Origin of the sequence: Marinobacter maroccanus, from assembly GCF_002933275.1 — a bacterium.
GTDB classification, from domain to species: Bacteria; Pseudomonadota; Gammaproteobacteria; order Pseudomonadales; family Oleiphilaceae; genus Marinobacter; species Marinobacter maroccanus.
In genome coordinates, this window is record NZ_PSSX01000008.1 from 57,672 (window position 1) to 112,659 (window position 54,988).

Consider the following 54,988-nt stretch of genomic DNA (forward strand, 5'->3'; position numbering starts at 1 on the left):
GAACCCGGTGGGGCCCTGGAGGAAAGCCAGGAAACTCACAAGACCGGCCCCCATGAAGCCAAAACGCTGTAACCAGCAAAGCGGGCAGGGCTCCAGCCCCATCACATGCTCCATATAAAACGCCACACCCAGAAGCGCAGCACATACAAGGAAAATAAGCCCGAAAACCCATCTGCTGGTCAAAAGAACACCTCGAATCGTGAATTGAAACTGCAAGCGGCCACGGGGCCTGCTATTCTCGTCACTTAACCCTAAACCACGATCAACTTCAAGCCTATGACACGCCAGCCAAAATCCGTTCTGACGCTTCTGTTTCTGTTGTTTGCAATGACGCCCTTACCCGCCATTTCCCAGGATGAGGAAAATACCGAAGAGGAAGTGGCTGAGGAAGAAAGCGGCGTTACCGACTACATCAGTATGGATCCGGCTTTCGTGACCCACGTGGGCACGCCTGGCAACAAGCCAACCTATCTGAAAGCCGCGGTGAGCCTGCGGGCCAATAGCGCCAGCGTCCGTCCCGCAGTGGATGCTCACATGCCACGCCTCCGGCACGAGCTGGTGATGCTGTTTGGCGAGCAAACCGACACCGAACGCCTCACCTCAATGGAAGGGCAGGAGGCGTTGCGTGAGGAAGCCAAACAGAGAATAAATGCGGTACTGGAGGAACAACAGACCGGCGAGAGCATTGCCGGCGTGCTGTTTACAGAATTCGTGGTGCAGAAATAAGGCTGGACCCGGCCAAGGAATCAGGCGATCCGTGAGAACAGATCGTCTGCCTGGTCCCGGTCATCCCGGGCTACCTGATCGGCATCGTCCCAACCGGCTTCCCAGGCAGCAATGACAACCTCACCCCGATAGGGGCAGCGGGCTTTATCCATACCCATGTCGGCAGCCATGTAGCCCTGACGGTAAGCCTTGTTGAGCGCTTCCACATCCCAGCCGAGTTTGATATCCCTTGCCATAGCCGTCTCTCCCGATCCTGATGTTACAAAAATTAACAGCCGGACCGGAGGGAGACAAATCTTTGTTCGGTTTCTGTGCGTCAGGTCCGCAGACTTTTGCGACAGCGGCCCAACTTCCCCTTCAGGACCGCAGGTACTGTTCCAGAAACTCGCTGAACGGCAGGGTATCGGCACGTTCCATCTGCGCCTGCTCGGCCAGGGAATCTGCCGTCATGGCATCAAACGCCTGGCGCACACTGGCATCGAGGCCTTCCTGCCTGAGGGTTTGCTGGTGCTGCTGCGCCATTTCCATGCCCCACTCCCGATGCCCCATGCCTGAGGAGCGCATGGCGTCCAGAACCCGGGCAGACGGCACCGTCCATTCACCGCTCAAAGTCTCGCGCTGGGCAGCCAGGGCGCGACGGTAGGTATCATCCCCCTGCCAGCTGTCCAGCAACTCGGCGAGCGGTTCCAGTTGCGCCAGGATATCGGTCGCGGCCTCTGAAACCGGGGTGCGCTCCCCGGCACGGCATAGCTTCAATTCACGGTAACGCCCGTTGGACACCACATCCTTGTAGTTGTCATCGAGACGCTCGCATTCTTCATCGCCAATACGGGGCGAGTCAGACAGCAGGCAATCCAGGAGGAACAGGTCCAGGAAATCGATCTGGGCCTCGTTCACACCGACCGGTGAGAAGGGATCAAGATCCAGACACCGCACCTCGATGTATTCCACACCCCGGGCCTCGAGCGCCTGGATGGGTTTTTCTTCCCGCTGCGTGGTGCGTTTGGGGCGCACGGCGCTGTAATACTCATTTTCAATCTGCAGGACGCTGGTATTGATCTGGATGAACTGGTCGCCCCGGCGGGTGCCGATTTCCTCATAGGCCGGCCAGGTGGTGTGGATAGCCCGATCCAGAGTCTGGGTGTAGGTGCTGAGTTCATTGAAACAGATATTCAGGGAGGCCTGGGCATTGTTGTGGTAACCCAGATCCCCCATCCGCAGGGAGGTGGCGTGCTCACCGTACCAGGTGCGTTCGTCAAACTGGTTGAGGTCGTGGCTGACACCGGCGACAAAGCTGGCATCCAGTGCCGGTGAGGCGCCGAACAGCAACATCAGCAGCCAGCTACGGCGACGGAAATTCCGAATCAGCCAGAAATACTGGTCCGATTTGAAGTCTTTCAGGCTTTGCTCATTTCCGAGCAATTCCTGCCACTTCTGCCAGAAGCTATCCGGTAGCGACAGGTTGTAGTGGGCCCCGGCGATGCTCTGCATCATACGCCCGTAACGCACCGCCAGACCCTGCCGGTAAACGTGCTTGAGCTGGCCGATGTTGGAACTGCCGTACTCCGCGATGGGAATACTCGGATCGCCATCCAGTTCACAGGGCATGCTTGCCGCCCAGAAGACTTCGTCGCCAAGGTTCTGCTGCACGTAGGTGTGAATATCCCGCAGGGATTTCAGCATGCCCCCGGTGCTGTTGAACACCGGCGTGATCAGCTCCAGCAGGGCCTCTGAATAGTCGGTGGTGATCCTGGGGTGGGTCAGTGCCGAACCCAGGGCTTCGGGATGTGGGGTCTGGGCGATGAAGCCGTTGCGATCCACCCTGAGTCCTTCTTTTTCGACACCCTTGAGAAAACCATCCCAGTCGCTGGCAGCGAACTGACGAAATACGGAATGGCGGGATTCAGCCATGGTCGACTCCTGCTGCGGCCGGTTTGCTCTTTCGCACAACCGGCCGATGAAAAGATTGTATACCCGTCAGCTGTCCTTGCGCGCCGAGGCAAGTGCCTGGGCCAGCGCGCCAGCCATGGCGCCCTGCGGGGATTTCTGGCCGGAACCGCCACTGCCGGCATTCCGGTTACCGCCCTTGCGGCTGGCCCCGGTGCGACTGGCGGCCATCGGCTTGCCCTCGTTTTTCTCGCCGGGCTGGTCATCCATACGCATGGTCAAAGCAATTCGCTTGCGCGGGATATCCACATCCATCACCTTGACCTTGACGATATCCCCGGCCTTGACCACCTCACGGGGATCCTTGACGAAGGTGTGGGACAGCGCGGAAATGTGCACCAGGCCATCCTGATGCACACCAATATCCACAAACGCGCCAAAGTTGGTCACGTTGGTCACCGAGCCTTCCAGCACCATGCCGGGTTTGAGATCGCTCAGGGTTTCGACCCCTTCCTCAAAACTTGCGAACCTGAATTCCGGTCGCGGATCCCGCCCCGGTTTCTCCAGTTCCGAGATGATGTCCTTGATAGTCGGCAAACCGAACTGTTCTGTTACGTAATCCTGGGGATTCAGACCACGCAGGAACGAGGAATCGCCGATGATATCGCCCACTTCGCGATTATTTTTCCGGGCGATGGCCTCGACCACGCCATAGGCTTCAGGGTGCACGGAGGACCGGTCCAGGGGATTCTCTCCGCCGGCAATACGCAGAAAGCCCGCCGCCTGCTCAAACGTGCGGTCGCCCAGCCGGGTGACCTTGAGCAGCTGTTTCCGGTTACGGAACATGCCATTCTGGTTGCGGAACTCGATGATGTTCTGGGCGATGGTCTGGTTCAGACCGGAGACCCTGGCCAGCAATGGCGCCGAAGCCGTGTTCAGATCCACACCCACGCCGTTTACACAGTCCTCCACCACGGCATCGAGGCTGCGGGACAGCTGCACCTGGGAGACGTCGTGCTGGTACTGCCCTACCCCGATGGATTTCGGCTCAATCTTTACCAGCTCCGCCAGAGGATCCTGCAGCCGGCGAGCAATGGATACCGCACCACGGATGGTGACATCCAGATCTGGCAATTCTTTGGAGGCAAACTCGGACGCGGAATAGACCGACGCGCCTGACTCGCTGACCACGATCCGGGCCAGTTTCAGTTCGGGGTAACGCTTGCTGAGGTCGGCGACCAGCTTCTCGGTCTCCCGGGAGGCGGTGCCGTTGCCGATGGCGACGAGCTCGATTTTGTATTCCCGGCACCAGGCTGCCAGCTGCTCGATGGAGCGATCCCACTGGTTCTGGGGCGCATGGGGGAATATGGCACCATGGCCGGCCACCTGACCAGTACCATCGATGACCGCCACTTTCACCCCGGTGCGTAGTCCCGGGTCCAGGCCCAGGGTCGGGCGTGGACCGGCCGGCGCCAATAGCAGCAGATCCTTGAGGTTGGCGGCAAACACGTTGATGGCCTCGGTTTCCGCCGCTTCTCGGACCTGCGCCATCAGGTCGGTTTCGATCTGGGTGGACAGCTTCACCCGCCAGGTCCAGCGCACCACTTCCGAGAGCCATTTGTCGGCGGCGCGGCCGTTGTCCCGGATATTCCAGCGAGCGGCAATGCGCTGCTCGGCCGGGTGCGGCGCGCGACGGTCGTCATCGGCATCGCCGACCACGATGGTGTAACCAAGAATGCCCTCGTTCCGGCCCCGGAGGATGGCCAGGGCGCGGTGGGAAGGGACCTTTTTCAGGGGCTCGACGTGGTCGAAATAATCCCGGAATTTGGCGCCTTCGTTTTCCTTGCCTTCCACCACGGTGACTTTCAGCTGGCCTTCCTGCCAGATGAAGTCCCGCAGACTGCCCAGCAGCTCGGCATCCTCGGCAAAGCGCTCCATCAGTATGTACCGGGCGCCATCCAGCGCAGCCTTGGTATCCTCCACCCCGGCTTCTTTGTTCAGGTAGCCCTGGGCAGTGGTTTCAGGATCCAGGGTCGGATCATCGTAGAGAGCGTCAGCCAGCGGCTCCAGACCCGCTTCTCGGGCAATCTGGGCTTTGGTCCGGCGCTTGGGCTTGTAGGGCAGGTAAAGATCTTCCAGACGGTTCTTGGCATCCGCTTCGTTAATGCTGGCCCTGAGCTCGTCGGTCAGCTTGCCCTGCTCCTCGATGCTCTTGAGGATGGTGGCACGACGGTCTTCCAGTTCCCGCAAATAGCGCAGACGTTCTTCCAGGTTCCTCAGCTGGTTGTCATCCAGTGAGCCCGTGATCTCTTTCCGGTAGCGGGCGATAAACGGAACGGTCGCGCCCTCGTCGAGCAGTTCGACGGTGGCATTAACCTGTTGCTCGCGGACACCGAGTTCCTCGGCGATACGCCTGGAGATACTGTTCATGCAACCTCTGTCTGATGCTTTGCCAATAAAGCAGCAAAGGTACAGCGGCTTACTGCTGCAGGCAAGCGGCCTGACCTCGCTTGTTCAGGAATTGCACAAGATCCGCCCAGGGCATGGGCCGGGCGTAGTAGTAGCCCTGAATTTCATCGCAATGCTGCTGGCGCAGAAACTCCAGTTGTCCCTCAGTTTCCACGCCTTCGGCAACCACGCTGATCTGCAGGCTGTGGGCCAGGCTGATGATGGCGCGGATGATGTGTTCAGCGTCTGCCGAATTGCCCAGCTCCTGCACGAACGACTTGTCGATTTTCACCAGCGAGATGGGCAGATGCTGAAGATTGCTCAGGGAGGAAAAGCCGGTTCCGAAGTCATCAAGGGCGAAGCTGATACCCAACTGGTTCAGTTCACGCAGGCAGCGCTGGGCATACTCCGGGTCGTGCATCATGGCGCTCTCGGTCAGTTCCAGCTCCAGCAGGCTGGTGTCCACATTGGCGTTGAAGATGATGCGGAAAATGGTTTCGGTCATCTTGCGGTCGTGAAACTGCCGGAACGACAGATTGACAGCGAACACCAGGCCAGGGAAGCCAAGTTCGGCGGACTCCTGCAGGCGTTTGCAGGCCTGCTCGATGACCCAATAACCAATGGGCACGATCAGCCCGCTGCGCTCGGCCACCGGAATGAATTCGTCCGGCCCCACCAGCCCACGCTCCGGATGATTCCAGCGCAGCAGGCATTCCACGCCCCGAACTTCCTCGGTGGCCAGATCAATCCTGGGCTGGTAGTAAAGCTCCAGCTCCTTGCCCCGCAGGGCGTTGCGAAGATCCGCCTCCAGCCGAAGCTGGTAACCGGCGGAAATGTGCAACTGGCGGTCGTAGAAGCGGTAGCTGGTGCCCGGGTCACGCTTGGCTTCGAACATGGCACGGTTGGCCCGGCGCAACAGATTTTCGGCGCTGTCGCCGGCTTCCGGGTAGGTTGCAACGCCAAGGCTGGCACTGACCACTACGGTCTGGCCATCTATGGTAACCGGCTCATCAAGGGCGTTGACCACTTTGCGGATAATCTGGGTGATATCCAGGGAGTCTTCGACCTTCTCGACAATTATGGCCAGCTCGTCACCGCCGATTCGCATCAGCGAATCCACCCGCCGGAGGGAATGCCGAAGCCGCTCCGCCAGTTTCATCATCAACTGGTCGCTTTTCTGATAGCCGAAAGACTCGTTAATGCTGCGGAAGTCATCAATATTGAGGTGCAATAATGCCAGCCGGTGGCCTGCGCGCTCGGCCCGCAAGATCGCTTGCTGAAGACGATCGAAAAACAGGTCCCGGTTAATAAAGCCGGTAGCGACTTCACGACCCAGTTGACCATGGGCAGATTCGGACAACTGATCCCGGTACCAGAGGCATTTCACGGCCCGCCGGAAATTCCAGTGATCCAGATTCTGGCGACAAAGGTAATCAGCGGCGCCGGCAGCCAGCAATTCCGGTGCCCGCACCCCGGGAGGCTCGGCACTCAGGGCCAGCACCGGCTTTTCATTGCTGGCGACAGCGAGATACTGCAGGAAGGCGGCTTCAGATCCGCCGTGGAACACGCAATCCCATACGATAAGGTCAAAACTGGCGTTGCGGATCAGATCATCACAGTCCACCAGATCCGGGCACCAGGTAGCGTCCGCACTTATTTCGACGTCGCCCGCCAGAAGAGCATTCAGCCAGAGAAAATCAGCGTAATCTGGTGTCAGAACCAACAGGCGCAACTGTCCGGGCCTCATGGTTTCCAGTGGCAGTGTCATCAAGCAGGATCCATTTATGCGTGAACAACCGAGTCCATTCTATTAATCATAGTCGATAGATCCTCAAGGTACAGCAAGTCGGTCTGGTGTAGAATAAGCCCACGCCCGTTATCCCCATTTCGTTCCATTCTGGCCATTTATTTGTGAACAAGCTCAACCCCAGACAAAGCGAAGCAGTCCGCTATGCCGATGGCCCGATGCTGGTGCTCGCCGGTGCCGGCAGCGGCAAGACCAGCGTGATCACCCGAAAGATTGCCTACCTGATCGAGCAGTTGGGAATCCCGGGGCGTCATATTGCCGCAGTCACCTTTACCAACAAGGCTGCCCGGGAAATGAAGGAGCGGGTTGGCCGGATCGTTGACCGTAAGCTCACCCGGGGCCTGATTGTATCCACTTTCCACAACCTTGGCCTCAATATGATCCGGGAAGAGCACACGCATCTCGGCTACCATCCCGGCTTTTCCATCTTCGATGCCGAGGATGCCAAGGCCCTCCTACAGGATCTGATGCTCCAGGAAGCCAGCGCCGAGGCCGGGGACGAACTCAACGATATCCAGATGACGATTTCATCCTGGAAAAACGCCATGCGGGGGCCGGCCGAGGCCCTGAGCAAGGCGGTGGATGAGCGCGAACAGCGCATTGCCATCATCTACAAGAAATACAACGAATACCTGAAAGCCTACAACGCAGTGGATTTCGACGATCTGATCCTGCTGCCGGTGATGCTGTTCCGCTCGCACCCCGACGTGCTCGCCAAATGGCGTCGGAAGATCCGCTACATGCTGGTGGATGAATACCAGGACACCAACGTGTGCCAGTACGAAATGGTCAAACTTCTGGTGGCCGAGCGGGCCGCGTTTACGGTGGTTGGCGACGACGACCAGTCGATCTACGCCTGGCGCGGTGCCCGGCCAGAAAACCTGGCCCAGCTCAAGGAAGACTTCCCGAGCCTGAAGATCGTCAAGCTTGAGCAGAATTACCGGTCCACCGCACGGATCCTGCGCAGCGCCAACACCGTGATCGCCAACAACCCTCACGTCTTCGAGAAGGCGCTGTGGAGTGATCACACCATTGGCGAGGAGATCCGGATAGTCCGGTGCCGCAACGAGGACGCGGAAACCGACCGGGTGGCCACCGAGATTCTCGATCAAAAACTGAAAAAAGGTCTCGATTTCCGGGACTTTGCGGTGCTTTACCGGGGCAACCACCAGGCACGCCTGCTGGAAATGAAGCTGCAGGCCTACCAGATCCCTTACCGCATCTCTGGCGGCCAGTCCTTTTTCTCGAAGAACGAGATCAAGGACGCCATGTCCTACCTGCGGTTGTTGATCAACCCCGACGACGACGCCGCGTTCCTGCGGGTGGTCAACGTGCCCCGCCGGGAAATTGGTCCGCGCACCCTGGAGCAGCTCAGCCACTATGCGCGCTCACGCAATGTCAGCCTGTTCAAGGCCCTGGGTGACATGGGCGCAGAGACCCACGTGACCGAGAAGGGGCTGGATCGTCTACGACGCTTTGCCCATTGGGTAGATGCCACTTGCGAGCGGCTGCACAGCGAGAATCCGATACCCGTCATCAAGCAGCTGTTCACGGACATCGAGTACGAGGAGTGGCTGCACCAGCACTCTGGCACGCCCAAGCAGGCCGAGCGACGGATGGAAAACATCTGGTACCTGGTGGAATCCATCCAGCGCATGCTCGATGACGGCAAGGGCACGGCCGATGAGCTCGGCATCGAAGATGCCATCACCAAACTGATCCTTCGGGACATGATGGAGCAGCGGGAAGAGGACGACGACAGCGACAAGGTTCAGCTGCTCACCCTGCACGCCTCCAAGGGTCTGGAGTTTCCCCATGTGTTCATCATGGGGCTTGAAGAGGAAATCCTGCCCCACCGAAGCAGCATCGAGGAAGGCAACATCGAGGAGGAACGGCGACTGATGTACGTGGGCATTACCCGCGCCCGGGAAACACTGACGCTGACCTATGCGGCTACCCGGAAACAGTACGGGGAAAAACTGGAAACCATTCCGAGCCGTTTCCTTGATGAACTGCCCGAAGAAGATCTGAAGTGGGAAGGCACCGGCGATCTGGATGTGGAAGCCAACCAGAAAAAAGGCAAGGCGACCTTGAGCGCCCTGCTGGGGGACTTGGGCCTTTAGTGAATATCCAGATACGAAAAAGCCCCCGAATGTTGGGGGCTTTTCGTTTACTCAAATTGCCTTACTGGCTTTCTGCCACCAGGTGCTCGACAGCCGCCTGGATTTCTTCATCCGGACAGCTTGCACAACCGCCCTTGGCCGGCATGGCATTAAAGCCATTGATGGCGTGACTGACCAGGGTGTCCAACCCCTTGTCGATGCGAGGAGCCCAGGCATCGGCATCACCAATCACAGGTGCGCCAGCAGCGCCGGTGGTGTGACAGGCCATGCAAACCGCGTCATACACTTCGCTACCTGAGCGAGGGCCGGAACTGGCTGTCTCGGTCGGAGCAGCTGCGCTGCCGCACTCTTCACCCTGCATGCATACTTCGCCTACCGGCTGGATACGTGCACGGATTTCATCTTCGACACTTGCCAATACGGCGCCCGCGGTCAGGCCGAAACCGACCAGTACAGCAGCCAGGACTCTCTTCATCTTCACAATGCACCTCGCATTTGAGCGTTATAATCTTCGGTCGCCGCATTATAGCGACTGAAACCTGGCAAAAAAACCAAACAGCAAAATCATAAATTGATTTCAACCATTTTAATTGCGATTTCGTAAGTCTGAGGGTGTTTCGCGAACAATCCGGTTACCATGGTGTTCGCCGACGTTTTACCATTCAGGACCTGTTTCCATGACCAATACGGAACCGACTTCGCCTCATCCGTTGCGCAAACCACTGCTGATTGCCGAATTCACGGCGCTTGCCGTTTTGCTTGCTTCCATGGGATGGTTTTCCAGTCAGACCAGTGACGGCCAGACGATCAGTGCCGCCTGGTTGCTGATCCCTGCCTTCGCCAGCCTGGGGGTTTTCCTCAGCTTCATTGGGCTGATGTACCTGCGTTGGGTTGCCTCCGCAGAAAGCGGCAACCGGTTTCGACATAAAGTGATTTTCTCGCTTCTGGCCGTCACTCTCATCGGCGTCTGGATCTATGGCATTGCCAACACCTGGTTCAGCCTGACTGCCAGCTAGGAGACCTGAACTCATGAACCCTCCACATCTGTTGGCGCGATCGGCGGCTTTCATCGCTGTCTCTTTGCTGTCGGTGTCCTCTACGGTGATGGCGCAGACCAATGAGGCTCCGTCGATCGACTCGCCCGAGCAATGCGCGCTGATTGACGACGGGATCAAGCGGCTGGCCTGCTTTGATAACCTCTACAAACCGAAAGAACGCCAGGCCCAGGCCTCTGAAAGCGCCAAAGAACAAGCCGAGAAGAGCGTTGAACCGCTGGCACCCAATGGCGAGGACCTTGATGCCGTTGCTGGCAGTGCCCTGGAAGGCGATTCCGATGCAGGCGTGATGTCGGCGCTGGTAGACCGGTATGTGGCGGCTGAGAAAGCCTTATTCTCCTTCTCCGGCAGTTTCGTGGGACATCGGCCCACCTATATCCTGCCCGTTACCTGGGTGAAAGATCCGAATTATGTGCCATCCAGTCCCAGGCTGGGCTCCGTCGGTTATGACTACGAACTGGAGCGGGAAGAGGTCAAGTACCAGATCAGCTTCAAGGTGCCGCTGCTGACCGGCATTCTGGACGACCGCACCACGCTCTGGTTCGGCTACACCCAGACGTCGTTCTGGCAGGTTTATAACCAGGATGATTCCGCGCCTTTCCGGGAAACCAATTACGAACCTGAGATATTTGCCCGATACCAAACTGATTGGGATATCGGGCCGGGTCGGCTCAATGGCGTAACCCTGGGCTTCAACCATCAGTCCAACGGCCAGTCGGAGCCTCGCTCCCGAAGCTGGAACCGGATTATGGGTTCAGCCGCCTACAGCTATGACCGGTGGCTTTTTATGGTTCAGCCCTGGTACCGGATTCCGGAGAACAACGACGATGACAATGCAGATATCGAGCGCTATCTGGGGCATGCAAACTATCACGCGGTGTACAAGCTGTCCGAAGACCGGACGTTTTCATTACGGCTGATGAACAATCTGCGGTCGGATGACAACAAGACGTCGGTGGAGTTCGGATACAGTTTTCCGGTGGGTGATACGGTTAAGGGTTTTTTTCAGTACTACAACGGGTATGGAGAGAGCCTGATCGACTATAACCACCGGATTCAGCGGTTTGGTATCGGGGTTATGCTGAACGACTGGCTCTGACCGTTTGTTTTGGTAATGGTCAGAGCCAGCGCCTTCGGGTTAGCCTTCTTCGGTCAATCTCTGCATTTCAGCCAGCAATTCTTCCGTCTTTTCTTCCATCAACGGAATATCTGCCCTTGATTCCACGTTCAAACGCACAACCGGTTCGGTGTTGGACATCCGGAGGTTGAAGCGCCAGTCGTCGAATTCGATGCTTACGCCGTCCACGTGGCTGACGTTTTTGGCGCCAACACTGTATTTGGCTTCAATCGCGGCGATGACCTTGGGGGGATCATCGATGGTGCGGTTGATTTCGCCGCTGGCCGGATAGGCTTCGATTCGGGCGTCGATCAACGACGACAGGGTCTGGCCGGACTGGCAGAGGCGTTCGGCGACCAGCAGCCAGGGGATCATTCCGCTGTCGCAGTAGGCGAAGTCACGGAAGTAGTGGTGGGCGCTCATTTCGCCACCGTAGACCGCGTCTTCGTCACGCATTCTCTGTTTGATGAATGCGTGCCCGGTTTTGCTCTCGATGGCTTCGCCGCCAGCAGCTTCGACCAGGTCGAGGGTGTTCCAGGTCAGGCGTGGGTCGTGAATGACTTTGCCGCCGCCGGTTTTGCGCAGGAACTGGTCGGCGAGCAAGCCGACGATGTAGTAGCCCTCAATGAAGCGACCGTTTTCGTCGAAGAAGAAGCAGCGATCGTAGTCGCCGTCCCAGGCGATGCCCATGGCCGCACCTTCTGCGATAACGGCGTCAGCGGTGGCTGCGCGGTTTTCCGGCAGGATCGGGTTGGGGACACCGTTGGGGAAATGGCCGTCGGGTTCGTGGTGTACTTTCACGAATTCGAAGGGCAGGTGCTGTTCGAGTTCATCGATCACCAGGCCGGCGCCGCCGTTTCCGGCATTGACGGCTATGGTCATTGGCGTGAGCGAGGCCGCGTCAATGTAGCCCAGCAGATGGTCGATGTAGGCACTCATGACCTCCAGGGGCTCGTAACACCCTTGCTCAGGGGCATCGCCAAAAGGCTCCAGAACCCTGTCGCGAATGTCGTTCAGGCCGTTGTCAGAGCTGATCGGCCGGGATTCGGGGCCGACCATTTTCATGCCGTTATGGTCTTTCGGGTTGTGGCTGGCAGTTACCATGATGCCACCGTCCATCTTGTAGTGACTGGTGGCAAAGTACACCTGTTCGGTGCCGCACAGGCCGATATCGAACACATCCGCGCCGGCTGCCATGAGGCCGGAGCTCAGGGCTTCGGCGATGTCCAGGCTTGAGAGGCGGATGTCGTAGCCAACGATCACTTTTCTGGCGCCGGTGATTTCCACATAGGCGCGCCCGATTTTCTCGGCCAAGGCCGGATTCAACTGGTCCGGCACTCGGCCACGCAGGTCGTAGGCTTTAAAACAGGACAGGTCCATTGTCTCGTATTACTCCGCAGAGGATGACTGAAGCTGGATGTAATTCTGGATTCCCATCTGGGAAATCATTTCCAGTTGGGTTTCCAGCCAGTCGATATGTTCTTCCTCACTGTCCAGAATGCTTCGGAACAGCTGCCGACTGGTGTAATCCTGGATCTCTTCGCAATAGGCGATGGCTTCTTTCAGATCGGCGTGGGCAATTTCTTCCAGCTTCAGATCGCAGGAGATCATCTCTTCGACGTTCTCACCGATCAGCAGTTTATTGAGATCTTGCAGATTGGGAAGACCTTCGAGGAACAGGATCCTCTCGATAAGCTGGTCCGCGTGCTTCATCTCGTCGATGGATTCTTCGTATTCCTTGGCCGCCAGCTTGGTGATACCCCAATCCTTGTACATGCGGGAATGGAGGAAGTACTGGTTGATCGCGGTCAGCTCGTTGCCGAGGACCTTGTTCAAATGCTGGATGACCTTTTTATCGCCTTTCATAGTCGGGCTCCCTGATGGCCTGATGAATCAGCCCCTAAGGATAGCCCCTTATCGGACAGGAGAAAAATAGAGCCAGACAATCGCGCCTGTCAGGCAGGCTGCGCGAGCATATTGGCCATGGCCAGGTAATCCGGTGAGCGGCTCTCACGGAGTATTTCACGGGCGGTACAGGCGCAGCGCCCGCATTGGGTGCCAACACCCAGTTCTTTGCCAAGCTGGCGCATGGAAGAAATGCCGTTGTCGGCAGCTTCGCGAATTTCCCGGTCGGTTACGCCGTGGCAAAGGCAAACGTACATAGCAGTGACTCACCCATGACAATAAAAGTTAGTGATAATTATTGTCATTGGCATCTCGAAATGCAAGCCTTCTGGCTTAAATTTGTGCAACATTTTGTGTTTCGAGACTCACGAATCCCGGGTCAGATTCCGGGAGCCGGCCTCAGTAACCACAACGTTGTCCTCAATCCGAATGCCACCACAGCCTCTCAGCCTGTCGATCAGCTGCCGGTTCAGGTATTGCCCCAACTCCCCTTCCAGCAAGGGGTCCAGCAACGAGGGAATAAAATAGAGCCCGGGCTCAATGGTTACTACCATGCCGGGCTCCAGCCTGCGGGTCAGGCGCAGGAACGGGGCATCTTCTGGCGGGGGCGTCGGTTTGCCAGCCACATCATGGACTTGCACACCCAGGAAATGACCAATGCCATGGGGAAAGAAAACCCGGGTAATGCCTTTGGCGACGATGGCCTCGTCACCCAGGCCCGAGACCAGGCCGGTCGCTGACAGCAGAACAGCAACCCCCTGATGGGCCTTGCGATGAATCTCGATGTAATCCACGCCCGGTGCCACCATGCGGCACAGTTTCAGCTGGAGTCGATCAAGCCCGTGAATCAGGGCGGCAAAGTGTGACTCGTCCGGCCCCGCCGTGGTGCGGGTGATATCCGAACAGTAGCCACGAAACCGGACGCCGGCATCGATCAGCAGGCTGCGCGGCTGCCCCGGAGGCTGGGTATCGTAATACTGATAGTGCAGAGTACCTGCATGCTCGTTCACGCCGATGATGCTGTGATAAGGCGCCTCGGCTTCCCGCTGGCGGGTCGCCTGCTGGTAGGCCAGGTTGATGCCAAACTCGCTTTCACCGGCCAGGAATGCTTCCCGGGCAGCGGCATGGCCCACCAGAGCCAGCCTGTTGGCCTGGGCAAGACACTCGATTTCATAGGCGGTTTTGCGCACTCGGGTTTCGTCCAGGTCCCGAAGCAGATCGTCCGGGTTTGCGTCCCCGGGGACATTGCGGATCAATGCCGGATCGCCAATCACAGCCAGGCTGCCGGGATCATCCAGCAACGGCGCTCTGGGTGAGGCACTGCTGCGAACCTCGATAAACGCCTGCCAGGGTTCTTCCGGCAACGCCGGGTTGGCGTGCCAGAAATCCACCGGCTCGAACAACCAGAGCACGGGCCTGTGCCCCGCCCGGATCCAGAGCCAGCAGTGTTCGCGACCGGCCAGACCGGTCCAGTGTAGAAACGGCCCATAGCCCTGGAAGTGCCAGGCCTGATCATCTCCGTACCGGTAAGGGGCGGCGCCTGAAGCGATCAGCAGGCTGTCGTAGCCATGCTCCGACATCGCAGATTCATATTGGGCCTGCAGCTCGTTCAGGTGATCCTCCTGGAGGGACAACAGGGCATCATGAGGCATAGGCTTCTTCCAGTTTATTCCAGAGCGTTAAGAGATCGTCCGAGCGGGTATCGCGCAGCCGGATCAAGCGGATTTCCAGGGGCACGTCCCAGCTTTCATCGCCCGCACGCACGAGGCTGCCAAACTGTTCGCTTTTTTCGGTCATGCGACGCGGCAGCCAGCCCATGCCAAAACCCTGCTTGACCAGCGCCTTGATACTGGCTGACTGGGTATTCTCGTTCAGGGGTAACAGATTGGCCGTCAACCTGCTGCGGGCAAGATGGCCTTCAATCGCCGATTGCAGGAAGCCACGACTGTGATAGGCAATAAGCGGTACCGGTTGTTCAGGGCTGCCCGGCAGGGCAAACCGGGGGTGCCTGTGATCGTCAGCAACGCTGACCGGCACAAGTGACTCCCGGGCCAGCACCAGCCAGTCGTAACTGTCTGCAGTCAGCCGGCCACCCCAGGGCAGATCCGGATGCCAGTAACAGAGCACCAGATCACATTCCCCACTGTCCAGCGCCTCCAGGAACTGCTCCCCCACCCAACTGGTAGCGTTCAAGTTCAGCTGCAGTCGTTCAGCAATACCCGCGTCCTGGGCCCAGCCCTGGTAAAAGTGCGAAAACAGCCCCTGGGTGGAGCCTACGCTGATTCTTGCAGACACTTCGGCTTCAAGGGCGGCAATGCGATCACGGGTATCACGCACATCCCGGGTAATCCGTTCGCACAGCTCCCGGAATATCTCCCCTGCCGGCGTCAGCGAAAGTGGCAACGTCTGACGATTGATCAGCGTGCTACCCATGGCCTCCTCCAGCAGCTTGATCCGCCGGCTGAACGTAGGCTGGCTCACGTGCTGCAATTCGGCAGCACGTGAAAAATGGCGCGTGCGGGCCAGCGCCAGAAAGTCTTCCAGCCAGCGTACTTCCATGGAGTCCCCTGAGGGTATGAGATTGTATCGAAAAGGGTTTAACTGCAGGCATCATAGCCTATCGCAGCGCTCCCGTTACAACCGCCCCTCGTCCACCGCGTGGCAGGCAACCTGGGTACCACCATCGGTCGTGATCAGCTGCGGCACCTCCTGCCGGCAGCGCTCGTTGGCATAGGGGCACCGGCCATGGAATACGCAACCGGAGGGCAGGTTCACCGGCGTGGGCACCTCACCCTTCAGGCGGATGTGGTTGGGCCGGTCATCCTCGAGCTTCGGAATCGCCGACAACAGCGCCTGGGTGTAGGGATGCCGCGGCGCAGAAAACAGCGTTTTGGTATCCGCCAGCTCGCAGACTCGCCCCAGGTACATCACCGCCACTCGGGTGCCGAAATGCTCCACCACCGCCAGGTCGTGGGTGATGAACAGATAGGTCAGTCCCCGGCTCTCCTGGGCGTCCATCAGCAGGTTAAGCACCTGGGCCTGGATGGACACATCCAGAGCCGAGATCGGCTCGTCCGCGACTATAAACTCCGGATCCACCGCCAGCGCACGGGCAATCGCGATCCGCTGGCGCTGGCCACCGGAAAACTCATGGCCGAAGCGGCTGCCCCAATCCGGATCAATGCCTACCGAATGCATCACTTCGTGGATCTTGTCCCGTACCTGGACCGGGGACCAGTCCGGATGGTGGAACCGGATCGGCTCCTCCAGGGTCTGCTGAATGGTCATGCGCGGGTTCAGGGAGGCATAGGGGTTCTGGAAGATCATCTGCATCTTGCGCCGGTAGGGCAGAGAATCCTTGCGCTCGAGATTATCGATGCGCTGACCGTCATAGTGAATCTCGCCGGCGCTGGGCGAGAGCAAGCCCATCACGGTCCGGGCCACGGTGGACTTGCCACAGCCGGATTCGCCCACCACGCAAAGGGCTTCGCCTTTATGCACTTCCAGATCCACGCCGTTGATGGCATGAACCGCCTCCTGTTTGCGACGAAAACGACCACCCTCGAAGGTGATCTGCTCCAGCAGGCTGCCGGACAGGTCAAAGCGTTTCTCAAGACCGCGAATACTTACCAGCGGGGAGGTCATGATTCGGCCTCCTGCATGCGTTTCTCCTGCTCAATCAGGTTGGCGACTTCGTAACAGGCCACGTTCACATTGCCCGAGCGCACATACTCAGGCATCGCCTGCTTGCACTGCTCGGTGGCGAACTTGCAGCGGGGGTGGAACGGACAGCCCGTGGGCACGTTCTTCAGCGACGGCATGGAGCCGGGAATCTGGAACAGGCGCTCGCCGGGCTCACCCATCTGGGGCAGCGCGTTGATCAGCCCCTGGGTGTAGGGATGCTGGGCATCGTTGATGATTTCCCGGGTCGGCCCCTGCTCGATGATGCGGCCCGAGTACATCACCAGCATGCGCTGGGTCACCTGAGAGACCACGCCGAGGTCATGGGTGATCAGCATCAGCGCCACATTCTCCTGCTCGCACAGGTTCAGCAGCAGATCCATGATCTCCGCCTGGATGGTCACATCCAGGGCGGTGGTGGGTTCATCGGCAATGATGATCTCCGGGTCCAGCAGCAGGGCGATGGCAATGATCACCCGCTGGCGCATACCCCCGGACAGCTCATGGGGGTACTGGTCGAGACGCTTCTCCGGCGACGGGATCTGAACTTTCTGCAGCCGGTCCAGAGCAATGGCACGGGCTTCTTTTTTACTGATCTTCCGATGGGCCAGGATGGCCTCCACCATCTGGGTTCCGATGGTCAGTACCGGATTGAGGGTCATCATCGGATCCTGGAAGATCATGGCGATGCGGTTGCCACGGATCTTGCGCAACTCCCGCTCGCTCATGGCCGCCAGATCCTTGCCTTCGAAAAGGATCTGCCCACCGGCGATATAGCCAGGCTTGGCAATCAAGTTCAGTATCGAGAAGGCCGCCACCGATTTACCGGCGCCGGACTCCCCCACCAGGCCCAGCCGCTCGCCCTTGTCCAGGCTGAAGCTGATGCCCCGCAGGGCGGTCAGGTCGCCGCCGCGCACCGCGAAGCGCACATCCAGATCTTTTACTTCCAACAGTGCCATGGTGTTACCCCTTGTACAGCCGTGGGTTCATTACATCCCGCAACCAGTCACCCAACAGATTGATGACCAGTACGAGCACCACCAGCACAAGGCCCGGGATCAGGGTGATCCACCAGGAGCCGCTCTGGATGTAATCGAAGCCGGATTTGATCAGCGACCCGAGGGACGGCTGGGTTTCCGGCATGCCCAGGCCCAGGAATGACAGCGCCGCCTCGGAAATAATGGCGTTGGCAATCTGCACCGTCGCAATAACGAAGATCGGCGACAGGGTGTTGGGCAGAATGTGCCGGAACATGATCCGGCGGGTTCCGAAGCCCATCACCTTGGCGGCGTCGACATATTCCTTCTTTTTTTCAGCCAGCACCGAGGCACGAACGGTCCGGGCAATCTGGGGCCACTCGGCAACACCGATGATAAAGATCAGCATGTAGATGGCGATCTCACCGAACATCAGATTGCCGAAGCTGGCCTTGAACACCGCACCCACGATGATGGCAACCATCAGGGTGGAGAACGACAGCTGCACATCGGCAATGCGCATCAGCACCGCATCCACCTTGCCGCCCAGGTAGCCGGCCAGCAGGCCAAAGAGAATGCCCAGAAACGCCTGCAGGACCACCGCCCCGAAGCCGATCATCAACGACACCCGGGTGCCGTACAGAATGGTGGACAGCAGATCCCGGCCCTGGGCGTCAGTGCCCAGGGGAAATGCCGGATCGGCACCGCTCAAACCCACCGGGGGCAGTTCGGAATTCATGATGTTGATCAGCGCCAGATCGTAGGGATCGGCGGGCGCCAGCAGCGGCGCAAACACCGCCGCCAGCACCATCAGCAGCAGCACGGAAAAGCTGACAATGGCCACCTTGTCGCGCTTGAAGCTGTACCAGAAGAAGGACTCGCGGAAGCGGTCCCAGCGGGAAACCGTTGCCGTTGTCATGCTTTCTTTCCTGTCAGTTTGACGGTGGGATTCACCAGTCCGTAGATCAGATCCACCAGAGTGTTGGTAACCACGAAGATCAGGCCCACCACCATCAGGTAAGCCACGATCAGCGGAATGTCGCTGCGGGTGATGGCCTCCAGGAACATCAGGCCCACGCCCGGCCACTGGAACACGGTTTCCGTGAGAATGGTGTAAGCCACCATGATGCCGATCTGCACGCCACCCACGGTAATCACCGGCAGCATGGTGTTCTTGAGTGCGTGCAGAAAGTTGATGCGGCCGGCACTGAGGCCCTTGGCCCGGGCGTAACGAACGTAATCACTCTGCAGCACTTCCATCATCTCGGCCCGGATCAGCCGGATAAACAGCGGCAGCATGATCGAGGCCAGGGACACCGACGGCAGGACCAGATGCATCAACCCGGTACCGGTGAAGAAACCGGACTCCCAGGTGCCGAACAGGTGCGTGAGCTCATCGCCTCGACCGTAGGAAGGCAGCCCGCCCTCAGTGCTGAAGAAATCGTTCAGCCACTGGCCCCAGCCGGTGTCCGACGGAAACCAGTTCACGGTGACACCAATGGAGAACAGCTGAATCAACACGATGGCCGTCAGAAACACCGGAATGGAAATACCCACGGTACTGACGCCCATAAAGAATTTGGATAACCATGCCTGGGGCCGGATAGCGGCATAGACACCGATCGGCACGGAGAGAAACACAATAATCAGACTGGCACCGATCACCAGTTCCAGGGTCGCCGGCAGATGTTCGGCGATCACCTCCAGGGTCGGCTTGCTGTAGAAATAGGAGTTGCCCAGGTCACCCTGAAGCGCATTGCCCGCGAAACGCAGGTACTGCACCACCATCGGGTCGTTCAGACCGAGCTCCTCGCGAATGGCTTCCCGCTCCTCTTCAGAGACAGACATGCCCACCATTTCCTGAAGCGGGTCCCCGAGGCCATCCTGAATGGCAAAGGCGATCACACTGATCACGAACATGACCAGAAACGCCTGGGAAATCCGCTGAACCAAAAACGCTAACATGGAAAGCTTCCGGATAAGGCTTGCAAACAAAAGGCCGGCGCCGGATCACTCCAGCGCCGGCCGGCCATCAAAGGCGATTACTCAATAACCAGATCACCCAGGTACGGGAAGTTCATGACATTGAGCACCGGCTCAATCTTCACGTTCTTCTTGGCGGCCCAGGCCAGGTCCTGCCAGTGCAGAGGAACAAAGGCCGCGTCGTCATACAGACGCTGCTCCACTTCCTGCAGCATGGCCGCACGCTTGTCCAGGTCGGTCTCGACGTTGGCTTTTTGAACCAGGGCGTCGATTTCCGGGTTGCAGTAGTTACCGGCGTTGTACTGGCCAGCACCACTGTCGGCGTCCGGGCAGAAGGTCAGGAACTCGTAGAAGTTGGCGGAGTCCTCGGTATCCGCGTGCCAGCCGATCATCATCATGTCAGCGGCGCGGTTATCATACTCCGGCCAGTACTGGGCCTTCGGCAGGGTTTTCAGATCTACCTTGATGTTGATACGGGCCAGCATGGCAGCCACCGCCTGAGCGATCTTGTCGTCGTTCACGTAGCGGTTGTTCGGCGCCATCATGGTGATGGTGAAACCATCCTCATAACCGGCTTCCTTCATCAGCTCCTGGGCCTTGGCCACGTCGAAGCGCGGTGTCAGGGACTCGTTGTAGCCCTGATAGCCTTCAGGCGACATCTGTGCGGCCGGGGTAGCGAAACCCTTCATGATCTTGGCTGCAATGCCTTCCTGGTTGATGGCATAGGCAATCGCCTGACGCACCTTCGGATTCTTGAAGGCTTCCACTCGCTCCTGGTTCATGTGGAACAGGATGATACGAGTACCGCTCATGGTGACCAGGTTGCCATTTTTGTCGTTGCGAATCCGCTCCAGATCATTGGGCGGCACCGGGGCGATAAAATCGACACCACCGGACAGCAGGGCAGAAACCCGGGTGTTGTTTTCCTTGATCGGAGTCAGCACGATCTTCCCGACGTTGCCCGGAGACTCGGTATCCCAGTAATCATCAAAGCGTTCAAACTCGACCCGGACACCCTGCTTGCGCTCGGTCACAGTGTAAGGGCCTGTGCCCGACAGATTCTCGGACGCGAAGGAGTTGCCATGCTTGAGGATGGCGCTCTTGTCCTTGCCGTCTTGGGTCTGGCCGCTGTAGAACTTGCTGTCGAACGGGAAGATATAAGTGGCGGTATTCAACAGCAGCGGATAAGGCTCGCTGGTAACCAGCTCGAAGGTGTAGTCATCAATGATGTTGATGCCACTGAAGGGCTTGAAGATAGCCTTGAAATCCTGACTCTGCTTCAGGCGATCAAAGGTGAACTTCACATCGGCGGCGGTCAGCTCGTTGCCGGAGTGGAACTTCACACCTTCACGGAGTTTGAAGCGCATGGTGTTTTCGTCGACCCGCTCCCAGCTCTCTGCCAGACGCGGCTCGAAGCCAAGGTCACTGGTCCAGCGCAGCAGCGGATCAAAGGTCATATGGGACAGCTGCAGGATACCACCAGACAGCTGCTCATGAATGTCGAGGGTTACCGGATCGGCGTCGTACGCCATCTTCAATTCTTTGGTCGCCTCGGCGCCAAGAGCAACTGGCGCCGAGGCCAGGGCCATGGAACCGACAAATGCTGCAATCAGTTTTTTCATCGCGTTTTCCGTCGCTATTTTAGGAATTTTCACGGAACATCGGCGCAGAACGGCGCCGAATGCCTGGCCAACAAGCTAGTCTCGGAAAACACCTAGGGCAATCGAAATTGCGACATGGGGCTATACGCCAGGTGAATGACCTGATTTGGCGCAGTCTTACAGCCGGAAAACCAGAGGCAGGATCAAGGCAGTAAACACCCCGGTAAGCCCCATACCCAGAGAGGCAAAGGCACCGGCAGTGTGACTGATTTCGAACGCCCTCGCCGTGCCAATCGCATGACCATTCAGGCCCAGGGCAAAGCCGAGAATCCGTTCGTCTTTCACAGGCAAAAGCCGCGCGAGCAGGTCAACGAAGAGGGTTGCCACCACGCCGGTGATCAAAAGCCCGCCCATCATCAGGGGCACCGCACCACCCAGTTGCTCGGTAATACCAATGGCAATCGGCGCAGTGACCGACTTGGGCGCCAGCGAGGCCAACACCTCCGGCGTCGCGCCCAACGCCCAACCAATCACCACGGCGTAAACCGCCGCCATGGTGGCGGCAACCGGCAGGGTGACCACAATCGGGCGCCACATGGCACGGATATGGTGCATCTGCTGGTACAGCGGAATCCCCAGGGCAACGGTGGCGGGGCCTAGCAAAACTGTCAGCCAGCGGGCACCCTGCTGGTAATCCTGGTAGTCCACCGCCAGAACGGCGATGACGCCGGACAGCAGGCACGCCGACAAAACAACCGGCGGCAGCCACACAGGCCGGCCAATCCGGGAGAACAGCCAGTTGCCGGCAAAGAAGGCGCCCAGAGTCAGACCGATCGCCAGAATCGGTGTGGTGGCAAGCGTATCCGGCAGGGCCTGGAAGCGGGCGATGAGTTCACTCTCCATCGCTTGCTCCTCTCGCCGTCACCGCCTTCATCAACAACAACGTGGTCAGCACACTGAGAAAAGTGCCCAGCAGCAACGCCGCTGCAACCGCCAGCCATTGCCCCGAGAACTGGTCCGCCGTGAAAAACACGCCCACAACCCCCGGCATGATCAGAAGCACAAGCACAGAGATCAGACCCTGGCTGGCCCGGGCCAGGTCATCACTGACACTGCCCTTGAGCATCAGCGTGAAGGTAATGACCACCATTCCAAGCACGCCGCCACTCACGGGCAGCGCCAGAAGCAATCGAACAGACTCGCCAAGAACAAAAAACAGCACCAGAACCAGAAAACCACGCAACATCGGCATGCGCTTACACTCACCCGGGAAAGAATTGCATTACACTAGCCCAAACCACCACTTCGATACCAATGCAGGAAGCCCATGGCGCTCAAAGCAACCATCCTCAAGGCAACGCTCAACATCGCCGATATGGACCGCCACTACTATGCGGACCATCACATGACCATCGCCCAGCATCCGTCGGAAACCGACCTGCGCGTGATGATCCGGCTGCTCGCCTTTGCCCTGAACGCCAGCGACACCCTGGAATTCACCAAGGGCCTGAGCACCGATGACGAGCCAGAGCTGTGGCAGAAAGACCTGACCGGCGAGATTGAAGTGTGGATTGAACTGGGCCTGCCGGAAGAGGATCGACTGAGAAAAGCATGCAACCGCGCTGGAAAAGTGATCCTGTACACATACGGCGACCGCGCCTTCCCCGTCTGGTGGGACAAACACCATGGCAAACTGGAACGTTTTGACAACCTCACCGTCATCCATCTGCCCGGCGATGAAACGGAGGCGCTGGCAGCCCTCGCGGACCGGTCCATGAGCTTCCAGGTGACCATCCAGGATGGCGAGGTCACCTTCAGCAACGACAACAACCTGGTAACCATTACCCCCGAGCAGCAACTGCCCCAAAACTGATGGCAGGACTTGCCCTCAGGGGCTGGACAGCGACCTGCTTCGCACGTAAGATTGCGCACTCGAAATTGACGAGCAATCGCCGTTTCGAATGCGCCCGTAGCTCAGCTGGATAGAGCGTTGCCCTCCGGAGGCAAGGGTCAGAGAAAAAATCCGGAACCGAAGGCAACGGTCAAACATGCCAAACTTGTTGAAATCCGCCCGTAGCTCAGCTGGATAGAGCGTCGCCCTCCGGAGGCGAAGGTCTCAGGTTCGAATCCTGACGGGCGGGCCATTAACTTGGCAAATCAATGAGTTATCACCAAGACAACACCCTCACCTTTATCGCTCTTGCCTGAGCAGTCCAAACACCTTCGATTCGATCAGTGACCTTTGCACGGCAAGATTAAAAGCGGGAATTTTTCTCGATTATTGCACCTGTGCCCAAATGGTGCCCTGGCAGTGCCCAGTTAATTTAGGTGAATGCATCGCAACCTACCGACGTGACCTTTGCACTGCTTTCACCTGACTCTCTTCGTGGCACAGCCGCGCTGCGCCATCCAAGCAGGCATTTTCAGCTTTGGTCGCAAAGCGAACATTCGGTGCCGCTCCGACGACATGTAATGAGCGAGCGCTATTAAGGCCACTGCCATCCCGACCTAGCCCAAATTGCCGACAGAGGCAGCGTAATTAAGGCGAGGGGTTGTTTTGGGCAGGGACGAGAACTTCTGTCTTTAGCGGTTCTACTGTGGAGTCAATGTCAGCGGTGCCAGTGGTAGATAAACTTGCTCGCGCCTTCTCAAGGAATTTTTCCACGGGCAAACTTCCAGGGCCACTGAGCCTTTAATCCCTTCCTTCGTATATCATGTCGGCTGATACGAATGTGAGCTGAACGCATTCGTATGCTAAGCTATAACGCGTCTCTGGAAGTTGGGCTCGAGACTAATAGCCAAAAAACCTTTGTACGGATGGCATAGATGGCTGAAAAGATCAAAGCACCCCTGATCGAGGCAATTTTCGAGATTCGATGGGGGCGGAAGGATCAAAACTCCTTTGAGTACTCTAACAATGAGCAGTCGTTGTTCCCTGGCCAGATTAGCGCCCATGCTTCAAACGAAGGTTTCACCGAGGTTGAGTCATTTAACTTTGGGCCAGCGCCGAGCGGGGCTCTGATTCCTCAGCGGATCACTCATCGCTTTCGGGTTGGACCGAACGCTTGGCCTTGTATCCAGTTGGGACTGGGTATTTTTACTGTTAACCAAGTTGAGCAAGGTTATTCTTGGAGCGGCTTTAAAAACAGTATCTCCAAAGGACTTCGCGTTTTTAAAAATTCGAAACCTGAGAGTTTCCTGAAACCCTCCAAATCTGTAACACTCGTTTTGAGATATAACGACGCCTTTTTCCCGTCGGAAGAAGGTTTAACGAATAAAGAGTATGTTGAAAAACACTTCAACATAGATGCATCTTTGTCAGAGAGTTTTATTTCCGATCGAAGAATTATTGATGATGCGACAGACATAAGTTTTAGAGTGTCAATGAGAACCTCTGACCCCGAAGGATCAATATCAGTCAGTATTTTTAGTGCTGTGATTGGTGGGAACCCTGGACTAATCATGGAGACTATAGTGGAAAGCGACACAAGATCGTTTTCTATTGACAACTTTTCATTGGATAAAGTTGTTGATTGGTGCGAAGAGGCACATTATTTCCAGAAGCATGCCTTTGAAACATTAATTAAACCGAGCGCCTACAAATTATGATTGGGATGGATACGAATCAGGATGCATACAGGCAGGTCGCTTCCGCTTTCGATATAGTGGATGAGCGTACGGACGTTGGAGCGCTCTATTCAGCGGGGAGCTTATCTTCTGTTCCGGGCGTAGTTATCGAATTCCCTTCTGCTGGGACCACATCTTCGGTGATTTCGGTCGGTAAAGAGGCTAGGGTGTATACGGCTCTAGTCGAGAAGCACCGGTGGTTGCGCAATTTCTTTGACAACTTATCCAACATCGATTCTGTCGCAAAACTTGCGCCGATCTACTCCAAGATCAATGACCTGTTGATTAACGAGGACTTCTCTGAAGTTGATAATATCCTCTATTGCGTCGACGCAAAGAAATGCTCCGACCTTCTCATGCTCGGATTAGCGAGAATTACCTTCAGCTATCGGGATCAACTATTTTTCTGGGACGAATATCGTGCGTCAGTTGCTAAGGAAGGCGAACTGAGAAATTTAGATAAGAGATCGCTTATTGGTTTGGTTTGAATGCAGAAGAATTGCATCCACAGCTCAAGCCACGATGACGTTGATTCTTTTTCAGTTGTGTTGGCAAGACCGAGCCTGAGAAGAAATCAGCAGCACACAGGCGTTTATTATAGAGATGAAGATGGAGCGCTAAATTTCCTCCACCTAGCATCTCACAGGCAGTTGCGCTTGGATCCTCCTGATGATCATTACGTGTGGGTTGATGTGCAATTAGACGATTTGTCAAAAATGCTTTTGGCAACATATTGCACCAGCGTTGTTAGCAAGAATCCTCAGGGGCTACCTTATTCGATATGCAAAGAGGGCGCTTTTTTTCGGGCGGATGGGACGTTTCACCAAGAATTTGAGTATTCTGGCTTAACATGTGCAACTTTTGTGCTTGAAATCTTCCGTTCCCAGGGCTTTGAAGTCTTGGATTTGAGAAAATGGGCCCAGCTTCCTGAAGATCGGGTTTGGCAAATTCAAATTCTTCAGCTTTTGGAGCAGGTTGGTATGCCGGCAGACTATCTGGATGCTCAGCGAAAACAGTTAAAAGAGGGCGTTGATAGATACCGCCCAGAGCAGGTTGTTGCGGCTACTGCAATGGATGGCTGGCCTCTTGGTTTCTATGATGTGAAAAAAACCTCGGAAGATCTTCTTAGCTATGCCATCAAGCATAGAGAGGCCTGCGGGTAAGCTTTCGATGTTGGCCTCTCACTCCAAGTCTTAGTAGTTCAGGCTCCCTCTGAGCTTGCTCCGATGCAATAGACACTCCTCGAAATTTTCGACTGAAACACACAGCCTGATTGACGCGGAAAGTTAGCCGGAAGGTCGCAAAGCGGACATTCAGATAGCGGCATAACGCCTAGGCTCAGCCGTCGGCTTGGAGCGGCAGTCTCTGGTTATACCTGTTTCGGTATTGCTCAAGAGATGCGGCATTCTCTATATCCGTCTTAAACCACCGAAGCATGTTTAAGACTTCGTCCGCCAAATCTCGAAAGCCTTCTGGCTCAACATCCAGGTATTCTCCGTGAGCGATGTGGTTTCGCCTATTCAGAAGACTTTCATCAATCAATTTAAACCTAGTCTCATAGTTTTTTGTGTCAATATTTATTGACTTTAATATGTTTACAAAAACTTTAGAGCTTAGATTAAATTCAGTTCGAATTGCCGAATCCACCTTTAAGCTTGCGGTTTGATCTAGCTTGTTGAGAAGGAATTCAATGGCCTCTATGGATGTCTCAGACTGTTTAGATGTTGAAAGCTCATTAATTTTCTTCTTGACACCAAACACGATAAAACAGCTAACCAGCTCTCTATATTTTATGGACTGACCGTTAATATACTCCAAATAATGCGTCGCTGTATTTTTTATAAATCCCTCCCAGTGCCCATATAAGAGAGGAATAGACGCGCGCACAGCTGTAGCGCTAGCCATGTTATCGGCTCTCCGAACCAATATTTTTAGACTGGCAATCTCCTTAAATCTCCATGAAAGCTCTTGATCTAAAATGCTTTGAAGCTGATCAAGCGTCCTGATTTTACTCATGGCCTAAAAAACTCCTTGGCCATTGGTAAAAGATTTGCTAATCGCGTTGTTCCCCGTACGCCCGCACCCGAATTTCTCTCAAACGTAGGGTTAGACCAAAGTTCTTTAATTTTCTTTGTTATAACATTACTTTGATCAGCGGGTGTGAGCCTTTGGTATTCATCGATGTTCTCCGACAAACCAAGAGCTATAGTTTCATAAAGCGACATTAAGAATTTTCCAGAAAATGCGATCCCATCCCACTTCTTAAACGCGTTATTCCCCAATGTCTTTTGAAGGAGATCAAATGTCTGCTTAAAAACCAACTCTTCCTGATTCCAATCGATTTCATCACTTTTGGAGATTTCGATTAATGCCTCATCTAAATACTCGTGCACATCGAGTCCTTTCTTATACTTATAATTCCTGAATGCAAAAAATCTAAGAACGAGCTCCATGCCGGCTTGTTTTTCTAAGGCATTATCAGTTTGATTGGTTGTTTCTTTAAAAGCTTCATATTTGGCTAGATCTTTTATCAAGCTGTACAGTTTCGAATTTATCATTACCGCAACACAGTTCCTCACTTCCTGCTCTGATAGCTGAGCACCTCCAGTATTCAACCTTTGGAAAAGTTCATACTTAGCGTTTTCGTCACTTTCTTTCAGAAGGATTTCAACTCGCAATCTAGACCTTTTAATCTGCAATTGCATTGGTTTATCTATAGATTCATCGCCTTCTGCCCAGGTTTGCCAGCGTTTATTGGCGAGACTGGGAAGAAAATTTGTGCCTTCTAAAGTACTTGGTTCGACTTTTTTGCCTTCGGGATCTTTCAAGACTCCGACGAACTCTAGAATCGTCGACAAACGCTGTAGCCCATCTATAAGTTCCCAGCCACCATCTTCGTCTTGAAAAACGAAAATTGGAGGAATAGGGATTCCTAGCAAGATAGATTCGATAAACCGGGTTTTTCTTGTAATATCCCACCTAAAAAGCCTTTGAAATTCTGGGTTTATTTTTAGCTCATCATCCTTGTATAAATTGATAACTTCACCGACAGACATATCGTACCCATCAGAGACAATTTCTTTTCGAGCATTCTTAATTTCGGACTCTAAACCCATTTTCTTCCCTTATCGATCATGTATTTGGTATAACAGCTTATTAGTTTGAATTCGTATTAAACCGCAACCAGACGCAGCCGTCGAAAACTGCTTCACAAGACTGATAGTGTCGATTTTTTAAAGCTTTACCTGCCAGCACTCGGCCGTTTTTGGGCCTCGTCGTTTGTGAAAAGTGTGCACTCGGTTTATTAGTGCACGTTTTGCAAGATAAATACAACAGCACCACAATTTCCAACCGTACGTCAATCGGCAACAGAGGTGCTTTGTGAAAAGCTTGTAGCGCCATGCAAATTAAACCGCAGAAATTTTGCTGTTTTTGGGACTTTTCCATTATACCTCCACTTCAGCGACAGACCGTTTTGACAGCTGATCCCATTGCTCCCAATCGTACTGCTTGCGACTTTCAAAATCTGACGGTGATGGTTTGAAAGAATCCCTGTGTGCTGGTTAGAAATGGGGGGACGAATGTTCGCTTCTGTTTAGCTGAGTTCAGAGGATGCCCTGGGGTCGCAAAGAGGACATTCAGCGGGTTTTATATCGAATAGGAGGTGTCTAATTTATTGGCTGTTGGATCTCGTGAGTCACTTGGGTTTTGAAGGTAGAGTATCCAGCCAACTCACACCCTGCCAATCCGGTGCATTTTGCCGCTAGCAGCGCGACCACGGCTGCTAGCCGCGATTCATCACTTCTTGCTCAAGTTACGTTTTGCAAGGTCGCACCTGAACCCAGTCCGTCTCAAAGGGGTTACCTGAACCCAAACGGCATTCACCGGTCGGAGCCTCAAGCACGCTCATCTTTGGGTGACCCCATCACTAGATACGTCGTAAGGGCACTGACATGGGGGTGGGTACCCAAAATGTCGGTATGAAAATGCTTATAACCGGCAAGGTCCCTGCACTCGATTCTCAGCAGATATTCAAATGCGCCGGCCACGTTGTGGCATTCAACTACTTCCTCGGCATCCTGCATTGCATGCTCGAAGCTCTCAAGCGCCGCTTTGGTATGCGATGAAAGGGAAACACTGACGTATGCGGCAAAACCGCGATCCATGCGCTCCCGATCGGTGACAACACGATAGCCCCGGATTACGCCCGTTCGTTCAAGTTCCTGGACACGTCGCAAGCAGGTCGAAGGTGACAAATGGACCCGTTCAGCAAGCTCGACGTTGCTGATTCTTCCGTCACGCTTGAGCTCCTGCAATATTCGCCGAGAGGCGCCGTCTATGTTGGTCATTTATTGCATTTACTCTATTCAAACGGATTATTTAGATCATTAATTTCACACCAATATCAATATAATTGCAAAAAATGAGACGCTATTGGAGTGTATTCGTCATGAGTCTTTCTGTGCTGGCTGCGCTTTTTGGTTTTGCCTTTGTGACCACGGCAACGCCGGGGCCGAACAATCTGATGCTCCTTGCGTCCGGCGCCAACTTTGGGTTCCTCAGAACGATCCCGCACATGGTTGGCATTGTGGTCGGGCTGACCGCGTTAACACTACTCGCCGGTGTCGGATTGATGGCTTTATTCGAGTCCTTTCCTGTCTTGCGCACCATACTTGAGGTTCTTTGTGTTGGTTACCTGCTCTGGCTTGCCTGGAAGGTGGCCACTGCGGCGCCTTTGAAAGAGACTGTCGCTTCCGGCCGGCCCATGACATTTTTGCAGGCAGCAGCATTCCAGTGGGTGAATCCGAAAGCGTGGGCGATGGGCCTGTCAGCCATCACCATTTACGCTCCGGACCGGTCACTGCCATCGGTGATGCTGGTGGCCTCAGCGTTTGCCATCGTCTGCTTTCCGGCAATTTCAGTTTGGGCCTGGCTGGGAACCGTCGTCCGCCAATGGTTATCGAGCCAACGGCGCCGGCAAGTCTTCAACATCACTATGGCAACTTTGCTCGTCGGTTCGCTTTATCCTGTATTGGGGAGTCTTTGAGCTTGCTTGTATTTTGTTTACTCGGGTACGTGAGTAGTGGTCGCAAAGCCAACATTCAGATTCGGGATAATGCTATGCGGATGATTCCGGACATTGGGGGACTCACAAGAGCCAGCCAGAGAGATAATCATCCAGGCCGAGGCCGGCGAGGACGAACCCGAGTACAAGAACTGCAGGCAGGCTAATACGCCGCAGCAGCGTGTTCCGCACCCCGGCCAGCCTGATTCAAACCGGACCGTGATCAATAGCAGAAAGCTGCTCGTTCACCTGAAACACTTTGCCATTCACTTTCGGCACACCGAATTCCTTCAGCCGGGCTGTGTGCTTTTCCAGATAAGCCCTTGCACTGCTCTCGTCCTCGAACAGATAGATGCCACCTGCCTCGCAGTGGTCCCTGTTTTCTGTCCATATCTTCCACACGAAGCCCGGCTCCCTGGCAATAGACTCGGCAAGCTCGGCCATCGCACTCGCCATCTCATCGCCAAACGGACCCTCATAAGGAAAATCCACTTGGAGTATGGTTCTCATATTTACTCTCCCGCTGGGCTCATCGAAGCACATCTATTTCTACCACCCAAATTAATACAAACGGGCGCCATTTTCCGGCTCGAAAAGAAGGCTTCGCCGTCCAGCCTGTTCAGATACCCTTTAGCTGCCACGATTGACCAAAATGCGGCCATCACGCACCGACGCTACAACCGGCAACTGCCCAAGCAGCACCTCATAGGGCGACCCTCCCTGCAGAACCACACAGCGAGCAGGAAGACCCTCGTCGATGCCGTATTCTTCCAGATCCAGTGCCGCAGCACCGTTTTCGGTAATAAGCTCTAGCGAACGGTCAATCCAACCCATGCCCAGCATGTGGCAGGCGTGCAAACCTACATCCAGGGTACGGAGCATGTTGCCGTTGCCCAGTGGATACCAGGGATCGCGGATGGAATCCTGCCCGAACGCTACCTTCAGCCCTGCATCCAGCAGTTCCGGAACCCGGGTCAGGCCACGGCGTTTCGGATAACCATCGAATCGCCCCTGCAGGTGCAGGCTTTCGGTGGGCATCGAAAGGAAACGCAGGCCGGATTTCTTCAGCAAGCGGAACAGCCGGCTGCAGTAATGGTCGTTGTACGAGCCCATGGCACAGGTATGGCTGGCGGTGACCCGTGAGCCATAGTCCAGCTTGAGCGCCTCGGCAGCGAGAACTTCCAGAAACCGGGATTCGGGATCATCAATCTCGTCGCAATGCACGTCTACCAGAAGGTCGTTTTTGTGGGCCAACGCCACCAGCCATTGAACCGACTCAACGCCGTAATCTCGAGTGAATTCGAAATGGGGAATGCCACCGACCACATCGGCCCCCAGACGAACCGCCTCCTCCATCAGCTCCTTGCCCTGGGGAAATGACCAGAGACCTTCCTGGGGAAAAGCGACAATCTGCAGGTCTACTGTGTCGGCCATGCGCTCACGCACTTCCAACATAGCCTTCAGCCCTGTCAGCCTGGTGTCTGTCACGTCCACATGGGTGCGGACGTGCTGAATGCCGTTATCGGCAAACAGCTTCAACGTCTGCTCGGCCCGGCCAATCACGTCGTCATGAGTCAGGCTGGCTTTGCGTTCAGACCAACACTCGATACCTTCAAACAAGGTACCACTCTGGTTCCAGCGTGGCTCGCCGGCGGTCATGGCCGCATCCAGGTGGATGTGCGGCTCCACGAAAGGAGGAGTGACCAGATTTCCGCCGGCGTCCAGCTGGTTCTCGGCAACGCTTTCAGGCGCATCCTGGGCGGTGATACTGCTGAATTTTCCATCGGTGATGGTCAGCCGGAATAACCCCTCACGGCCCTGCAACCGGGCATTGATAATAGCGTTCAGATTTTCACTCATAACATCTCCACACAGATTTTCCGCTGGTTTGAATCATGGCCTCGACAACAGATGGGCCAGCACCAGGGTTTTGAAGTACTCGTTCGGTTCAGCCTCCGGAGGCATCTCCGCGACCAACCGATTCATCCGGTTCCGGATGGTATTTCTATGGCAGCCAAGGGCTTCGGCCATGGCGCACTGGTTTCCACGTTCCTGAAGCCATACCTCCAGGAGATCACGACTGGCCAGAAGCTCGGCTTCTACCCCGGGCAGGTAATGCCGGATCAGTCGTTCGAGCTGATGACTGCCGATACCGGCTATCAACGCCTCCGCCAGCCCGTCTTCCCGGGGTTCTTGCGCTCGCTCCGATGCGACAATCGCCCGGGCGATGGTTTCGGTCACATCCACCATGGGCAGCGAATAAGGCTGCTCAAACAACGGCATGGCCAGCTCATCCGCCAGACGACTTAACATGGCCGGCAGCTGCCCGATGTAGGCATCGCCGGTCAGCACAACCAGCCCCGATATGCCGCTGTCCCGACCTTCATAGAGGCACTCGGCCAGGTTGGCCGGGCTACGATGGCGGCTGATACCGGTGACAAATACCAGCTCGCCACCCCTGACCCAGTTGGTGAAAGACCGGTTCTCCGCCAGATAAGGCCAGCGCACCGTTTTGTCTGCGCCGGAACTCCCACCCCGCAGATGGATGGCCCCAAGGCCAGGGAGTTCCGGAATGTCACGGCACGTCAGGGCCATTTACACCGCTCCCAGAACCTGGGCCCGGCGATCACGAACGGCCTCACTGACCACAAGCACTACACCATAACTGGCCGCGGCAACCAGTACGCCAACAATCGGCGCGATCCATGGCGAGGTATAGGCCGCTGCCGAGCCTATGGCATAGGCCGCCAGCCCGGGAATATTGAACGCGGGCAAGGTCGCCGTTTCGAGTGACGGGTACTCGCGCTTATAGCCAATGAAATAGCTGGCCATGATGACCCCGCCAATGGGCGGAATGAAGGTTCCAAGCAACACCAGGAACGGGATAAGCCACTCATACATACCCAGAACAGCCAGCACTGTGCCGATGGCGGCACCGCCCACTGTGACCAGCTTGCGCCGGCGGGTTCGGATCATATTGCAGCCGGCCACGGCGAAGTTGTATACGGTATTATCCTGCGTTGTCCAAAGATTCAGGAACAACATGAGGATGCCGAGGGTCGCCAGCCCCTGCGCCACCATGATGTCGACGATATCCGCCTGCTGGTAAACCAGAGCACCAAAGGCGCCGATCAGCGTCATCAGTCCATTACCGAGGAAGAACGCCAGCAGGGTCGCAATCACCGCCGTTTTGCCCGATTTGGCAAAACGGGTCCAATTGGTAGCCTGGGTGCCACCACTGACGAAAGTGCCGAACACCATGGTAATGGCGGCAGCCACGGTCATTTCGTCAGAGGGCGTGATGGCGAGCAGCCCGGCAAAGCCTCCGGCGTCCGAGGTGGCGATCGTCATGCTCACGGCTACCAGGATAATCATTGCCGGCACCGCAAAGCGGGACAGCATTTCCAGCCCCTTGTAGCCAATGAACGCGGTGATACAGAAGCCGAAACCGAACACCACCATCAGCGGCGTGGTCCAGCTCTCGGGCAAGCCTGTCAGCTTAACCAGGAGAATGGCCATGGTCGCCGTGCCCCAGGCGTACCAGCCGATCTGGGTAAAGCCCAGGATGAAGTCGGAGAGCTTGCTGCCCAGCTCACCGAAGGTAAAGCGGGACATCAGTGCCGTATTCAGGCCCGATTTAGCAGCAATGTAGCCAAGAATGGCGGCATAGGTACCCAGCAGCAAGTTACCGGCTGCCAGCACCAGCAGCATCGTTGAAAAATCGAATGCGACACCGATACTGCCGCCCGCCCACATGGTGGCGGTGAAAAAGGTGAAGCCAAGCAGAACCAGGCCCATGGACCAGATACTGCGACGCTGATCCATGGGCACCGGGCTGAGCGGGTAGTCCTGTTCCTGAGGAGTCACTTGTGAGGTCATAGCCTTGTCTCTCTTTGATGAAAACACGCAAGAGAGATCGCAACGTCTGTGCCATGTGGTCCTCACGGCCATGATTTGAGAGAGTGGATGACACCTGACCTGTGCACTTTGCACAATCACACCAGGTCAGGATGTAGCCGCATCCCGGGTTCGCCCTGACCTGGTGCAAAAAAGCAGGCCAACGCTCATTTCAGTGCAGGACTGCCCAAAGACCAGACCCTGCAATACCGGCAAGCCTGGATGGGAATGATCAAAAGAACGCCTGAATACCGGTCTGGGCTCGACCCAGAATCAGGGCGTGCACATCGTGGGTGCCTTCATAGGTGTTCACCACTTCCAGATTCACCAGGTGTCGCGCCACCCCGAATTCATCACTGATTCCGTTCCCCCCGAGCATATCCCTGGCCAGGCGGGCAACATCAAGGGCCTTGCCGCAGGAATTGCGCTTCATGATGGAAGTGATCTCGACGGCAGCCGTGCCCTCATCCTTCATCCGACCAAGACGCAGGCAGCCTTGCAGGGCCAGGGTGATGTCGGTTTGCATATCTGCCAGCTTTTTCTGGATCAGCTGGTTGGCGGCCAGGGGCCGGCCGAACTGCTTGCGGTCCAGCACATACTGACGAGCGGTGTGCCAGCAGTCTTCGGCAGCTCCGAGGGCACCCCAGGAAATACCGTAACGGGCGGAGTTCAGACAGGTGAACGGCCCCTTCAGCCCCCGCACGTCCGGGAAGGCATTTTCTTCCGGCACAAACACGCCGTCCATCACGATTTCACCGGTGATCGAGGCCCGCAGCCCTACCTTTCCGTGAATGGCCGGGGCACTCAGGCCCTCCCAGCCTTTCTCAAGCACAAAGCCGCGAATTGCGCCGTCGTCGTCCTTGGCCCAGACCACGAACACATCAGCGATTGGGCTGTTGGTAATCCACATCTTGCTGCCGGTCAGGCGGTAACCGCCGTCCACCTTGCGGGCGCGGGTCGCCATGTTGCCAGGATCGGAGCCATGGTCTGGTTCTGTCAACCCGAAACACCCGATCCATTCTCCGGAAGCGAGTTTGGGCAGATACTTCTGGCGGGTTTCCTCATTACCGAATTCGTAGATGGGCACCATCACCAGGGATGACTGCACACTCATCATGGACCGGTAACCGGAATCCACCCGCTCCACCTCGCGAGCGATCAGGCCATAACACACGTAATTCAGGCCGCTACCGCCGTATTGCTCGGGAATGGTACATCCCAGCAGGCCTGTCTCGCCCATTTCCCGGAATATCTCCGGGTCGGTCTGTTCGTTGCGGAAGGCTTCCAGCACCCGGGGCCGGAGCTTACTTTCGGCAAACTGGCGAGCACTCTCGCGCACCATGCGCTCGTCTTCGGTCAGTTGCTGGTCCAGCAACAGCGGGTCTTCCCAGTTAAAACTTGCCTGGTTGGCCATGTCGGTTGTCTCCGTTTGTTGATCTTGTCTTGGGGCGGGTGGTCAGGCCACCTGCTGTGAAGCCTGCCGGGGCACTTCCAGCAGGGCCGAATACTGTCCGAGGTGGAAGTCGTCATCCCCGAACTGATGAGTCAGCATCACCAGGCGCTTGGCGTGGTGGGCCAATGAATATTCCCAGGTCATACCAATACCGCCGTGCAACTGGACAGACTGCTCGGCAATCAGCTGCGACGCCCGGGCCACGGTGAACTTGGCAGCAGCAAGCCGTCGGCTGCGACTTTCCGAATCCGGGTCGTCTGCCACACAGGCTGCAAGGATGGTCATGGAGCGCGCCAGCTCAAGTTCGCCGCGCATTTCCGCCATCCGGTGCTGGAGCGCCTGAAAGCGGCCAATCGGTGAGCCGAACTGCTGGCGCGTTTTCAGATAGTCCAGAGTCAGCCGGAAGGCCTCCTCCATACTGCCCACCGCCTCGGCGCACTGCGCGGCAACTGCACGGCCACGCTGATAGGCCAGCGCAGGCGCGGCCTTACCCGCCGGCCCGAGCAGGCTATCCGCCTCAACATAGACATCCGCCAGTGCAAGATCACAGGCCCTTGGGCCGTCTATGCAGGGGTAGCCGGTGCGCGAAACACCCTCAGCCGCCGGGTCCAGCAGAAACAGGCTTACGCCTTCACCATCACTCATCCGGGCAGTGACCAGAATGGTGTGGGCAAGCTCGCCGCCGATCACTACCCGCTTGCGGCCGCTCAGACGCCAGCCCCGCTCACAGGGCACCGCCTGGCATTCAATCGCCTCCGGATGGTAGTGGCTACCTGCTTCCTCGTCGGCCACCGTCAACAGACGCTCGCCTGCCGCCACTGCCGGCAGAATCGACTGCCGCTGTTCGGCGGAACCCAGTTGCTCAACCAGGCCGGCAGCATAAATCTGGGAATGCAGGTACGGCTCAAGACACAGGCCCCGGCCGAGCTCCTTCATCACCAGCATGTTTTCCACGCCGGTGCCGCCAAAGCCTTCGTACTCGGCAGCGATGGGCACCGAGGTAATGCCCAGCTCTGACAACTGGCGCCAGAACTCCGGGCTGTAACCCCGGGGGCTTTGGTAAAATACTTCGCGCTGCTCAAAACTGTAGGTATTGCGGACCAGACGCTCGACCGTATCCGCCAGCATCTGTTGCTCTTCGTTCAGTTCAAAATTCATAGCCCCCTCCTACAGTTCCAGAACCAGCTTGGCGATGATGTTCTTCTGAATTTCGTTGGACCCGCCGTAGATAGACAGCTTGCGCAGATTAAAGTACTGGCTGGCCGGCGACGCGCTGTAATCCTGATACAACGGCTCGCCATGGAAGTCCGATTCCAGCTCCGGTTCCAGGAACGGCAGCGCGTTCGGCCCGAGTGCCTTGCGCATCAGGTCTGTAATCGCCTGGCGGATCTCCGAACCCTGGATCTTCAGCAACGAGCTCTCCGCCCCTGGCACCCCACCATCGCGGGTGGCGGCCAGAATGCGAAGGGTGCTCATCTCCACCGCCATCAGGCGCATTTCCAACTCGGCGATCCGGGCGCGAAACAGGGGATCGTCAATCCTTGGTTGGCCGGCCACCGTCTCGGCACTGGCAATCTGCTTGAGGTGTGCCAGCGCCGCTTTTGACTGGCCGATACCGGCCTGGCCAGTACGCTCGTGGGTGAGCAGATACTTGGCACAGGTCCAGCCCTTGTTCTCCTCACCAACCAGGTTTTCCACCGGCACCCGAACGTTGTCGAAGAACACCTCGTTGACCTCGTGTTCACCATCGAGTGTGATGATCGGGCGCACAGTAATGCCTGGCGTATCCATGTCGATCAGCAGGAAGGAGATGCCCTCCTGCTTCTTGGCGGAAGGATCGGTGCGAACCAGGCAGAAGATCCGGTTGGCATGTTGGCCCAGGGTGGTCCAGGTCTTCTGGCCGTTGACCACGTAATAGTCACCATCCCGCTCGGCCCGGGTTTTCAGGCTGGCCAGGTCGGAGCCGGCGCCGGGCTCGGAATAACCCTGGCACCACCAGTCTTCGCTGCGCAGGATCCGCGGCAGGTAGTAATCCTTCTGGGCCTGGGTGCCGAACTTGATGATTACCGGTGCCACCATGTTGACGCCGAACGCCACCAATCTGGGCGCTCCAGCGGCCGCGCACTCCTCGTCAAAGATGTGCTTCTGCACCACAGACCAGCCGGTACCGCCATACTCTTCCGGCCAGTTCACCGCATACCAACCCTTCTGGTTAAGAATCTTCTGCCAGCGCTGATGATCCTCTTTGGCAAGTCGACGGCCCAGACGGACCTTCTCTGCAAGGTCGGCCGGCAGATTCAGCCCCAGAAACGCCCACACCTCACTGCGGAAAGCCAGCTCTTCGGGGGTGAAATGAATATCCATAATCGCTCCTGAGCTTGTAAAGGTTAACGGTGCTTCCATTGGGGCTGACGTTTCTCGAGAAAGGCGGTCATACCCTCGCTTCGATCCTCGCTGGAAAAACTGGACCACAGCAGCCGGCGTTCGTATTCAACGCCCGCTCTCAAAGGGGTCTCGAACGCCTGATTAACCGCATCCTTGTTGATCATGGTGGCCATCTGAGAGTAGCCGGCGATTTCCCCTGCAACCGCCATGGCCGTATCAAGCAGATCTTCAGCTGGCACGACCCGGCTGACCAGGCCACTGCACTCAGCTTCCTGCGCATCCATCATTCGACCGGTCAGGCACAGGTCCATGGTCTTGGCCTTGCCAATAGCCCTGGCCAGCCGCTGGGTACCACCGGCTCCGGGCAGGGTGCCAATCTTCACTTCCGGCTGGCCGAAGCGGGCGTTATCGGCGGCAATCAGCAGGTCACACATCATCGCCAGTTCACAGCCACCGCCGAGTGCCAGGCCGGCCACCGCGGCAATCACCGGTTTGCGACACCGGGTCACGGTTTCCCAGTTGGCGGAGATGAAGCGCTCACGGTAGGCCCGGGAAAAGTCCAGGGCATGGACTTCGGCAATATCCGCGCCGGCGGCAAAGGCTTTTTCGTTACCGGTAATGACAATGGCGCGGATGGCCTCATCCGTTTCCAGGACTTCCAGAGCAGAGGTCAGTTCGTTCATCAGTGCGTTGTTCAACGCGTTGTAGACCTTTGGTCGGTTGAGTCTGACCAGGGCCACAGCCTCATGCTTTTCAAGCAATATGTTGCTGTACTCCATAACCATCTCCACTAACAGATTTTTTCTTATTACTTCTTTATAAAAGCTATGGAAGCTTATTTGTCCGATTTTCAGAGGCTACACCCGAATATTTTTTAAGGCAACATGTTGACATAATATTTTGAGAAGGCGTATGTTGAAACTGACAAGGCAACGACCTGCTTATGCGGGCTGGCCACCCAACAAAAACAAACCGGACACAACAGGTGAATCAGATGGATACAGGCATCACTCTCAATCCGGAACGCCGTGACGCCATGCTGGAAAGCGGCGCCTGGAACGACAAACTCATTACCGACTACCTGGATCAGGCAGTCGCCAGCACTCCAGACCGGGAAGCCATCGTCGGCTACCAGGTCACCAGCGACACCCGCACCGCCCTTACCTATCGGCAACTCAATGACAAAGTCACCCGCATGGCGGCCGGCCTGGTGGCCCTGGGCATCGGTAAAGGCGACGTGGTGGCCTGCCAGCTGCCGAACTGGTGGCAGACCACTGCCCTGCACCTGGCCTGTATGCGCATCGGCGCCATCCTGAACCCGCTTATGCCGATCTTCCGGGAGCGGGAACTGCGCTTCATGCTCAAGCATGGCGAGGCCAAACTGCTGGTGATTCCCAAGGTGTTCCGGGGCTTCGACTACGAAGCCATGATCGACGGCATCCGCGCCGAACTGCCGAACCTGGAAACCCTGCTGGTGATCGGCGGCGAGGGCGAACGCAGCTTCGAACAGCGCCTGGTGGAGACTCCCTGGGAACAAAAGCAGGACATCAACGCCCTGTTTGCCGAGCGCGAACTCACCGCCGACGACGCCATCCAGATCCTCTACACCTCCGGCACCACCGGCGAACCCAAGGGGGTCATGCACACCTCCAACACCCTGTTCTCCAACGTGCGGCCCTATGCCGACCGGCTGCACCTGAGCTCCGACGACAAGGTGCTGATGGCCTCCCCGGTGGCCCACCAGACCGGCTTCATGTACGGCATCATGATGCCCGTTTACCTGGGCACCACCGCCATCCTCCAGGACATCTGGGACGCGGACTACGTCTGCAAGGTGATTGCTGCCGAGAAACCGGCCTTCACCATGGCCGCCACGCCCTTCCTGGCGGACCTGGTGAAAACCGCACCCAAGCACGAGGGCAAACTGGATTCCCTGCGGATCTTCGTCTCCGCCGGCGCCCCCATCCCCAGTGCCGTGGTGGAACAGGCCGGCAAGGTTCTGAAGGCAAAGATTGTCTCGGCCTGGGGCATGACCGAAAACGGTGCGGTCACCATGACCTGCCCGGAAGATCCCGCCGAGCGGGCCAGCCAGTCCGACGGCAAAGCCCTGCCCTGGATGGACGTGAAAGTGACCGACTTCCAGGGCAACGAACTGCCCGCCGGGGAAGAAGGCAGCCTGCTGGTCCGGGGCTCCAGCCTGTTTGTCGGCTACCTCAAACGGCCCGAACTCTACGGCGTGGACGAGAACGGCTGGTTCAACACCGGCGACCTCGCGCGCATGGACAAGGACGGCTACATCCGCATCACCGGCCGCACCAAGGACGTGGTGATCCGGGGCGGAGAGAACATCCCCGTGGTTGAGGTAGAGAACCTGCTCTACAAGTACCCGGGCATTGTCGATGTGGCGCTGGTGGGTTGTCCCGACGAACGCCTGGGCGAGCGCCTGTGCGCCTACGTCACCCTCGACGAGAACGCCACCGATCTGACCCTGGATCAGGTCAAGGCCTACCTGACCGAACAGCAACTGTCGAGGAACTACCTGCCGGAATACCTGGAAGTGATCGAGGCCATGCCACGCACCGCCTCCGGCAAGATCCAGAAATTCAAGCTGCGCGAGCAGGCCAAAGAGGTTCGCCTCGAACCGGCCAGACGCGGCTGATCCCTTTGATTGAACAGCAACAGGAGCAAGTCATCATGAGAGGCCTGAACGGAAAAACCGTCATCGTCACCGGCGGCGGGGGCGGCATCGGCCGCGCCGTGTGCCGGCGATTTGCCGAGGAAGGCAGTCTGGTTGCGGTGCTGGACCGGGACGAGAGTGCTGCCCGGGCCACCGCTGACCAGATTACCGAAGCCGGCGGAACCGCCCGTGCCTATGCGGCGGACATCACCGATTACTCCGCGATCACCGACACCGTGGCGGCCATCGAGAAAGAACTGGGCGTACCGACGGTACTGGTGAACAACGCCGGTTTCGACCGCTTCATCCCGTTCCTCAAGACCGAGCCGAAACTCTGGGAGCAGCTGATCGCCGTGAACCTGACCGGCGCCCTGAACATGCACCACGTGGTGCTGCCGAAGATGGTGGCCGCCGGGGGCGGCAAGGTCATCAACGTGGCTTCCGATGCGGCCCGGGTCGGTTCGTCCGGCGAATCCGTCTATGCCGCCTGCAAGGCCGGCCTGGTGGGCTTCAGCAAGACCGTGGCCCGGGAACTGGCCACCAAGAACGTGTGCCTGAACGTGGTCTGCCCAGGCCCCACCGACACCGCCCTGCTCAAGGGCGTGGCCGAGAGTGCGCCAAACCCGGAGAAACTTCTGGAAGCGTTCCGCAACGCCGTGCCCATGAAACGCCTGGCCCAGCCGGACGATTACCCCGGCATCATTGCCCTGCTCGCCAGTGACGACGCCAACTTCATCACCGGCCAGGTCATCAGTGTGTCCGGCGGCCTGACCATGGCCGGCTAACTGCCACCTTCACGAACATGGAGACCCAGACATGAGTTACGAAGACATCCTGTACGACGAAACCGACGGCGTCGCCACCATCACCATCAACCGCCCGGACCGCTACAACGCCTTCCGCGGCCAGACCTGCATGGAACTCATCGATGCCTTCCATCGCGCCGGCTGGAACAAGAACATCGGCGTGATCGTGTTCACCGGCGCCGGCGAGAAAGCCTTCTGCACCGGTGGCGACCAGGGTGCCCACGAGGGCCAGTACGACGGCCGCGGCCTGATCGGCCTGCCGGTGGAAGAACTGCAGCGCCTGATCCGGGAAGTACCCAAGCCGGTGATTGCCCGGGTCAACGGCTTCGCCATCGGTGGTGGCCACGTCCTGCACGTGATCTGTGACCTGAGCATCGCCTCGGAAACGGCCATTTTCGGCCAGGTCGGCCCGAAAGTGGGCTCGGTGGATCCCGGCTTCGGTACCGCCTACCTGGCAAGGGTCGTGGGTGAGAAGCGGGCCCGGGAGATCTGGTACCTGTGCCGCAAGTACAGTGCACAGCAGGCACTGGAGTGGGGCCTGGTGAACGCCGTGGTGCCACCGGAGCAGCTGGATGAGGAAGTGCAGAAGTGGTGTGAGGAAATCCTTGAGAAGAGCCCCACCGCTCTCACCATCGCCAAGCGCTCGTTCAATGCCGACAGCGACAACGTTGCCGGCATCGGTGCCCTTGGGATGCAGGCATTGAGCCTGTATTACGACACCGAAGAGTCCAAAGAAGGCGTGAAAGCCTTCAAGGAAAAGCGCAAGCCGGACTTCCGGAAATTCTACAAGTAAGCAGACCGACCCGGTGGCCACCCGTCACCGGGGCATAGACACTCCCGGAGAACACCATGAATTTCGGATTTAATGAAGAACAGAACGCGATCCGCGACGTTGTGGCCCGCTTCAGCGCTGAGGTGCTGGCTCCGGGCTACCGCAAGCGGGATCAGGAAGGCGTCATCGAAAAGGATGTCATCCGCCAGCTCGGCGAGATGGGGCTGCTTGGTGGCGAACTGCCGGAAGAGTTCGGCGGCAGCGGCATGGACTGTGTTACCAGTGGCCTGATCATCGAGGAAATCTCCAAAGGGGATTTCAACGTTGGCTACATTCCCCTGCTGACCTCCCTGAACGGCCAGATCATTGCCAGCCATGCCGCGCCGGACCTGGCGAAGGAGTGGCTGCACGACATGACCTCCGGCCAGAAGGTGGCGTGCATTGCCCTGACCGAACCCCACGGCGGTTCCGACGCTGCCAACCTGCGCCTGAAGGCGGAGAAGAAGGGCGACGTGTACGTGCTCAACGGCGAGAAAACCTCCATCTCCATGGCCGACCAGGCCGACGTGGCGGTGGTGTTCGCCCGCACCGGCACGGTAGAGCAGCGCGCCTCCGGCATCAGTGCGTTCCTGGTGCCCATGGACAGCCCGGGCATCACCACCACCCGGTTCGAGGACAACGGCCAGCGCGCCATCGGTCGCGGCTCGATTTTCTTCGATAACGTGGAAGTGCCCGCCGTCAACATGATGGGCGACGAGGGTAAAGGCTTCAAACAGGTCATGCAGGGCTTTGATTACAGCCGTGCCCTGATCGGCCTGCAGTGCCTGGCCGTCGCGCAACAATCCCTGGATGAAACCTGGCAGTGGCTGACCGAGCGTACCGCCTTCGGGCAGAATCTGTCCGCCTTCCAGGGGCTGACTCATCCGCTGGCTGAATACCAGACCTATGTTCATGCAGCCCGGATGCAGTGCTACCATGCGCTCTGGCTCAAGGACAACAATCTGCCCCACAACGCTGAAGCTGCCATGAATAAATGGTGGGGCCCGAAACTCGCCTTCGATGTGGTAAAACAGTGCCTGCTTGCCCACGGTCACACCGGTTGGGGTGAAGATTTACCGTTTGCCCAGCGATTGCGGGACGTTCTTGGCCTTCAGATAGGTGACGGTACCGCGCAGATCATGAAGAACATTATCGCCCGCGAATACCTGCCAAAGTGACGCGTCCCATGCCTTCCGTGATTCAGGACGCCGAAAACCGCCTTCGTCGGCCCGGCAGCCGACCGGGCACTACAGGAGCACAAATGATCGTCAACGAATCCGGAGGCATCCCCAACCGCCTGTTTTTCCGACTGTTCCAGACAGGAAACATTCTGCAGCGTCAGGTTCAGAATGAGATGGGCATCAGTGCTGTGCAGTGGGCAGTGCTGGGTGCATTGTCTCGAGAAGGATTCGAGGACGGTACCTCATTCAATCAACTCAAAGAGTACCTCTACGTCAGTCGCCAAAACCTCGACGGCGTGCTCAAACGGATGGAACGAGACGGGCATGTTGTTCGGATACCGGATCCCCAGGATCGCCGAGCCAGACTGGTATTACTGACGGAATCTGGTCGGCTTTTCTGGGATCGGCTGCAAGACACCATTGCCGAGTTTTACAGACAGGCCATGCAGGGGATGAGTTTTGATGACGGCGTCAGCTTGCTTCATCTTCTGAAAAAGCTTCAGCATGAACTTATTGACGTTTCTCTGGAATCTCCCCGCCAAGACCCATGAAGGACCGAATGTTGGTAGTTTGGCGACAATCATAACCGAACAGCTGTGTCCCAGATTCGGCGTGAATCCATCCTGAGCTTTCAGCGATTTGCGGACTTGGCTAGGCCCTGAGTTTTCTCCCTACCCAGTACCGAATAGCCCACCAACCAATGCTGAAACGATATCTGTGGTCGCATTGCCACAGGCATTGCGCGAGTCCCTCACCAGATTGGCAACCAGGTCCTCATCCAGCGAGCGCTTTAAAAACGCCAGCGTTGATTCACTGGCAATATTTGCAATCGCCATACCGAGCACGTGAGCTCCAGCCAATCTCGTGTCCCAGTCATGTGCCTCAAGAACGGCTTCATGCTGTTCGTAAAACCGGTCCGTTTGTCCTGGGATATTTTCATAGTTCGACGCCAGGTAGGCAATATCGGCAGCGTCTTTACGCCTAACTTGGGCGTCTCTTTCCAACCAAGCAACCAATTTTAAAAGGGTTAATCCCTCGGGGCTTGCAACTGGCAGCTCTAATCTCGGCTCTTCTTTTACCGTCAACCAGTCAGCATTATCCAGTGCATCCTTAAAACCGACCACGCTCATCTGCACTTCCCCAGAAGGCGGCCACGCAATGATTGAAAGGTCACTTTCAACCGCGCCAAAAGGAAGAATGTCGATAGGTCCGCCCTGTGGGCCCTGTAAACGATGAGGGAGATCGGTTTTGGTATAACCTTCACCAATCAGGCTGTCGCGAATGCGCTCAAAACCAGTCCAATCCGGGACCTGAACGGCAAGGTCGATGTCCATTGTCGCCCGTTGAATAGGCGCCCCATAGGCGTGATGCATCACCAAATCACGAGCTGATGCACCTACAATGATGAACGGCACCTTTTGATGCAGGGCAACACGCTGGATAGCTTCGTAAACTCTTAATTGGATCGGATCAATATTCTTGGAGTCGATCTCTAATCTTGCCATAGAGCCGCTCCGCTGCTTTCAGGTTTCGGGGGTCGCCGCTCGCTACCAGATCGGCGTAAACAAGAATGTCCGGCGCAACACCGGAATTCTGATGCAAGTTATCTGGATCGTAGTGCCAGAATTTCTCGTAAATCTGCAATACCTGAGACGTACTGGCCATAGTCTCGGAAGCTTTCCGCAGCCTGTGTTCCATCACCAGGTTTTTTAGTTTGTCTCGGGGCAAATAGATCGTGCCTTGGGCTGGCGATAGAAAATCGTCCAAGAAAGATGCGGCAACTTCACCCCCCCAGCACCCACCGAAAGCTTCAGGCCTGATTTCCTTCCAGGGCACCTCAGATTTCGCCTGAAACAAGCCCATGCCTAACTCAGGCAGCAATTTTTCCGGGTAAGTCTCAACCCAGCGATCGAACAACTCCATTGCTGATTCAAGAGACCTGGAGCCTTTTTTCCCGTGCTCTCGCACATAGCCCTTGTCTTTCAGGTCGTTCAGAACCCAGCCAATTGCACCGAGTGAAACACCGCTGGCTTCTGCCATTTTTCTGTAGCTTTGACCGACAAGATGAGGGTCTGTTAGAAAACTGAAAATCAGCTTTAAACCAGATGCGTTGAAGGCTCTGGAGGTTTTTCGTGGCGAAGCACTGAGCGAGTCAGGGCGATTGCCTTTTACGAAAATAAAGAATTTCCGTTCGTTCAGGTAGGCATTGCCGGCAGCATCAATGAACTGAATGCCGGCCCCTTTCAGACGATCTGCCATATTGGGATTCACGTAATCAGCCACAAGCAATGCAGGCGCAGGCAGTCGTCGCATCTGAGCAGCGATAGTGCCCACGTTTGCCTGCTGCGCCCATCGCTTGAGCTCGACGCTATATTCAATACCCGTAGAGCCCAACTCAAGAATAAAGCCGTCAGAATAAGGCCTGACCTTACTCGCTTCGCGCTTGTGTAGCTCAAATCCAGTTTCATGATGGAAGGCGTGAACTGCCTGATTCAGGAGTTCTTGCTCATTGATTAATGTTTTCATAGCCAATCCTTACCCATGTTCACAAATTACCACCGTTCATTAATAATGAACAACTATTTTTAGTGAACAAAGATATGAAGGCGCCATCTCTTACCCGCCGGACTTCCCTCCAGCGGAAAGGTCACAGGCAGAACCTATACAGCAGCCCCCACCAATCAGCGATTACAATCACGCCGGCTCAAACCGCTCCTGCAGCCACGCCTTGATCTCGTCAGACTCGTACAGCCAACGCTCACTGCCATCCTCCTGATGAATCTTCAGGCAGGGCACCTTGATTTGGCCGCCGCCGGCTTCCAGCGCCGCACGATGTTCCGGGTCATGCTGGGCGTCGCGGGTTTCAATGTTCAGACCGAGTCGTGCGATTTCCTTTCTTACCTTGATGCAGAACGGGCAGGCTTTGAACTGGTAAAGGGCGAGATCCTTGCTGGCCTCGTCGGCGCGGGCCTGCTCTTCAGCAGAGCGGGTAACGCTTTCGGGCGTGCTGAGCTTTTCACTGAGCAGCATGAAGGGCGTCAGTACCAGACGCAGGGTGCGGAAAAAATAGCGAATAATAACTCTCATGAGTAAGACTCAAACTCCGGGTTTCTTAGTACAAAGGTGGCCTGAAAGATGTTGGCCTTCAGGAATAATATGTGTCCCTGATAACCGTGCACGAGGATACCATTTCAACAGAAAAAGTGTTCAGAGTAAGGGGGCAGCCCCTCGGGGCATCCTCAATCCTGGAGCCCTGATTGACCCACGGGATAAACGCGCTGGCATTCGGGGTGTTTATCCGATTCGGACGATGTTCTCAGTCCTGATGAGCACCGCTAATCCTTCCCCGTACCCAGGCTGCCCGGAAAGTCTCCGAAGCAACCCCAGCCAGGAATCCGAAAAACGGATCGGCCCAGAAGGTGACCAGTGCCGTTATCGCGATCACTGGCCAACAGGAAGGTTTGGCGACCCAGAGACGCTTGGTCAGGCCAAGCTCGACAGCCGCCACCATTAGCAGGGCGCCGAGACCGGCCGCGGGAACGGCAGCGATGAACGACAGGCCGCCGGGCACGAATGCGATCAGGAGCAAACCGGTGCCCAACAGAACCGGCGCCAGGCCCGTCCTGGCGCCGAAACGGTAATGAGCAGCCACACCACCCGCGCCGTGGCACATGGGCAGCGCACCGAACGGCACCAGGAAGAGATTGGCCAGGCCGGTTGTCACCGACAGACGTGCTGGCGAGACCCGGTGTGACTGATCCCCGAAATAATCCCCAACCACCAGGGCCGTCAGGACGATGGCGTTGGTGATGGTCAGCGCCAGTTGTGGCAGCACCAGGATGGAAAAGCCTTGCTGCCATTCATCCATTGACGGCAACTGGGGCATAGAGAAGATCGCCGGATCAGCCGGCAACGGCAGCCCGGGCGAACCTAGCAGGGCCCCGAGAATCATGGCCAGAGCAAGGCCCAGCAGTGCCGCAGGCCAACTGGGGAAAAGTTTCAGGGTGACGGCCAGCAACGCAAGGATAGCGAGGCCCAACGGCAGAGAAGTGGCCATTAGTTCCAGGCTCATGCTGGCCAACAACAAACCCAGTCCCAGCTGAAGGCCGCTCAGCACCGACCCTGGCACCAGGCGGGCCGCCCGGTTGATCCACCCGGTTGAACCCAGAAGCAAGAGAATGGCACCGATCAGAACGCCACTGGCGATAAGGCTCTGGGCACTGACCTGGGTGGTAAGCAGCAGCGCGGCAACCGCTTTCATGGGCTGCACGGGCACCGGCAGACGATAATACAGCCCGGTCGCGATATAGAAGACGGCGAACCCCAACAGCACCGGTACCGGCGCCAGTCCGGCCACGCCAATGGCCCCGAGACTCAGCGGCAGCAAGGTGCCGATATCCCCCAGCGCGCCACTAAATTCGTGGATCAGATTCTTTCCGGCCGAACGCTTGTGTCCGTTCGAACCTTGCATTCCCGTCGAACCCATGCGGGCTCCTGCCTGATTGGTCTGCTTATTGTTGTCATTCAAGCGTTATACATCACTGTACCAAGCTCACTTATATCATACCCCCCCAACGCCTCCGCGCGCTGAATAAAACGCTCGCAACGAGCGAAGTCCAGCAAACGCTGCATGGCCGGCTCGAAGTAGTGGCGCCTGCGCATGGCCAGGTCAAAGTGCTCCTGCTGCAGGGGAATAAATGCCAGCCCCTGACGCCTGGCAGCCGCTTCAATACCCACGCCCACATCAGACTCCCCCTGACGAATGGCCAGGGCCAGATCGTCCTCACTGAGCGAGGGATGGGCGGCCCAGGTAAGCTGACTGGCCTCTATACGATGGCGGGCAAGCAGACCCTGCAGCAGATGGCTGACGCCGGCATCGGGCTGGCGGTGGGCGAGACGAAGGCCCGGTCGGGCGACATCCTCGAGCCGCGTCAATCCGTGAGGATTGCCTGGCGCCAGGAGGAGCCCCTGCTGGCGCTTGGCCCAACGAATCAGCACCAGGTCCCTCATGCCAGTCAACCCCAAGGTAGCCGGATCGTTGTATCGCTCACTCTCCGCGTGCCAGATGTGCATGCCAGCAACCATCGCGCGCCCGTCCACCAGGCGCTGAACTCCATCGCCGCTACCCTGGCACAACATGGCAAGCTCGGCGTTGCTCTCCTTTACCGCCCACTCCAGCAGCGGGTCCTGGCTACCCACCAACACCGGCGGCGTGGGGGCACTGATCGCATCGTCACCTTCGAGGTGGTTCATCAACCACAAATCAATACGCTGGCGGGGGAACAATAGCTTTCCTGTAATCCGAACGCAGGGAATAACACCCTGGCTGACCAGATCATAAACCTTGCGTTCTTTCAGGCGCAGATACTCAGCAGCCTCGGCCGTGGTGAGATAAGCGGGAAGGGGCATCAGAATCTCCGAAGGATCAGGCAAAGCCTCAGACTGTTTTTGACTGCATATATTTCAGCAGGCTGTGCAAAGCGTAGTTAAAAACGCCACGATGCTCAACATTAAGGAGACGCAGCTGTGGAAGAAAATGCGTTTTACGTGGCGCTGTCGCTACTGGTGAACCTCGACGCTTCGCTGTACCAGATCGTGGTGCTTTCACTGCAGGTCTCGCTTTTGGCGGTCCTGATCGCGGCGGCTTTGGGGTTCCCCCTGGGTGCGGCAGTTGCATTGTGGCAATTCCCCGGGCGCGGCGGCGTGATTGTTGCGCTGAATGCCTTGATGGGATTGCCTCCGGTTGTGGCCGGGCTCGGCGTTTACCTGCTGTTATCGCGGGCCGGACCTCTCGGTGAACTGGGCCTTCTGTTCACGCCCAGCGCCATGGTGATTGCGCAGGTGATACTGGTACTGCCCATTCTCGCCGCGCTCTCGCGCCAGAAAGTAGAGGAGCTGCTGGGTGAGTACCGGGAACAGTTCGTATCGCTGGGCATGTCCAGGGCATGCATGATGCCCACCCTGTTGTGGGACGCCCGCTTTGCCTTGCTGACCGTTCTGCTCGCAGGGTTCGGCCGGGCCAGCGCAGAGGTGGGCGCGGTCATGATGGTAGGCGGCAATATTGACGGCGTGACCCGGGTCATGACAACGGCCATTGTGCTGGAGACAAGCAAGGGGGCCCTGCCCCTGGCGTTGGGCCTGGGCATTGTCCTTCTGACACTGGTCATGGTGATCAACGCCACGGCCTACATTTTGAGTGAAACGGCTAAAAGGCGCATGGGATGACTTCATTGAACGTGCCTATTAACGACCCGATCGAACTCAGTGCACCGCCGTCGCTGCAATTCGAGAGCGTCGAGTTCAACCCGTTCGGCCACCAGCTTTTTGGCCCCTGTTCTTTCAAGCTTGACGGACCCGGCCCCACGCTGGTGATGGGCCCCAATGGCGCAGGCAAAAGTCTGATGCTGCGATTGGCACATGGTCTGCTGACACCCACTGAAGGGGCCGTGACCTGGTCAGGCGACGGAGCACCCCGCCAGGCCATGGTTTTCCAGACGCCGGTGCTTCTGCGCCGTTCCGCACTGGCCAACCTCACGCACGCGCTGGCAGTCAATAATATCCCACGCAGGCTCCGCACAGATCTGGCCCGGGAAGCCCTGGCGCGATTCGGCCTGTCTGCCAGTGCCGATACACCTGCCCGGGTGCTATCGGGTGGCGAGAAACAGCGCCTGGCACTGGCCCGGGCCTGGGCGCTCTCACCGGCAGTGCTGTTTCTGGACGAGCCCACCTCTGCACTGGATCCGGCCGCCATCAAGGAAGTCGAAACCGCGGTTCAGGAATTTCATGAAAGAGGCACGCGGATCGTGATGACAACCCATGACCTGCATCAGGCCCGGCGACTTGCCGGGGATGTGCTGTTTCTCGCTGGTGGCAAAGTGCAGGAGCACACCCCTTCGAACGTCTTTTTTGACACCCCTGTTTCGCGCCAGGCGCAAGCCTTTATGAGCGGTGAACTCGTTGCGTGATTCACAACCACAAAACCCACCAAACCATTGCTCACTCGATGAATGAAACCAAAGATGGAGAAAACAAGATGAAAAAGACCCTGAATCTGGTTCTTGCAGCCGTAACTACCATGGGCCTGACGTTCAGCGCCCATGCCGAAGACTACATTACGCTGGCTTCAACAACGTCAACCGAGAACTCGGGCCTGTTCGACTCGATACTGCCAAAGTTTGAGGACGCGACCGGCATCGAAGTCCGCGTTGTCGCCGTAGGTACCGGCCAGGCCTTTGAACTTGCCCGCCGCGGCGATGCCGACAGTCTTCTGGTGCACGACACCAACGGCGAAAAGCGGTTTGTGGAGAACGGCTTTGCCACCGAGCGCGCCGATGTCATGTACAACGACTTTGTACTGATCGGCCCCAAGGATGATCCCGCAAACATCAGCGAAGCGCAAAGCGCAGCCGGCGCATTCGCGGCTATCGCCGAAGCAGAGGCACCGTTCGCATCACGTGGCGATGACAGCGGCACCAACCGCGCCGAACTCCGGCTCTGGGCCAATGCCGGTGTGGAGCCAGGCGGCAGCTGGTACCGGGAGCTTGGCAGCGGCATGGGGCCAACACTGAACACCGCTGCAGCCATGGACGCCTACGTGATGTCCGACCGTGCCACCTGGGTGGCGTTTGAAAACCGGCAAAACCTGGAGCTGCTGTACGCAGGCGACGAGGTAATGTTCAACCAGTATGGCAGCCTGCTGTTGTCTGAAGAGAAGCATCCGCACCTCAAGCATGAGATGGCTGCGAAATGGCACAACTGGCTTCTCTCCGAAGAAGGTCAGCAGGCGATTGCCGACTTCAAGGTGGATGGACAGCAGCTGTTTTTCCCGAACGCCAAGTAGGTCAGCAAGGTTAAGGGCCACTGGCCTTACCCTGTCTAACCCTGTATTACCTGAACCCCGGCGCTGCCGGGGTTTTTTATTGGTGTAAGGCAGCTGTTTTTCCCGAATGCCAAATAGGCTAATCTCTGGCAATCTCCGTAGATATTCCATTCAACGGCATTCATGAAACGGCTATAACAAAAATGACGATTGATCCCATACTTCCCGATCCCAAAGATCCACGGCTTTCCCGGCCGGTAGAAGGTGTCGATGAAAACGGCGAGGCCAAATCGATCAGCGTGATCGAGGAACGCCCGCTGACCATCTACCTGAACAGCCAGGAAATCGTCACGGCCATGACCATTGGCGATCACCCGGAGTATCTGGCCCTGGGTTTCCTGCTGAACCAGGGCATGCTGAAACAGACCGATGAGGTCACCGGAATCGATTTCGACGAGGAACTTGAGGTCGCGGTGGTGCGCACGGCGGGCGTGACCGATGTCGAGGACAAGCTGGAAAAGAAAACCCGCACCTCCGGCTGCGCCGTGGGCACGGTCTTCGGCGACATGATGGCGGGTCTGGAGGGGCTGTCTCTGCCAGACACTCCAGTACACACCAGCACCTTTTACGATCTCTCCTTTCAGATCAATCACACACCCAGCCTGTACATGGAAACCGGCGCCATCCATGGCACCGCACTATGCCAGGGCAAAACAATCCTTGCCTACATGGAGGATGTTGGAAGGCACAATGCGGTCGACAAGATTGCCGGCTGGATGTACCTGAACAACATTGCTACAGCCGATAAGGTGCTATACACCACCGGGCGACTCACCTCCGAGATGGTGATCAAGACATCGCTGATGGGCATTCCCACGCTGATCAGCCGCTCCGGCTTTACCGCCTGGGGCGTCGATATTGCCCGGCAGGTCGGGCTGACCCTGATCGGCCGGATGCGAGGCAAGAAATTCACCTGCCTGAGCGGCCAACACCGACTGGTGTTCGATCAGGACTTGTCGCAGGTACCCGATGAAGACAAGAAGCTGCGTCGTAAAGGCGCTCAACATGATTGACGGAGGCACTGCATGACGCAATGTGCAGTCATCCTGGCCGGCGGCCAGGCAAACCGGATGGGTGGCGTCGACAAGGGCCGGCTCATGCTCGGAGACCAGTCGCTGATCCAGCGGGTGATTGAGCGGATCACACCTCAGGTCGACGCCGTGGTATTGAACGCCAACGGCGATTTAAGCCGGTTCGACGACCTGGGTTTGCCCATAGTGGCCGACTCCATCGAGGGCTTTCCGGGACCGCTGGCGGGCGTTCTCGCGGGCATGGACTGGGCCGCCGAACAGGGCCATGACTGGCTGATCAGCGTTGCTGCCGACACTCCGTCCTTCCCCAGGGATCTGGCTGTCAGGCTGGCTGAACATGACACCCCGGTGGTCTTGGCGGCCACACCGGACCCCGAACGGGGCCGACTGCCCCAACCGACCTTCGGCCGTTGGCAGGTCGCTTTACGGCATGAGTTGCGCGCCGCCCTGAACGATGGGGTACGCAAGATCCGCCAGTGGACGCAGGCCCAGGGCGAAACCCTGGTGATTTTCGACGAAGGCGATTTTTTCAATATCAATACGCCAGACGATCTGGCCTGGGCGGAGCAGCACCTGAAGTGAATGTTATTGGCATCGTAGGTTGGAAAAACTCCGGCAAGACCACACTGGCCGCGGCCCTGATTCGCGAACTCTCCAGCCGGGGGTTAACGGTCAATTCGATCAAACACGCCCATCACATGGTGGATGTGGATCAACCCGGAACAGACAGCTACAAACATCGTGACGCCGGCGCCCGGGAAGTCATCCTGGCTGGCGGTCAGCGCTTCGCGATCATGCACGAACTCCGGGGAGCAGCAGAACCGACGCTGGATGATTTGCTGGCACGGCTTAGCCCCTGCGACTGGGTGGTAGTCGAGGGATTCAAGACCCACTCCCACACCAAGATCGAGGTGCACCGCCGGGAGGGTTCCCGGTCACCGCTGTTCACCGAGGATCCGAGCATTGTTGCTGTGGCGTCGGACTACGCCGCCGAATTCTCGGGCCCCGTTTTCGACATAAACGATGTACCCGCCATCGCCGACTTTATTCTGAACCGTCAAAAACAATGAGCGGGACAACCAGGAGCCGAAGATCCATGAAACCGCTTCGCAACGACTGTTTTGCCTTGCCCCCCGGAGTGAACTGGACGCCGGTCGAAGAGGCCCTGGAGCGTTTGCGTTCACGGTTGCATCCCGTGGTGGAAGTGGAACACGCCGTTCCGCTCTCACAGGTTCACGGCCGGATCCTGGCAAGCGATGTCCATGCGCCTCGGGCCCACCCCCCAAGCAACAATTCCGCCGTCGACGGCTACGCCCTGGCCGGGCCGGTGACAGACGTGCCCTGTACACTGCCGCTGGTGGATGGCCGCAGCGCCGCCGGTGAGCCTTACATGGGACAGGTGCCCGAAGGTCATGCGATCCGGATTCTGACAGGAGCGGTCATTCCAGCCGGCACGGATACGGTGGTGCTGGAGGAAGACTGCGAAGTCAGGGATGGCCAGCTGCATTTGAACGGCACGCTGAAAGCGGGCGCCAATGCTCGCAAAGCCGGCGAAGACATCAAGGCTCAGGATCGGATCCTGGTCGCCGGAACCCGCCTGACGCCCACACAGATTTCCGTACTCGCCAGCGTGGGGGTGGAATCGGTCGACGTCTACCAGAGGCTGAGGGTCGGGGTTCTGTCTACCGGTGATGAGGTAAAACCGGTTGGTGCCGCCGTCACCGACTGGCAGATCTACGACGCTAACCGGCCGATGCTCAGCGCCCTGATTTCGCAACTGGGCTACGAGCTGGTGGATCTCGGCCATGTGCTGGACCGGGCCGAAGAGGTGAAAGCGGCGCTTGAGCGGGGCGCGGAACACTGCGACCTGATCCTGACCAGCGGCGGTGTGTCCGCCGGCGACGAAGATCACGTATCGAAAACCCTGAAAGCCCACGGCGACATCAGCAACTGGCGCATTGCCATCAAGCCCGGCCGGCCTCTGGCCCTCGCTATGTTCCAGGGCACGCCGGTCGTCGGCCTGCCGGGTAATCCGGTGGCCGCCTGGGTTTGCGCCCTCCGGTTTGGCGCCCCTGCCATGGCACTACTGGCGGGCGGAGAATGGTTCGAGCCTCAGGCCTATGTGATGCCGGCCAACTTTTCGAAGAACAAAAAGCCCGGGCGCAGCGAGATGCTGCGGGCACGGGTCCGGGATGGGCAGGTTGAGGTATTCGGTTCGGAAGGCTCCGGCCGGGTGACCGGCCTGGCCTGGTCCGACGGACTGGTGGAACTGGATGAGAGCGCCCAACAGATAGAGCCGGGCACCCCCGTGCGGTTTATTCCTTACGGCAGCTTCGGCCTTTAATCAGTCAACGCTGCCATGAACCGCAAAGGCCTCCAGTGAAGCATCCTGAGGGCCCCGGGAACGGTAGGTTTCCTCGACACCCAGCTCGGTCAGTGTACGGCTGACCATCAGCAGGGTGTTGTCCTCGAAGTCTTCACACATGCTGCGCATCTGGTCGATTTCTTCACAGGCAACCGGATAGGCCGCATCGATATCCGGCGCGCCGTAATGGTCAACAAACGTCTGTGCAAGGGTACGGCGAACATGCTCGAGTTCCGGTTCGGTGATGTTGCATACCCCCACGAAACTGGCGCGCCCGCCTGATTCAATGCTGTACCAGCCGTTACTGAATGCCTGGCGGGCTTTGCCTTTCAGGTCTGCTTCGGTCCAGTTGGAGAACTCGAAGCCACCGGAGATCGCCCATTCACCACTGGGCGCAGGCTTTTCAAATACGTTTTCGTCCGATATGTCCAGTTGCAGGGTTCGGGCCAGCTTCATACGTGCTCCGCGAATTCAATCAAACTCAGTGTCTCGGTCATGACA

57 protein-coding genes and 1 tRNA gene (2 of these 58 only partly in view) are annotated in these 54,988 nt (G+C 57.4%); 22 read left to right on the forward strand and 36 right to left on the reverse strand.

Going from position 1 to position 54,988, the window contains the following annotated elements:
- Positions 1-183, reverse strand: partial view of a disulfide bond formation protein B gene (locus tag KEHDKFFH_RS10740; RefSeq protein WP_192875776.1) — the start only. The gene continues 324 nt to the left of window position 1, outside the view; the window shows 183 of its 507 coding nt (coding positions 1-183); its start codon is at positions 181-183; its stop codon lies beyond the left edge, outside the window.
- A gap of 93 nt (positions 184-276) precedes the next feature.
- Between KEHDKFFH_RS10740 and KEHDKFFH_RS10745 the strand changes: the two genes are divergently transcribed.
- On the forward strand, positions 277-726 hold the full coding sequence (locus tag KEHDKFFH_RS10745) for a flagellar basal body-associated FliL family protein (protein WP_104321923.1): 450 nt from the start codon (positions 277-279) through the stop codon (positions 724-726).
- Between the two features lie 20 nt (positions 727-746).
- Here KEHDKFFH_RS10745 and rmf read toward each other — a convergent pair whose 3' ends face one another.
- From rmf to KEHDKFFH_RS10765, 4 genes are all read right to left on the reverse strand, one after another.
- The gene (gene rmf, locus KEHDKFFH_RS10750; protein ID WP_104321924.1) at positions 747-962 is read right to left on the reverse strand and encodes a ribosome modulation factor; all 216 of its coding nucleotides are present in this window, start codon (positions 960-962) and stop codon (positions 747-749) included.
- 121 nt (positions 963-1,083) lie between these two features.
- Complete coding sequence (gene gshA, locus KEHDKFFH_RS10755; RefSeq protein WP_104321925.1) at positions 1,084-2,637, reverse strand: glutamate--cysteine ligase; 1,554 nt, start codon at positions 2,635-2,637, stop codon at positions 1,084-1,086.
- Positions 2,638-2,703: 66 nt separating this feature from the next.
- Positions 2,704-5,043, reverse strand: a complete 2,340-nt coding sequence (locus KEHDKFFH_RS10760; RefSeq protein WP_104321926.1) for a Tex family protein — start codon at positions 5,041-5,043, stop codon at positions 2,704-2,706.
- A 49-nt stretch (positions 5,044-5,092) separates the two neighbouring features.
- Positions 5,093-6,829, reverse strand: a complete 1,737-nt coding sequence (locus KEHDKFFH_RS10765) for a putative bifunctional diguanylate cyclase/phosphodiesterase (protein ID WP_104321927.1) — start codon at positions 6,827-6,829, stop codon at positions 5,093-5,095.
- A 143-nt stretch (positions 6,830-6,972) separates the two neighbouring features.
- Here KEHDKFFH_RS10765 and rep point away from each other — a divergent pair, with 143 nt between their 5' ends.
- A complete protein-coding gene (rep, locus tag KEHDKFFH_RS10770; protein WP_104321928.1) occupies positions 6,973-8,991 on the forward strand; it encodes a DNA helicase Rep in 2,019 nt (672 codons plus the stop codon).
- 61 nt (positions 8,992-9,052) lie between these two features.
- On the opposite strand, the gene KEHDKFFH_RS10775 is transcribed toward rep, so the two are convergent.
- The gene (locus KEHDKFFH_RS10775; protein ID WP_104321929.1) at positions 9,053-9,466 is read right to left on the reverse strand and encodes a c-type cytochrome; all 414 of its coding nucleotides are present in this window, start codon (positions 9,464-9,466) and stop codon (positions 9,053-9,055) included.
- Between the two features lie 202 nt (positions 9,467-9,668).
- Between KEHDKFFH_RS10775 and KEHDKFFH_RS10780 the strand changes: the two genes are divergently transcribed.
- A complete protein-coding gene (locus tag KEHDKFFH_RS10780) occupies positions 9,669-10,007 on the forward strand; it encodes a hypothetical protein (protein WP_104321930.1) in 339 nt (112 codons plus the stop codon).
- Between the two features lie 13 nt (positions 10,008-10,020).
- Entirely contained in the window at positions 10,021-11,145 is a 1,125-nt protein-coding gene (locus tag KEHDKFFH_RS10785; RefSeq protein WP_104321931.1) for a phospholipase A, read from the forward strand.
- A 39-nt stretch (positions 11,146-11,184) separates the two neighbouring features.
- Here KEHDKFFH_RS10785 and KEHDKFFH_RS10790 read toward each other — a convergent pair whose 3' ends face one another.
- The 12 genes from KEHDKFFH_RS10790 to KEHDKFFH_RS10845 form a co-directional block, all read right to left on the reverse strand.
- Positions 11,185-12,543 carry a phosphohexomutase domain-containing protein gene (locus KEHDKFFH_RS10790; RefSeq protein WP_104321932.1) on the reverse strand — a complete coding sequence of 453 codons (1,359 nt, stop codon included), beginning with the start codon at positions 12,541-12,543 and terminating at the stop codon, positions 11,185-11,187.
- Positions 12,544-12,552: 9 nt separating this feature from the next.
- Entirely contained in the window at positions 12,553-13,029 is a 477-nt protein-coding gene (bfr, locus tag KEHDKFFH_RS10795; protein WP_064228472.1) for a bacterioferritin, read from the reverse strand.
- A gap of 89 nt (positions 13,030-13,118) precedes the next feature.
- Complete coding sequence (locus KEHDKFFH_RS10800; protein ID WP_064228473.1) at positions 13,119-13,325, reverse strand: bacterioferritin-associated ferredoxin; 207 nt, start codon at positions 13,323-13,325, stop codon at positions 13,119-13,121.
- A gap of 108 nt (positions 13,326-13,433) precedes the next feature.
- Positions 13,434-14,720: a Xaa-Pro dipeptidase gene (pepQ, locus tag KEHDKFFH_RS10805; RefSeq protein WP_104321933.1), complete on the reverse strand. Its 1,287-nt coding sequence runs from the start codon at positions 14,718-14,720 to the stop codon at positions 13,434-13,436.
- Positions 14,710-15,627, reverse strand: a complete 918-nt coding sequence (locus tag KEHDKFFH_RS10810; RefSeq protein WP_104321934.1) for a LysR family transcriptional regulator — start codon at positions 15,625-15,627, stop codon at positions 14,710-14,712. Before KEHDKFFH_RS10810 ends, pepQ begins: the two co-directional genes overlap by 11 nt.
- Before the next feature lie 75 nt (positions 15,628-15,702).
- Positions 15,703-16,713 (reverse strand): ABC transporter ATP-binding protein, encoded by a 1,011-nt coding sequence (locus KEHDKFFH_RS10815; protein ID WP_104321935.1) that lies wholly within the window; start codon positions 16,711-16,713, stop codon positions 15,703-15,705.
- On the reverse strand, positions 16,710-17,708 hold the full coding sequence (locus KEHDKFFH_RS10820) for an ABC transporter ATP-binding protein (protein ID WP_104321936.1): 999 nt from the start codon (positions 17,706-17,708) through the stop codon (positions 16,710-16,712). The genes KEHDKFFH_RS10815 and KEHDKFFH_RS10820 overlap by 4 nt, the downstream gene beginning before the upstream one ends.
- A 4-nt stretch (positions 17,709-17,712) precedes the next feature.
- On the reverse strand, positions 17,713-18,645 hold the full coding sequence (locus KEHDKFFH_RS10825) for an ABC transporter permease (RefSeq protein ID WP_104321937.1): 933 nt from the start codon (positions 18,643-18,645) through the stop codon (positions 17,713-17,715).
- Positions 18,642-19,691 carry an ABC transporter permease gene (locus KEHDKFFH_RS10830; RefSeq protein WP_041644890.1) on the reverse strand — a complete coding sequence of 350 codons (1,050 nt, stop codon included), beginning with the start codon at positions 19,689-19,691 and terminating at the stop codon, positions 18,642-18,644. The genes KEHDKFFH_RS10825 and KEHDKFFH_RS10830 overlap by 4 nt, the downstream gene beginning before the upstream one ends.
- A gap of 77 nt (positions 19,692-19,768) precedes the next feature.
- Entirely contained in the window at positions 19,769-21,331 is a 1,563-nt protein-coding gene (locus KEHDKFFH_RS10835; RefSeq protein WP_104321938.1) for an ABC transporter substrate-binding protein, read from the reverse strand.
- 156 nt (positions 21,332-21,487) lie between these two features.
- Positions 21,488-22,213, reverse strand: a complete 726-nt coding sequence (locus KEHDKFFH_RS10840) for an LrgB family protein (protein ID WP_104321939.1) — start codon at positions 22,211-22,213, stop codon at positions 21,488-21,490.
- Complete coding sequence (locus tag KEHDKFFH_RS10845) at positions 22,203-22,562, reverse strand: CidA/LrgA family protein (protein ID WP_104321940.1); 360 nt, start codon at positions 22,560-22,562, stop codon at positions 22,203-22,205. The genes KEHDKFFH_RS10840 and KEHDKFFH_RS10845 overlap by 11 nt, the downstream gene beginning before the upstream one ends.
- 75 nt (positions 22,563-22,637) lie before the next feature.
- Between KEHDKFFH_RS10845 and KEHDKFFH_RS10850 the strand changes: the two genes are divergently transcribed.
- From KEHDKFFH_RS10850 to KEHDKFFH_RS10870, 5 genes are all read left to right on the forward strand, one after another.
- Entirely contained in the window at positions 22,638-23,183 is a 546-nt protein-coding gene (locus KEHDKFFH_RS10850) for a YaeQ family protein (protein WP_104321941.1), read from the forward strand.
- 194 nt (positions 23,184-23,377) lie between these two features.
- Positions 23,378-23,454: transfer RNA gene (locus KEHDKFFH_RS10855), tRNA-Arg, on the forward strand.
- A gap of 682 nt (positions 23,455-24,136) precedes the next feature.
- Positions 24,137-24,919 carry a TIGR04255 family protein gene (locus KEHDKFFH_RS10860; RefSeq protein ID WP_104321942.1) on the forward strand — a complete coding sequence of 261 codons (783 nt, stop codon included), beginning with the start codon at positions 24,137-24,139 and terminating at the stop codon, positions 24,917-24,919.
- 5 nt (positions 24,920-24,924) lie between these two features.
- A complete protein-coding gene (locus KEHDKFFH_RS10865; RefSeq protein WP_146084204.1) occupies positions 24,925-25,425 on the forward strand; it encodes a hypothetical protein in 501 nt (166 codons plus the stop codon).
- Entirely contained in the window at positions 25,426-26,100 is a 675-nt protein-coding gene (locus KEHDKFFH_RS10870) for a hypothetical protein (protein ID WP_104321944.1), read from the forward strand.
- Positions 26,101-26,275: 175 nt separating this feature from the next.
- On the opposite strand, the gene KEHDKFFH_RS10875 is transcribed toward KEHDKFFH_RS10870, so the two are convergent.
- The 3 genes from KEHDKFFH_RS10875 to KEHDKFFH_RS10885 form a co-directional block, all read right to left on the reverse strand.
- Positions 26,276-26,953 (reverse strand): MAE_28990/MAE_18760 family HEPN-like nuclease, encoded by a 678-nt coding sequence (locus KEHDKFFH_RS10875; protein ID WP_104321945.1) that lies wholly within the window; start codon positions 26,951-26,953, stop codon positions 26,276-26,278.
- Complete coding sequence (locus KEHDKFFH_RS10880; protein WP_104321946.1) at positions 26,950-28,053, reverse strand: DUF262 domain-containing protein; 1,104 nt, start codon at positions 28,051-28,053, stop codon at positions 26,950-26,952. Before KEHDKFFH_RS10880 ends, KEHDKFFH_RS10875 begins: the two co-directional genes overlap by 4 nt.
- Before the next feature lie 780 nt (positions 28,054-28,833).
- On the reverse strand, positions 28,834-29,286 hold the full coding sequence (locus KEHDKFFH_RS10885) for an Lrp/AsnC family transcriptional regulator (RefSeq protein ID WP_104321947.1): 453 nt from the start codon (positions 29,284-29,286) through the stop codon (positions 28,834-28,836).
- 101 nt (positions 29,287-29,387) lie between these two features.
- Here KEHDKFFH_RS10885 and KEHDKFFH_RS10890 point away from each other — a divergent pair, with 101 nt between their 5' ends.
- Complete coding sequence (locus KEHDKFFH_RS10890) at positions 29,388-29,984, forward strand: LysE family translocator (RefSeq protein WP_104321948.1); 597 nt, start codon at positions 29,388-29,390, stop codon at positions 29,982-29,984.
- A gap of 225 nt (positions 29,985-30,209) precedes the next feature.
- On the opposite strand, the gene KEHDKFFH_RS10895 is transcribed toward KEHDKFFH_RS10890, so the two are convergent.
- The 8 genes from KEHDKFFH_RS10895 to KEHDKFFH_RS10930 all read right to left on the reverse strand — a co-directional run bounded on the left by KEHDKFFH_RS10895 (position 30,210) and on the right by KEHDKFFH_RS10930 (position 38,516).
- On the reverse strand, positions 30,210-30,512 hold the full coding sequence (locus KEHDKFFH_RS10895) for a monooxygenase (protein WP_104321949.1): 303 nt from the start codon (positions 30,510-30,512) through the stop codon (positions 30,210-30,212).
- Positions 30,513-30,632: 120 nt separating this feature from the next.
- Positions 30,633-31,862: a cytosine deaminase gene (gene codA, locus KEHDKFFH_RS10900; protein ID WP_104321950.1), complete on the reverse strand. Its 1,230-nt coding sequence runs from the start codon at positions 31,860-31,862 to the stop codon at positions 30,633-30,635.
- 33 nt (positions 31,863-31,895) lie between these two features.
- The gene (locus tag KEHDKFFH_RS10905) at positions 31,896-32,597 is read right to left on the reverse strand and encodes a PucR family transcriptional regulator (RefSeq protein WP_104321951.1); all 702 of its coding nucleotides are present in this window, start codon (positions 32,595-32,597) and stop codon (positions 31,896-31,898) included.
- Complete coding sequence (gene codB / locus KEHDKFFH_RS10910) at positions 32,598-33,881, reverse strand: cytosine permease (protein ID WP_104321952.1); 1,284 nt, start codon at positions 33,879-33,881, stop codon at positions 32,598-32,600.
- Positions 33,882-34,131: 250 nt separating this feature from the next.
- Positions 34,132-35,313 carry an acyl-CoA dehydrogenase gene (locus KEHDKFFH_RS10915; RefSeq protein WP_053113905.1) on the reverse strand — a complete coding sequence of 394 codons (1,182 nt, stop codon included), beginning with the start codon at positions 35,311-35,313 and terminating at the stop codon, positions 34,132-34,134.
- A gap of 42 nt (positions 35,314-35,355) precedes the next feature.
- Positions 35,356-36,510, reverse strand: coding sequence for an acyl-CoA dehydrogenase family protein (locus KEHDKFFH_RS10920; RefSeq protein WP_104321953.1), 1,155 nt, complete (start codon positions 36,508-36,510; stop codon positions 35,356-35,358).
- 9 nt (positions 36,511-36,519) lie between these two features.
- On the reverse strand, positions 36,520-37,716 hold the full coding sequence (locus KEHDKFFH_RS10925) for an acyl-CoA dehydrogenase family protein (RefSeq protein ID WP_104321954.1): 1,197 nt from the start codon (positions 37,714-37,716) through the stop codon (positions 36,520-36,522).
- Between the two features lie 23 nt (positions 37,717-37,739).
- Positions 37,740-38,516 (reverse strand): enoyl-CoA hydratase, encoded by a 777-nt coding sequence (locus tag KEHDKFFH_RS10930; RefSeq protein ID WP_104321955.1) that lies wholly within the window; start codon positions 38,514-38,516, stop codon positions 37,740-37,742.
- A 215-nt stretch (positions 38,517-38,731) separates the two neighbouring features.
- Here KEHDKFFH_RS10930 and KEHDKFFH_RS10935 point away from each other — a divergent pair, with 215 nt between their 5' ends.
- The 5 genes from KEHDKFFH_RS10935 to KEHDKFFH_RS10955 all read left to right on the forward strand — a co-directional run bounded on the left by KEHDKFFH_RS10935 (position 38,732) and on the right by KEHDKFFH_RS10955 (position 43,763).
- A complete protein-coding gene (locus KEHDKFFH_RS10935; protein WP_104321956.1) occupies positions 38,732-40,396 on the forward strand; it encodes an AMP-binding protein in 1,665 nt (554 codons plus the stop codon).
- A 35-nt stretch (positions 40,397-40,431) separates the two neighbouring features.
- Complete coding sequence (locus tag KEHDKFFH_RS10940) at positions 40,432-41,199, forward strand: SDR family NAD(P)-dependent oxidoreductase (RefSeq protein WP_104321957.1); 768 nt, start codon at positions 40,432-40,434, stop codon at positions 41,197-41,199.
- Between the two features lie 31 nt (positions 41,200-41,230).
- Positions 41,231-42,013 (forward strand): enoyl-CoA hydratase-related protein, encoded by a 783-nt coding sequence (locus KEHDKFFH_RS10945; protein WP_104321958.1) that lies wholly within the window; start codon positions 41,231-41,233, stop codon positions 42,011-42,013.
- 56 nt (positions 42,014-42,069) lie between these two features.
- Positions 42,070-43,209 (forward strand): cyclohexanecarboxyl-CoA dehydrogenase, encoded by a 1,140-nt coding sequence (gene aliB, locus KEHDKFFH_RS10950; protein ID WP_104321959.1) that lies wholly within the window; start codon positions 42,070-42,072, stop codon positions 43,207-43,209.
- Between the two features lie 83 nt (positions 43,210-43,292).
- Positions 43,293-43,763 (forward strand): MarR family winged helix-turn-helix transcriptional regulator, encoded by a 471-nt coding sequence (locus KEHDKFFH_RS10955; protein WP_104321960.1) that lies wholly within the window; start codon positions 43,293-43,295, stop codon positions 43,761-43,763.
- Positions 43,764-43,883: 120 nt separating this feature from the next.
- On the opposite strand, the gene KEHDKFFH_RS10960 is transcribed toward KEHDKFFH_RS10955, so the two are convergent.
- The 5 genes from KEHDKFFH_RS10960 to KEHDKFFH_RS10980 all read right to left on the reverse strand — a co-directional run bounded on the left by KEHDKFFH_RS10960 (position 43,884) and on the right by KEHDKFFH_RS10980 (position 48,621).
- Positions 43,884-44,717 carry a nucleotidyl transferase AbiEii/AbiGii toxin family protein gene (locus KEHDKFFH_RS10960; protein WP_104321961.1) on the reverse strand — a complete coding sequence of 278 codons (834 nt, stop codon included), beginning with the start codon at positions 44,715-44,717 and terminating at the stop codon, positions 43,884-43,886.
- Positions 44,683-45,738: a type IV toxin-antitoxin system AbiEi family antitoxin gene (locus KEHDKFFH_RS10965; protein WP_104321962.1), complete on the reverse strand. Its 1,056-nt coding sequence runs from the start codon at positions 45,736-45,738 to the stop codon at positions 44,683-44,685. The genes KEHDKFFH_RS10960 and KEHDKFFH_RS10965 overlap by 35 nt, the downstream gene beginning before the upstream one ends.
- A gap of 168 nt (positions 45,739-45,906) precedes the next feature.
- Entirely contained in the window at positions 45,907-46,299 is a 393-nt protein-coding gene (locus tag KEHDKFFH_RS10970; RefSeq protein WP_104321963.1) for a glutaredoxin family protein, read from the reverse strand.
- A gap of 229 nt (positions 46,300-46,528) precedes the next feature.
- Positions 46,529-47,698 (reverse strand): putative sulfate/molybdate transporter, encoded by a 1,170-nt coding sequence (locus KEHDKFFH_RS10975; protein WP_241956479.1) that lies wholly within the window; start codon positions 47,696-47,698, stop codon positions 46,529-46,531.
- Positions 47,699-47,736: 38 nt separating this feature from the next.
- Positions 47,737-48,621 (reverse strand): helix-turn-helix transcriptional regulator, encoded by an 885-nt coding sequence (locus KEHDKFFH_RS10980; protein WP_104321964.1) that lies wholly within the window; start codon positions 48,619-48,621, stop codon positions 47,737-47,739.
- Positions 48,622-48,738: 117 nt separating this feature from the next.
- Between KEHDKFFH_RS10980 and KEHDKFFH_RS10985 the strand changes: the two genes are divergently transcribed.
- The 7 genes from KEHDKFFH_RS10985 (at position 48,739) to KEHDKFFH_RS11015 (ending at position 54,466) form a co-directional block, all read left to right on the forward strand.
- Positions 48,739-49,437, forward strand: a complete 699-nt coding sequence (locus KEHDKFFH_RS10985; protein WP_104321965.1) for an ABC transporter permease — start codon at positions 48,739-48,741, stop codon at positions 49,435-49,437.
- Positions 49,434-50,177 (forward strand): ATP-binding cassette domain-containing protein, encoded by a 744-nt coding sequence (locus tag KEHDKFFH_RS10990; RefSeq protein ID WP_104321966.1) that lies wholly within the window; start codon positions 49,434-49,436, stop codon positions 50,175-50,177. Before KEHDKFFH_RS10985 ends, KEHDKFFH_RS10990 begins: the two co-directional genes overlap by 4 nt.
- A 68-nt stretch (positions 50,178-50,245) precedes the next feature.
- Positions 50,246-51,052: an ABC transporter substrate-binding protein gene (locus tag KEHDKFFH_RS10995; RefSeq protein WP_104322014.1), complete on the forward strand. Its 807-nt coding sequence runs from the start codon at positions 50,246-50,248 to the stop codon at positions 51,050-51,052.
- A 182-nt stretch (positions 51,053-51,234) separates the two neighbouring features.
- Positions 51,235-52,104, forward strand: coding sequence for a formate dehydrogenase accessory sulfurtransferase FdhD (locus tag KEHDKFFH_RS11000; RefSeq protein ID WP_104321967.1), 870 nt, complete (start codon positions 51,235-51,237; stop codon positions 52,102-52,104).
- A gap of 12 nt (positions 52,105-52,116) precedes the next feature.
- Positions 52,117-52,704 (forward strand): molybdenum cofactor guanylyltransferase MobA, encoded by a 588-nt coding sequence (mobA, locus tag KEHDKFFH_RS11005; protein ID WP_104321968.1) that lies wholly within the window; start codon positions 52,117-52,119, stop codon positions 52,702-52,704.
- Entirely contained in the window at positions 52,701-53,192 is a 492-nt protein-coding gene (mobB, locus tag KEHDKFFH_RS11010) for a molybdopterin-guanine dinucleotide biosynthesis protein B (RefSeq protein WP_104321969.1), read from the forward strand. The genes mobA and mobB overlap by 4 nt, the downstream gene beginning before the upstream one ends.
- 26 nt (positions 53,193-53,218) lie before the next feature.
- Positions 53,219-54,466, forward strand: a complete 1,248-nt coding sequence (locus KEHDKFFH_RS11015; protein WP_104321970.1) for a molybdopterin-binding protein — start codon at positions 53,219-53,221, stop codon at positions 54,464-54,466.
- Here KEHDKFFH_RS11015 and KEHDKFFH_RS11020 read toward each other — a convergent pair whose 3' ends face one another.
- Positions 54,467-54,943, reverse strand: coding sequence for a DUF6505 family protein (locus tag KEHDKFFH_RS11020; protein ID WP_064229096.1), 477 nt, complete (start codon positions 54,941-54,943; stop codon positions 54,467-54,469).
- A protein-coding gene (locus KEHDKFFH_RS11025; protein ID WP_104321971.1) for a biotin/lipoate--protein ligase family protein crosses the window boundary here: on the reverse strand, positions 54,940-54,988 show its 3' end. Its footprint extends 656 nt past the window's final position; the window shows 49 of its 705 coding nt (coding positions 657-705); its start codon lies off the right edge, out of view; its stop codon occupies positions 54,940-54,942. Before KEHDKFFH_RS11025 ends, KEHDKFFH_RS11020 begins: the two co-directional genes overlap by 4 nt.

What these genes read in the sequence shown, in the direction of transcription:
- mobA (WP_104321968.1), top strand. Translation starts at nt 52,117, where the DNA reads ATGACGCAATGTGCAGTCATCCTGGCCGGCGGCCAGGCAAACCGGATG.
- KEHDKFFH_RS10990 (WP_104321966.1), top strand. Translation starts at nt 49,434, where the DNA reads ATGACTTCATTGAACGTGCCTATTAACGACCCGATCGAACTCAGTGCA.
- KEHDKFFH_RS10835 (WP_104321938.1), bottom strand. Translation starts at nt 21,331, where the DNA reads ATGAAAAAACTGATTGCAGCATTTGTCGGTTCCATGGCCCTGGCCTCG.
- KEHDKFFH_RS10840 (WP_104321939.1), bottom strand. Translation starts at nt 22,213, where the DNA reads ATGGAGAGTGAACTCATCGCCCGCTTCCAGGCCCTGCCGGATACGCTT.
- KEHDKFFH_RS10955 (WP_104321960.1), top strand. Translation starts at nt 43,293, where the DNA reads ATGATCGTCAACGAATCCGGAGGCATCCCCAACCGCCTGTTTTTCCGA.
- pepQ (WP_104321933.1), bottom strand. Translation starts at nt 14,720, where the DNA reads ATGCCTCATGATGCCCTGTTGTCCCTCCAGGAGGATCACCTGAACGAG.
- KEHDKFFH_RS10995 (WP_104322014.1), top strand. Translation starts at nt 50,246, where the DNA reads ATGAAAAAGACCCTGAATCTGGTTCTTGCAGCCGTAACTACCATGGGC.
- codB (WP_104321952.1), bottom strand. Translation starts at nt 33,881, where the DNA reads ATGACCTCACAAGTGACTCCTCAGGAACAGGACTACCCGCTCAGCCCG.
- KEHDKFFH_RS11020 (WP_064229096.1), bottom strand. Translation starts at nt 54,943, where the DNA reads ATGAAGCTGGCCCGAACCCTGCAACTGGACATATCGGACGAAAACGTA.
- KEHDKFFH_RS10940 (WP_104321957.1), top strand. Translation starts at nt 40,432, where the DNA reads ATGAGAGGCCTGAACGGAAAAACCGTCATCGTCACCGGCGGCGGGGGC.
- KEHDKFFH_RS10930 (WP_104321955.1), bottom strand. Translation starts at nt 38,516, where the DNA reads ATGGAGTACAGCAACATATTGCTTGAAAAGCATGAGGCTGTGGCCCTG.
- KEHDKFFH_RS10830 (WP_041644890.1), bottom strand. Translation starts at nt 19,691, where the DNA reads ATGTTAGCGTTTTTGGTTCAGCGGATTTCCCAGGCGTTTCTGGTCATG.
- KEHDKFFH_RS10780 (WP_104321930.1), top strand. Translation starts at nt 9,669, where the DNA reads ATGACCAATACGGAACCGACTTCGCCTCATCCGTTGCGCAAACCACTG.
- KEHDKFFH_RS10800 (WP_064228473.1), bottom strand. Translation starts at nt 13,325, where the DNA reads ATGTACGTTTGCCTTTGCCACGGCGTAACCGACCGGGAAATTCGCGAA.
- codA (WP_104321950.1), bottom strand. Translation starts at nt 31,862, where the DNA reads ATGAGTGAAAATCTGAACGCTATTATCAATGCCCGGTTGCAGGGCCGT.
- KEHDKFFH_RS10920 (WP_104321953.1), bottom strand. Translation starts at nt 36,510, where the DNA reads ATGAATTTTGAACTGAACGAAGAGCAACAGATGCTGGCGGATACGGTC.
- KEHDKFFH_RS10945 (WP_104321958.1), top strand. Translation starts at nt 41,231, where the DNA reads ATGAGTTACGAAGACATCCTGTACGACGAAACCGACGGCGTCGCCACC.
- KEHDKFFH_RS10970 (WP_104321963.1), bottom strand. Translation starts at nt 46,299, where the DNA reads ATGAGAGTTATTATTCGCTATTTTTTCCGCACCCTGCGTCTGGTACTG.
- KEHDKFFH_RS10820 (WP_104321936.1), bottom strand. Translation starts at nt 17,708, where the DNA reads ATGGCACTGTTGGAAGTAAAAGATCTGGATGTGCGCTTCGCGGTGCGC.
- KEHDKFFH_RS10850 (WP_104321941.1), top strand. Translation starts at nt 22,638, where the DNA reads ATGGCGCTCAAAGCAACCATCCTCAAGGCAACGCTCAACATCGCCGAT.
- aliB (WP_104321959.1), top strand. Translation starts at nt 42,070, where the DNA reads ATGAATTTCGGATTTAATGAAGAACAGAACGCGATCCGCGACGTTGTG.
- KEHDKFFH_RS10875 (WP_104321945.1), bottom strand. Translation starts at nt 26,953, where the DNA reads ATGAGTAAAATCAGGACGCTTGATCAGCTTCAAAGCATTTTAGATCAA.
- bfr (WP_064228472.1), bottom strand. Translation starts at nt 13,029, where the DNA reads ATGAAAGGCGATAAAAAGGTCATCCAGCATTTGAACAAGGTCCTCGGC.
- KEHDKFFH_RS10865 (WP_146084204.1), top strand. Translation starts at nt 24,925, where the DNA reads ATGGATACGAATCAGGATGCATACAGGCAGGTCGCTTCCGCTTTCGAT.
- KEHDKFFH_RS10975 (WP_241956479.1), bottom strand. Translation starts at nt 47,698, where the DNA reads ATGGGTTCGACGGGAATGCAAGGTTCGAACGGACACAAGCGTTCGGCC.
- KEHDKFFH_RS10890 (WP_104321948.1), top strand. Translation starts at nt 29,388, where the DNA reads ATGAGTCTTTCTGTGCTGGCTGCGCTTTTTGGTTTTGCCTTTGTGACC.
- KEHDKFFH_RS11015 (WP_104321970.1), top strand. Translation starts at nt 53,219, where the DNA reads ATGAAACCGCTTCGCAACGACTGTTTTGCCTTGCCCCCCGGAGTGAAC.
- KEHDKFFH_RS10765 (WP_104321927.1), bottom strand. Translation starts at nt 6,829, where the DNA reads ATGACACTGCCACTGGAAACCATGAGGCCCGGACAGTTGCGCCTGTTG.
- KEHDKFFH_RS10905 (WP_104321951.1), bottom strand. Translation starts at nt 32,597, where the DNA reads ATGGCCCTGACGTGCCGTGACATTCCGGAACTCCCTGGCCTTGGGGCC.
- rmf (WP_104321924.1), bottom strand. Translation starts at nt 962, where the DNA reads ATGGCAAGGGATATCAAACTCGGCTGGGATGTGGAAGCGCTCAACAAG.
- KEHDKFFH_RS10885 (WP_104321947.1), bottom strand. Translation starts at nt 29,286, where the DNA reads ATGACCAACATAGACGGCGCCTCTCGGCGAATATTGCAGGAGCTCAAG.
- KEHDKFFH_RS10895 (WP_104321949.1), bottom strand. Translation starts at nt 30,512, where the DNA reads ATGAGAACCATACTCCAAGTGGATTTTCCTTATGAGGGTCCGTTTGGC.
- KEHDKFFH_RS10870 (WP_104321944.1), top strand. Translation starts at nt 25,426, where the DNA reads ATGCAGAAGAATTGCATCCACAGCTCAAGCCACGATGACGTTGATTCT.
- KEHDKFFH_RS10965 (WP_104321962.1), bottom strand. Translation starts at nt 45,738, where the DNA reads ATGAAAACATTAATCAATGAGCAAGAACTCCTGAATCAGGCAGTTCAC.
- KEHDKFFH_RS10915 (WP_053113905.1), bottom strand. Translation starts at nt 35,313, where the DNA reads ATGGCCAACCAGGCAAGTTTTAACTGGGAAGACCCGCTGTTGCTGGAC.
- KEHDKFFH_RS10935 (WP_104321956.1), top strand. Translation starts at nt 38,732, where the DNA reads ATGGATACAGGCATCACTCTCAATCCGGAACGCCGTGACGCCATGCTG.
- KEHDKFFH_RS10760 (WP_104321926.1), bottom strand. Translation starts at nt 5,043, where the DNA reads ATGAACAGTATCTCCAGGCGTATCGCCGAGGAACTCGGTGTCCGCGAG.
- KEHDKFFH_RS10790 (WP_104321932.1), bottom strand. Translation starts at nt 12,543, where the DNA reads ATGGACCTGTCCTGTTTTAAAGCCTACGACCTGCGTGGCCGAGTGCCG.
- KEHDKFFH_RS10785 (WP_104321931.1), top strand. Translation starts at nt 10,021, where the DNA reads ATGAACCCTCCACATCTGTTGGCGCGATCGGCGGCTTTCATCGCTGTC.
- gshA (WP_104321925.1), bottom strand. Translation starts at nt 2,637, where the DNA reads ATGGCTGAATCCCGCCATTCCGTATTTCGTCAGTTCGCTGCCAGCGAC.
- KEHDKFFH_RS11000 (WP_104321967.1), top strand. Translation starts at nt 51,235, where the DNA reads ATGACGATTGATCCCATACTTCCCGATCCCAAAGATCCACGGCTTTCC.
- KEHDKFFH_RS10775 (WP_104321929.1), bottom strand. Translation starts at nt 9,466, where the DNA reads ATGAAGAGAGTCCTGGCTGCTGTACTGGTCGGTTTCGGCCTGACCGCG.
- KEHDKFFH_RS10845 (WP_104321940.1), bottom strand. Translation starts at nt 22,562, where the DNA reads ATGCCGATGTTGCGTGGTTTTCTGGTTCTGGTGCTGTTTTTTGTTCTT.
- KEHDKFFH_RS10810 (WP_104321934.1), bottom strand. Translation starts at nt 15,627, where the DNA reads ATGGAAGTACGCTGGCTGGAAGACTTTCTGGCGCTGGCCCGCACGCGC.
- KEHDKFFH_RS10980 (WP_104321964.1), bottom strand. Translation starts at nt 48,621, where the DNA reads ATGCCCCTTCCCGCTTATCTCACCACGGCCGAGGCTGCTGAGTATCTG.
- KEHDKFFH_RS10860 (WP_104321942.1), top strand. Translation starts at nt 24,137, where the DNA reads ATGGCTGAAAAGATCAAAGCACCCCTGATCGAGGCAATTTTCGAGATT.
- KEHDKFFH_RS10880 (WP_104321946.1), bottom strand. Translation starts at nt 28,053, where the DNA reads ATGGGTTTAGAGTCCGAAATTAAGAATGCTCGAAAAGAAATTGTCTCT.
- KEHDKFFH_RS10960 (WP_104321961.1), bottom strand. Translation starts at nt 44,717, where the DNA reads ATGGCAAGATTAGAGATCGACTCCAAGAATATTGATCCGATCCAATTA.
- KEHDKFFH_RS10815 (WP_104321935.1), bottom strand. Translation starts at nt 16,713, where the DNA reads ATGACCTCCCCGCTGGTAAGTATTCGCGGTCTTGAGAAACGCTTTGAC.
- KEHDKFFH_RS10825 (WP_104321937.1), bottom strand. Translation starts at nt 18,645, where the DNA reads ATGACAACGGCAACGGTTTCCCGCTGGGACCGCTTCCGCGAGTCCTTC.
- KEHDKFFH_RS10745 (WP_104321923.1), top strand. Translation starts at nt 277, where the DNA reads ATGACACGCCAGCCAAAATCCGTTCTGACGCTTCTGTTTCTGTTGTTT.
- KEHDKFFH_RS10925 (WP_104321954.1), bottom strand. Translation starts at nt 37,716, where the DNA reads ATGGATATTCATTTCACCCCCGAAGAGCTGGCTTTCCGCAGTGAGGTG.